Origin of the sequence: Actinomadura sp. 9N407 (assembly GCF_044326315.1) — a bacterium.
Lineage (GTDB): Bacteria > Actinomycetota > Actinomycetes > Streptosporangiales > Streptosporangiaceae > Spirillospora.
Window position 1 is genome coordinate 1 of record NZ_JBIRAW010000016.1, and the last position, 56771, is coordinate 56771.

General features: G+C 72.7%; 50 protein-coding genes, 1 tRNA gene and 1 pseudogene (1 of these 52 running past the window's edge). 23 read left to right on the top strand and 29 right to left on the bottom strand.

The genetic code is table 11. The features are described from left to right. Positions 1–85: 85 nt before the first annotated feature. From ACH34Q_RS24530 to metH, 5 genes are all read right to left on the bottom strand, one after another. The gene (locus ACH34Q_RS24530; protein WP_395985387.1) at positions 86–1837 is read right to left on the bottom strand and encodes an ABC transporter substrate-binding protein; all 1752 of its coding nucleotides are present in this window, start codon (positions 1835–1837) and stop codon (positions 86–88) included. 37 nt (positions 1838–1874) lie between these two features. Continuing rightward, a complete protein-coding gene (locus ACH34Q_RS24535; RefSeq protein WP_395985388.1) occupies positions 1875–2873 on the bottom strand; it encodes an ABC transporter permease in 999 nt (332 codons plus the stop codon). 442 nt (positions 2874–3315) lie between these two features. Beyond that, positions 3316–3759, bottom strand: coding sequence for a hypothetical protein (locus ACH34Q_RS24540; RefSeq protein ID WP_395985389.1), 444 nt, complete (start codon positions 3757–3759; stop codon positions 3316–3318). A gap of 167 nt (positions 3760–3926) precedes the next feature. After that, positions 3927–4595: an HAD family hydrolase gene (locus ACH34Q_RS24545; protein ID WP_395985390.1), complete on the bottom strand. Its 669-nt coding sequence runs from the start codon at positions 4593–4595 to the stop codon at positions 3927–3929. Between the two features lie 70 nt (positions 4596–4665). Beyond that, positions 4666–8163 (bottom strand): methionine synthase, encoded by a 3498-nt coding sequence (metH, locus tag ACH34Q_RS24550; protein ID WP_395985391.1) that lies wholly within the window; start codon positions 8161–8163, stop codon positions 4666–4668. Between the two features lie 177 nt (positions 8164–8340). Between metH and ACH34Q_RS24555 the strand changes: the two genes are divergently transcribed. The 4 genes from ACH34Q_RS24555 (at position 8341) to ACH34Q_RS24570 (ending at position 12564) form a co-directional block, all read left to right on the top strand. Further along, complete coding sequence (locus ACH34Q_RS24555) at positions 8341–8799, top strand: universal stress protein (RefSeq protein WP_395985392.1); 459 nt, start codon at positions 8341–8343, stop codon at positions 8797–8799. Between the two features lie 179 nt (positions 8800–8978). Beyond that, positions 8979–9821 carry a PAC2 family protein gene (locus ACH34Q_RS24560; RefSeq protein ID WP_395985393.1) on the top strand — a complete coding sequence of 281 codons (843 nt, stop codon included), beginning with the start codon at positions 8979–8981 and terminating at the stop codon, positions 9819–9821. Between the two features lie 229 nt (positions 9822–10050). Beyond that, on the top strand, positions 10051–11646 hold the full coding sequence (locus tag ACH34Q_RS24565; RefSeq protein ID WP_395985394.1) for a protein kinase: 1596 nt from the start codon (positions 10051–10053) through the stop codon (positions 11644–11646). Positions 11647–11745: 99 nt separating this feature from the next. Then, the gene (locus tag ACH34Q_RS24570) at positions 11746–12564 is read left to right on the top strand and encodes an oxygenase MpaB family protein (protein ID WP_395985395.1); all 819 of its coding nucleotides are present in this window, start codon (positions 11746–11748) and stop codon (positions 12562–12564) included. 37 nt (positions 12565–12601) lie between these two features. Here the strand turns inward: ACH34Q_RS24570 and mshC are convergent, their stop codons facing one another. The 8 genes from mshC to ACH34Q_RS24610 form a co-directional block, all read right to left on the bottom strand. Beyond that, entirely contained in the window at positions 12602–13831 is a 1230-nt protein-coding gene (mshC, locus tag ACH34Q_RS24575; protein WP_395985396.1) for a cysteine--1-D-myo-inosityl 2-amino-2-deoxy-alpha-D-glucopyranoside ligase, read from the bottom strand. A 60-nt stretch (positions 13832–13891) separates the two neighbouring features. Then, positions 13892–14836, bottom strand: a complete 945-nt coding sequence (locus ACH34Q_RS24580; RefSeq protein WP_395985397.1) for an ABC transporter permease — start codon at positions 14834–14836, stop codon at positions 13892–13894. A gap of 7 nt (positions 14837–14843) precedes the next feature. Then, the gene (locus ACH34Q_RS24585; RefSeq protein ID WP_395985398.1) at positions 14844–15896 is read right to left on the bottom strand and encodes an ABC transporter permease; all 1053 of its coding nucleotides are present in this window, start codon (positions 15894–15896) and stop codon (positions 14844–14846) included. Further along, positions 15893–17005: an ABC transporter ATP-binding protein gene (locus ACH34Q_RS24590; protein WP_395985399.1), complete on the bottom strand. Its 1113-nt coding sequence runs from the start codon at positions 17003–17005 to the stop codon at positions 15893–15895. The genes ACH34Q_RS24585 and ACH34Q_RS24590 overlap by 4 nt, the downstream gene beginning before the upstream one ends. 126 nt (positions 17006–17131) lie before the next feature. Beyond that, positions 17132–17899 (bottom strand): NRDE family protein, encoded by a 768-nt coding sequence (locus ACH34Q_RS24595; protein ID WP_395985400.1) that lies wholly within the window; start codon positions 17897–17899, stop codon positions 17132–17134. 52 nt (positions 17900–17951) lie between these two features. Then, a complete protein-coding gene (locus ACH34Q_RS24600) occupies positions 17952–18722 on the bottom strand; it encodes an SCO1664 family protein (RefSeq protein ID WP_395985401.1) in 771 nt (256 codons plus the stop codon). A gap of 75 nt (positions 18723–18797) precedes the next feature. Then, positions 18798–19346, bottom strand: coding sequence for a DUF3090 domain-containing protein (locus tag ACH34Q_RS24605; RefSeq protein WP_395985402.1), 549 nt, complete (start codon positions 19344–19346; stop codon positions 18798–18800). A 10-nt stretch (positions 19347–19356) separates the two neighbouring features. Further along, positions 19357–20067, bottom strand: a complete 711-nt coding sequence (locus ACH34Q_RS24610) for a histidine phosphatase family protein (RefSeq protein ID WP_395985403.1) — start codon at positions 20065–20067, stop codon at positions 19357–19359. A gap of 85 nt (positions 20068–20152) precedes the next feature. On the opposite strand from ACH34Q_RS24610, the gene corA reads away from it, so the two are divergent. Then, positions 20153–21148 carry a magnesium/cobalt transporter CorA gene (corA, locus tag ACH34Q_RS24615; protein ID WP_395985404.1) on the top strand — a complete coding sequence of 332 codons (996 nt, stop codon included), beginning with the start codon at positions 20153–20155 and terminating at the stop codon, positions 21146–21148. A gap of 196 nt (positions 21149–21344) precedes the next feature. Here corA and ACH34Q_RS24620 read toward each other — a convergent pair whose 3' ends face one another. Both ACH34Q_RS24620 and ACH34Q_RS24625 read right to left on the bottom strand, forming a co-directional pair. Then, a complete protein-coding gene (locus tag ACH34Q_RS24620; RefSeq protein ID WP_395985405.1) occupies positions 21345–22034 on the bottom strand; it encodes a hypothetical protein in 690 nt (229 codons plus the stop codon). A gap of 71 nt (positions 22035–22105) precedes the next feature. Further along, positions 22106–22924 (bottom strand): undecaprenyl-diphosphate phosphatase, encoded by an 819-nt coding sequence (locus ACH34Q_RS24625; RefSeq protein WP_395985406.1) that lies wholly within the window; start codon positions 22922–22924, stop codon positions 22106–22108. Between the two features lie 133 nt (positions 22925–23057). On the opposite strand from ACH34Q_RS24625, the gene ACH34Q_RS24630 reads away from it, so the two are divergent. From ACH34Q_RS24630 to ACH34Q_RS24640, 3 genes are all read left to right on the top strand, one after another. Beyond that, positions 23058–24011 carry an aldo/keto reductase gene (locus ACH34Q_RS24630; protein ID WP_395985407.1) on the top strand — a complete coding sequence of 318 codons (954 nt, stop codon included), beginning with the start codon at positions 23058–23060 and terminating at the stop codon, positions 24009–24011. A gap of 32 nt (positions 24012–24043) precedes the next feature. Next, on the top strand, positions 24044–25870 hold the full coding sequence (locus ACH34Q_RS24635; protein ID WP_395985408.1) for a helix-hairpin-helix domain-containing protein: 1827 nt from the start codon (positions 24044–24046) through the stop codon (positions 25868–25870). 193 nt (positions 25871–26063) lie between these two features. Beyond that, complete coding sequence (locus ACH34Q_RS24640; RefSeq protein WP_395985409.1) at positions 26064–26729, top strand: hypothetical protein; 666 nt, start codon at positions 26064–26066, stop codon at positions 26727–26729. A gap of 81 nt (positions 26730–26810) precedes the next feature. On the opposite strand, the gene fabI is transcribed toward ACH34Q_RS24640, so the two are convergent. Together fabI and ACH34Q_RS24650 are read right to left on the bottom strand one after the other, a co-directional pair. Continuing rightward, positions 26811–27593 carry an enoyl-ACP reductase FabI gene (gene fabI / locus ACH34Q_RS24645; protein ID WP_395985410.1) on the bottom strand — a complete coding sequence of 261 codons (783 nt, stop codon included), beginning with the start codon at positions 27591–27593 and terminating at the stop codon, positions 26811–26813. A gap of 5 nt (positions 27594–27598) precedes the next feature. Then, positions 27599–28303, bottom strand: coding sequence for a beta-ketoacyl-ACP reductase (locus tag ACH34Q_RS24650; RefSeq protein WP_395985411.1), 705 nt, complete (start codon positions 28301–28303; stop codon positions 27599–27601). Between the two features lie 262 nt (positions 28304–28565). Between ACH34Q_RS24650 and ACH34Q_RS24655 the strand changes: the two genes are divergently transcribed. Together ACH34Q_RS24655 and ACH34Q_RS24660 are read left to right on the top strand one after the other, a co-directional pair. Beyond that, positions 28566–30065 (top strand): TldD/PmbA family protein, encoded by a 1500-nt coding sequence (locus ACH34Q_RS24655; protein WP_395985412.1) that lies wholly within the window; start codon positions 28566–28568, stop codon positions 30063–30065. After that, positions 30062–31453: a metallopeptidase TldD-related protein gene (locus tag ACH34Q_RS24660; protein ID WP_395985413.1), complete on the top strand. Its 1392-nt coding sequence runs from the start codon at positions 30062–30064 to the stop codon at positions 31451–31453. The genes ACH34Q_RS24655 and ACH34Q_RS24660 overlap by 4 nt, the downstream gene beginning before the upstream one ends. Positions 31454–31608: 155 nt before the next feature. Here the strand turns inward: ACH34Q_RS24660 and ACH34Q_RS24665 are convergent, their stop codons facing one another. Then, positions 31609–31821 (bottom strand): dodecin, encoded by a 213-nt coding sequence (locus ACH34Q_RS24665; RefSeq protein ID WP_395985414.1) that lies wholly within the window; start codon positions 31819–31821, stop codon positions 31609–31611. 50 nt (positions 31822–31871) lie between these two features. Between ACH34Q_RS24665 and ACH34Q_RS24670 the strand changes: the two genes are divergently transcribed. From ACH34Q_RS24670 to ACH34Q_RS24685, 4 genes and pseudogenes are all read left to right on the top strand, one after another. Continuing rightward, positions 31872–32210 carry a DUF3099 domain-containing protein gene (locus ACH34Q_RS24670; RefSeq protein WP_395985415.1) on the top strand — a complete coding sequence of 113 codons (339 nt, stop codon included), beginning with the start codon at positions 31872–31874 and terminating at the stop codon, positions 32208–32210. A 688-nt stretch (positions 32211–32898) separates the two neighbouring features. Next, positions 32899–34050 carry an acyl-CoA dehydrogenase family protein gene (locus ACH34Q_RS24675; protein WP_395985416.1) on the top strand — a complete coding sequence of 384 codons (1152 nt, stop codon included), beginning with the start codon at positions 32899–32901 and terminating at the stop codon, positions 34048–34050. 109 nt (positions 34051–34159) lie between these two features. Continuing rightward, complete coding sequence (gene fabG, locus ACH34Q_RS24680) at positions 34160–34915, top strand: 3-oxoacyl-ACP reductase FabG (RefSeq protein WP_395985417.1); 756 nt, start codon at positions 34160–34162, stop codon at positions 34913–34915. A 17-nt stretch (positions 34916–34932) separates the two neighbouring features. Next, a pseudogene (locus tag ACH34Q_RS24685) lies at positions 34933–35127 on the top strand (TetR/AcrR family transcriptional regulator); the annotation flags it as partial. 290 nt (positions 35128–35417) lie between these two features. Here ACH34Q_RS24685 and ACH34Q_RS24690 read toward each other — a convergent pair. Beyond that, positions 35418–36302 (bottom strand): helical backbone metal receptor, encoded by an 885-nt coding sequence (locus ACH34Q_RS24690; RefSeq protein ID WP_395985418.1) that lies wholly within the window; start codon positions 36300–36302, stop codon positions 35418–35420. After that, positions 36302–39514, bottom strand: a complete 3213-nt coding sequence (gene icmF / locus ACH34Q_RS24695) for a fused isobutyryl-CoA mutase/GTPase IcmF (RefSeq protein ID WP_395985419.1) — start codon at positions 39512–39514, stop codon at positions 36302–36304. The genes ACH34Q_RS24690 and icmF overlap by 1 nt, the downstream gene beginning before the upstream one ends. Before the next feature lie 74 nt (positions 39515–39588). Between icmF and ACH34Q_RS24700 the strand changes: the two genes are divergently transcribed. Continuing rightward, a complete protein-coding gene (locus tag ACH34Q_RS24700) occupies positions 39589–40110 on the top strand; it encodes a MarR family winged helix-turn-helix transcriptional regulator (RefSeq protein WP_395985420.1) in 522 nt (173 codons plus the stop codon). A gap of 27 nt (positions 40111–40137) precedes the next feature. Here the strand turns inward: ACH34Q_RS24700 and ACH34Q_RS24705 are convergent, their stop codons facing one another. Then, positions 40138–41241 (bottom strand): alpha/beta hydrolase, encoded by a 1104-nt coding sequence (locus tag ACH34Q_RS24705; protein WP_395985421.1) that lies wholly within the window; start codon positions 41239–41241, stop codon positions 40138–40140. Between the two features lie 114 nt (positions 41242–41355). On the opposite strand from ACH34Q_RS24705, the gene ACH34Q_RS24710 reads away from it, so the two are divergent. The 3 genes from ACH34Q_RS24710 to ACH34Q_RS24720 all read left to right on the top strand — a co-directional run bounded on the left by ACH34Q_RS24710 (position 41356) and on the right by ACH34Q_RS24720 (position 44417). After that, a complete protein-coding gene (locus ACH34Q_RS24710; protein ID WP_395985422.1) occupies positions 41356–42171 on the top strand; it encodes a thioesterase family protein in 816 nt (271 codons plus the stop codon). 130 nt (positions 42172–42301) lie between these two features. Beyond that, on the top strand, positions 42302–43102 hold the full coding sequence (locus ACH34Q_RS24715; protein WP_395985423.1) for a tryptophan 2,3-dioxygenase: 801 nt from the start codon (positions 42302–42304) through the stop codon (positions 43100–43102). After that, entirely contained in the window at positions 43095–44417 is a 1323-nt protein-coding gene (locus ACH34Q_RS24720) for an FAD-dependent oxidoreductase (RefSeq protein WP_395985424.1), read from the top strand. Before ACH34Q_RS24715 ends, ACH34Q_RS24720 begins: the two co-directional genes overlap by 8 nt. Here ACH34Q_RS24720 and ACH34Q_RS24725 read toward each other — a convergent pair. Continuing rightward, positions 44317–45774, bottom strand: a complete 1458-nt coding sequence (locus tag ACH34Q_RS24725; RefSeq protein ID WP_395985425.1) for an MFS transporter — start codon at positions 45772–45774, stop codon at positions 44317–44319. The two genes, ACH34Q_RS24720 and ACH34Q_RS24725, sit on opposite strands and share 101 nt — an antisense overlap. A gap of 56 nt (positions 45775–45830) precedes the next feature. On the opposite strand from ACH34Q_RS24725, the gene ACH34Q_RS24730 reads away from it, so the two are divergent. Beyond that, a complete protein-coding gene (locus tag ACH34Q_RS24730; RefSeq protein WP_395985426.1) occupies positions 45831–46088 on the top strand; it encodes a hypothetical protein in 258 nt (85 codons plus the stop codon). Between the two features lie 10 nt (positions 46089–46098). On the opposite strand, the gene ACH34Q_RS24735 is transcribed toward ACH34Q_RS24730, so the two are convergent. The 3 genes from ACH34Q_RS24735 to moaA are packed head-to-tail and all read right to left on the bottom strand — an operon-like array spanning position 46099 to position 47932. Then, a complete protein-coding gene (locus tag ACH34Q_RS24735) occupies positions 46099–46338 on the bottom strand; it encodes a DUF6457 domain-containing protein (RefSeq protein ID WP_395985427.1) in 240 nt (79 codons plus the stop codon). A 21-nt stretch (positions 46339–46359) separates the two neighbouring features. Further along, entirely contained in the window at positions 46360–46938 is a 579-nt protein-coding gene (locus ACH34Q_RS24740; protein WP_395985428.1) for a molybdenum cofactor guanylyltransferase, read from the bottom strand. A 4-nt stretch (positions 46939–46942) separates the two neighbouring features. After that, complete coding sequence (gene moaA, locus ACH34Q_RS24745; protein WP_395985429.1) at positions 46943–47932, bottom strand: GTP 3',8-cyclase MoaA; 990 nt, start codon at positions 47930–47932, stop codon at positions 46943–46945. Between the two features lie 141 nt (positions 47933–48073). Here moaA and ACH34Q_RS24750 point away from each other — a divergent pair, with 141 nt between their 5' ends. Next, positions 48074–48880, top strand: coding sequence for a lysophospholipase (locus ACH34Q_RS24750; RefSeq protein ID WP_395985430.1), 807 nt, complete (start codon positions 48074–48076; stop codon positions 48878–48880). A gap of 105 nt (positions 48881–48985) precedes the next feature. Then, positions 48986–49855, top strand: coding sequence for a peptidoglycan-binding protein (locus tag ACH34Q_RS24755; RefSeq protein WP_395985431.1), 870 nt, complete (start codon positions 48986–48988; stop codon positions 49853–49855). Between the two features lie 9 nt (positions 49856–49864). Here ACH34Q_RS24755 and ACH34Q_RS24760 read toward each other — a convergent pair whose 3' ends face one another. After that, positions 49865–50857, bottom strand: a complete 993-nt coding sequence (locus tag ACH34Q_RS24760) for a hypothetical protein (RefSeq protein WP_395985432.1) — start codon at positions 50855–50857, stop codon at positions 49865–49867. Further along, positions 50854–51702: a hypothetical protein gene (locus tag ACH34Q_RS24765; protein ID WP_395985433.1), complete on the bottom strand. Its 849-nt coding sequence runs from the start codon at positions 51700–51702 to the stop codon at positions 50854–50856. The genes ACH34Q_RS24760 and ACH34Q_RS24765 overlap by 4 nt, the downstream gene beginning before the upstream one ends. A gap of 141 nt (positions 51703–51843) precedes the next feature. On the opposite strand from ACH34Q_RS24765, the gene ACH34Q_RS24770 reads away from it, so the two are divergent. Then, positions 51844–51913, top strand: a tRNA-OTHER gene (locus ACH34Q_RS24770). A gap of 419 nt (positions 51914–52332) precedes the next feature. Next, positions 52333–53898, top strand: coding sequence for a TROVE domain-containing protein (locus tag ACH34Q_RS24775; RefSeq protein ID WP_395985434.1), 1566 nt, complete (start codon positions 52333–52335; stop codon positions 53896–53898). A 38-nt stretch (positions 53899–53936) separates the two neighbouring features. Here the strand turns inward: ACH34Q_RS24775 and ACH34Q_RS24780 are convergent, their stop codons facing one another. Together ACH34Q_RS24780 and selB are read right to left on the bottom strand one after the other, a co-directional pair. Beyond that, positions 53937–55130 (bottom strand): RtcB family protein, encoded by a 1194-nt coding sequence (locus ACH34Q_RS24780; RefSeq protein ID WP_395985435.1) that lies wholly within the window; start codon positions 55128–55130, stop codon positions 53937–53939. 103 nt (positions 55131–55233) lie between these two features. Further along, positions 55234–56771, bottom strand: the 3' portion of a protein-coding gene (gene selB, locus ACH34Q_RS24785) for a selenocysteine-specific translation elongation factor (protein WP_395985436.1). The gene runs 211 nt beyond the window's last position; only the last 1538 of its 1749 coding nucleotides appear in the window; its start codon lies off the right edge, out of view — the gene reads right to left on this strand; it ends in the stop codon at positions 55234–55236.

The following is a 56771-nucleotide window of genomic DNA, read 5'->3' on the forward strand; positions in this document are numbered from 1 at the left end:
GAACGAAAGCAGGTGAGTGCCCCGGGCGGCCGCCCGCTGCCTTCACCTGCTTTCGTTCAGCGAATCGACCAGGGAACCGTCAGCGTCAGCTGAGGCCCAGGGTCGAGTAGTTGTACATGCCGTAGCCCGCGTGGAAGAACACGTTGGTCATGTTCGCCGGCCGGTACAGCAGGGACTTGGCGTACACGTTGGGAACGACGGACGCCAGCTCGCGCATCCGCTCGTCGACCTGGTTGTACATCTTGTTCCGCTGCGCCGGGTCCTCGACCTTGACGACGTCGTCCCAGATCTTGTTGATCGTGGGGTCGTTCAGCTCGGAGGGGTTGGCGTTGCCGGACTCGACGATCGCGTCCTTGTCGGTGAGCGCCTGCAGGTACCCGTAGCCGGTCGGCCAGTCGGCGTGCCAGCCGTAGGTACCGATGCCGATGCCCTCCTTCTCGTTGAAGGACGGCGAACCGAACTGGGTGTTGGTGTAGGTGCTGGCCGGGTAGCCCTGCACCGTCAGCTTGATCCCGGCGCGGGCCAGGGACTCCTGCATCGCGGAGGCGACCAGCTTCTCCTTGGGACGGTCACTGCGGTAGACCATCTTGGTCTCGAAGCCGTTGGGCTTGCCGCACGCGGTCAGGGCCTCCTTGGCCTTGGCCACGTCGCCGGTGTAGCCCTTCTCGGACTTGGTGTAGTAGTCCTTGCCCTTTTCGCGGCCCTCGATGGACGGGGGCATGATCGTGGTCGACAGGTCGCCGCCCACGTCACCGCCGTAGGCGCGCCACAGGGCGTCGCGGTTGGTGGCCCACACGATCGCCTTGCGGCACTCGACGTTGGGGATCACCTTGGTGTTGATCGGGTTGTACCAGCTGAAGCCGCCGTACGGGTTGTCGGCGTTCTTGCGGTGCTCGGCGCTGGACAGCAGCGTCTTGCGGCCGTTGTCCTGGACGCCGGTGCCCGCCAGGTCCACGTGGATCTGGCCCGCCATCAGCTGCTTGTCGAGCTCGTCGGCGTTCATGCCGGCGGTGATCTCGATGCGGTCCAGCAGCTGCTTGCGGTTGGGGTCGGTCGACTGGTCCCACTGGTCGTTGCGGACCAGCACCCCGCCCTTGTTGGGCGCGTAGTCGCTCTCGAACTTGTACGGGCCCGAGGAGAACGGGTGCAGGCCGTAGCGCGCGCCCTTGTCCTTCTTCTGCGGCATCGGGGTGGTCTGGCCGCTGAAGGTGACCAGCTCGTTGAACTCCGCGAACGGCTCCTTCAGGTGGAACACCACCGTGGAGTCGTCGGGCGCGGTGACGCCCTTGAAGTCGTCGAGGTTCTTGTTCTTGTACGGACCCTTGTAGCCCTCGGCGTCCAGCAGGTTGGAGAAGTAGCTGGGGCCGTTGGCGAGCACGCCGCGGTCGAACGTGCGGGCCACCGCGTACTTGTAGTCCTCGGCGCGGATCTCCGTCCCGTCCTCGTACTTCAGGCCGGGGCGGAGCTTGTAGGTCCACTCGGTCTTGTCGGCGTTCGGGGTGCCGGGGGCCTCGGCGCCGTCGGGCACGGGCTTGAAGCCCTCCGGGCCCGGCTTGGCCGGGTAGGTCAGCAGCATCCGCGAGTACAGCCGGGCGAAGTTGTTCGCCCAGGCGTAGTACATGTTGCCCGGGTCCATCGAGTCGATGTCGGAGCTGGACGCCATCTTCAGCGTCCCGCCCTTCTTGTCCGACGGGTTGTGGATCTTGTCGACGGCTGCGTTGCTGACTTCCGTCCCGCCGCCCTTGTCGTCGTCACCGCCGCCGCCGCACGCGGACAGTCCCATACTCAGCGCGACGGCGCCGGCCGCCGCGGCGGTCAGAACCTTGGGCCTTTTCATGGATTCCCTTTCACTAAGGCGATCGTTCCCGCGGGGGTCAGCGGGTCCGTGGATCGAGGGCGTCACGCAGGCCGTCGCCGAAGATGTTGAAGGCCATGACGGTGACGAAGATGGCGACGCCGGGGATGACGACGTAGTAGGGCGCGACCTGGTAGGTCTGGATCGCGGTGGTCAGCATCCCGCCCCACGACGGGGTGGGCGGCTCGATGCCGACGCCCAGGAACGACAGCGCCGCCTCGAACAGGATGTTCGTCGGGATCATCAGCGTGGCGTACACCAGGATCGGCGCGACCAGGTTCGGCAGCAGCTCCCGGACGATGATGTACGGGCCGCGGGCGCCCATGCTGCGGGCGGCGTCGACGAACTCGCGCTCGCGCAGCGAGATCGTCTGGCCGCGGACGATGCGCCCGATATAGGGCCAGCTGAAGAACCCGATCACGAACACCAGCATCGCGATCCGCAGCCCGTTGCCGGTGAGCCCGAACATGTCGTCGGGGATGACACCGACGATGGCGATGGCGAACAGCAGCAGCGGGAACGCCAGGAACACGTCCATCAGCCGCGCGATCAGGCCGTCGACCCAGCCGCCGAAGTAGCCGGCGACGACGCCGAGCGTGGTGCCGATCAGCGCCGCGACCACCGTGGCCAGGAAGCCGACCAGCAGCGAGACCCGCGCGCCGTACACGATCCGGCTGAACAGGTCACGGCCGGTGTTGGGCTCCAGGCCGAACAGGAAGTCGCCGTTCATGCCCGCCAGCGGCTCCATCGGGGACCCGAAGGTGGGGTCCAGCAGCTCCTGGTGGTACTCGTTCGGCGGATGGCCCAGCAGCTTGACGATCAGCGGCGCGAACACGGCCATCAGGATCAGCAAGATGATCAGTACCCCGCCGGTCAGCGCCATCTTGTCGCGGCGCAGCCGCAGCCAGGCGATCTGACCGAGTGAGCGGCCCTGCACGGCCTTGCTCCCGATACCCGAGAGCACGGCCTCCGGCTGGGCCTCTTTGTCCGTACCGGACACCTCGATCGGTGCGCCCACCCTCTGTACCTCCTGCCTTCGGCCACGTATGGCCGGCCAACCGTTCACGGCGGAGGTCGTCCGCCGTCCATGCCCGTTACGCCCGCGTTTGCTGGACGGAAACCTAGTCGTTCGGGGACGACTGTCCATCCGTGCGGCGTGCTCCGCCAGTACCCGTTTCTGACTTGTGATCTCGCCGTCATCTCGGGCACACGCGATCCGCACAATGCAGCGGCAAAGCGCCCGAATAGTACGTGGACGGAGGGAGTGAAAGACAACAGCCGACCGGTCTAGACCAGGAAGCTTTACCGTAATGAGGCCGTTTCGATACCGATCGTGCGCAGGTCAGAGCAGGGAACGCGAAATGGACGGGCCGGAGAGGCACAGGGTGCTCCTGTGGCTCTCCGGCCCGTCCGTCACCTCGTGCCCGTGGCCGCGGGTGCGGGCGCGCGGGCGCGGGCGGCTACTTGATGCCGCGGTTGCGCAGGATCTCCTCGATCTCGGCCATCTCGGGGTCGGCGGCGCCCTTGGCCGGCTCGACGGCCCCCTTCGGCGCGCGCCCGCCCGAGGCGGCCTTGCGCTCGCGGCCCCCGCCGGAGGCGGCACCGTCCTGGACGGCCTTGCCCGGCGCCGCGCCCGCGCGGCGGCTCAGCATGACCCCCGAGGCCAGATAGAGCACGACGGCCACGGCGGCGATGGCGGCACCGCCCCACTTGGCCGGGCTGAAGGTCGCCAGGTCGACGAAGAACGCCGTCACACCCGTCATGGTGGCGGCCACCGGCACCAGCGACCACGCGGCCCCGCGCAGCCCCGAGGCCGCGCCGCGCCGGCGGTAGACGCCCCAGCTGATGACCAGTCCCAGCAGAGTGATCCCCAGGCTGATCGCGAAAATGGTCGCATCGGTCATGCCGGCCCCTCAATCTCGCACGCTGCTGCTTCCTCCATGGAAGCACGTCATCGGCGGGTTCACGCTCCTCCGGGGGGACGGTTCTGGGGGCCCGCCGCCTCCTCCTTCCGCGTGACCTTCCGCCTGCCCTCCCCTTCAGGCCCCTGAGGGACTTGCCACCGGCGGTATCAGCGCGCCGGGGCGACCAGCTCCGCAAGCCACCGAAGATCAACATCTCGCAACGATTCGACCACGGTCCGGCCCGGGGCCGGGGGCACCGGCAGCAGGCACGGGACGGCGACCGTGACGCAGCCGGCCGCCTCCGCCGCGGCCACCCCGTTGGGCGAGTCCTCCAGCACCACGCACCGGCCCGGCTCGGCGCCCAGCCGCGCCGCCGCGGTCAGGTACGGCTCGGGGTCGGGCTTGGTACGGCTCACCTCGTCGCCGGCCACGCTGAGCGTGAAGTGCTCGCGGCCGATCGCGTCCAGGGCCGGCTCGAGCAGCGCCCGGTGGCTGGAGGACACCAGCGCGGCGGGGACGCCCGCGGCCCGGACCTCGGCCAGCAGCTCCTTGGCGCCGGGCATCATCGGCACGCAGCTGCTCAGCCGCTCGACCATGCCGTCCACCATCCGCCGCCCCACCTCGGCGGGCGCGGCGGCGGAGCCGGTCATCCGCAGCATCAGCTCCACCGCCCGGTCCAGCGAGCCGCCGACCAGGGCCTCCTGCTGCTCGGGCCCCCAGGTGCCGCCCAGCCACGCCATCGTCTCGGTCTCGACCTCGAGCCAGAGCCGCTCGGAATCGACCAGCAGGCCGTCCATGTCGAACAGGACGGCCTGCAGCCCCCGCGTCTCGCGCACGCGTGCATCACTCCCCGGATCCTCGAAACGGCCCCTCGGAACAGGACCTTTCGGAGCATCCGAGGATAGATCACGTATTGAAGTACTTGGCCTCCGGGTGGTGCAGGACCAGGGCGTCGGCCGACTGCTCGGGGTGCAGCTGGAGCTCCTCCGACAGCTCCACCCCGATCCGCTCGGGCTCCAGCAGCCGCACCAGCTTGGCCCGGTCCTCCAGCTCCGGGCAGGCCGCGTAGCCGAAGGAGTAGCGGGCGCCGCGGTAGCCGAGCTTGAAGAAGTCCTCGATGTCGGCCGAGTCCTCGGCGCCGAAGCCCAGCTCCGAGCGGATCCGGGTGTGCCAGTACTCCATCAGCGCCTCGGTCAGCTGCACCGACAGGCCGTGCAGCTCCAGGTAGTCGCGGTAGGCGTTCTTGGCGAACAGCTCACCGGTGGCCTCGCTGATCTTCGAGCCCATCGTGACGAGCTGGAACACCGCCACGTCGGTCTCGCCCGACTCGCGCGGCCGGAAGAAGTCGGCCAGGCACAGGTGCCGGTCGCGGCGCTGGCGCGGGAAGGTGAACCGCTCCCGGTCCGAGCCGTCCTCGTTCAGCAGCACCAGGTCGTCGCCCTCGCTGACGGCCGGGAAGTAGCCGTACACGACGGCGGCCTCGATCAGGCCCTCGGTCTTGATCCGGTCCAGCCACATCCGCAGCCGCGGCCGTCCCTCGGTCTCCACCAGCTCCTCGTAGGAGGGGCCGCCGGCGCCGCGGGCGGGCTTGAGGCCCCACTGGCCCATGAACGTGGCGCGCTCGTCCAGGAAGGCCGCGTAGTCGTTCAGCGGGATGCCCTTGACGATCCGGTTGCCCGAGAACGGCGCGACGGGCAGCTGGTTGTCGACGGCCACGTCCGAGCGGGCCGGCATGTTCTCCGGCTCGGTGATCTCGAAGCGGGCACCGGGGTTCTTGACCCGGCGCTCGCGCAGCGGCGGCAGCTGCGCGCCCTCCACGCCGCGCTTGACGGCCATGAAGGCGTCCATGAGCCGCAGGCCCTCGAACGCGTCGCGGGCGTAGCGGACCTCGCCGTCGTAGAGCTCGGCCAGGTCCTGCTCGACGTAGGCGCGGGTGAGGGCGGCGCCGCCCAGCAGCACCGGCCACTGGCCCGACATCCCCCGGGAGTTGAGCTCCTGGAGGTTCTCCTTCATGATCACGGTGGACTTGACCAGCAGCCCCGACATCCCGATCACGTCGGCGCGCTCGGTCTCGGCGGCCTGCAGGATCGTCGACATCGGCTGCTTGATGCCGAGGTTGACGACCTCGTAGCCGTTGTTGGACAGGATGATGTCGACCAGGTTCTTGCCGATGTCGTGCACGTCGCCCTTGACGGTGGCCAGCACGATGCGGCCCTTGCCGCCGTCCTCGGCCTTCTCCATGTGCGGCTCGAGGTGGGCTACCGCGGTCTTCATCGCCTCGGCGCTCTGCAGCACGAACGGCAGCTGCATCTGGCCGGAGCCGAACAGCTCGCCGACGGTCTTCATGCCGTCCAGCAGGACATCGTTGACGATCTCCAGGGCGGGCCGCTGGGTGAGGGCCTCGTCCAGGTCGGCGTGCAGGCCGTCCAGCTCGCCGTCCACGATGCGGCGCTTGAGCCGCTCCCACAGCGGCAGCCCGAGCAGCTCGGCGGACCGGTCGGCCTTCATCGCCGCGGTGTCCACGCCCTCGAACAGCTCCATGAACGTCAGCAGCGGGTCGTAGGCGTCATTGCCGCCGGCGGCCGGGGTGCGCCGGTCGTAGAGCATGTCGAGGGCGACCTTGCGCTGCTCCTCGGGGATCCGGTTCATCGGCAGGATCTTGGAGGCGTGCACGATCGCCGAGTCCAGGCCGGCGTCGGCGCACTCGTTGAGGAACACCGAGTTCAGCACGACGCGGGCGGCCGGGTTGAGCCCGAACGAGACGTTGGACAGCCCGAGGGTGGTCTGCACGCCCGGGTGGCGGCGCTTGAGCCCGCGGATCGCCTCGATCGTCTCCAGGGCGTCGCGGCGCGACTCCTCCTGGCCGGTGCCGATGGTGAAGGTGAGGCAGTCGACGATGATGTCCTCGACCCGCATCCCCCAGTTGCCGGTGAGCTCCTCGATCATCCGGCTGGCGATCTCGACCTTGCGCTCGGCGGTGCGGGCCTGGCCCTCCTCGTCGATGCACATCACGACGATGGCGGCGCCGTGCTCGCGCACGAGCGGCATCAGCTTGTGCAGCTTGGAATCGGGGCCGTCGCCGTCCTCGAAGCTGACCGAGTTGACGACCGCGCGGCCGCCCAGCATCTCCAGGCCGGCCTCGACGACGGGGGTCTCGGTGGAGTCCAGCACGATCGGCAGGGTGGCGGCGGTGGCGAACCGGAACGCCAGCTCCTTCATGTCCTGGACGCCGTCGCGGCCGACGTAGTCGACGCACAGGTCGATCATGTGCGCGCCGTCGCGGGCCTGGTCGCGGGCGATCTTGACGCAGTCGTCCCAGCGCTCCTGCAGCATCGCCTCGCGGAACGCCTTGGAGCCGTTGGCGTTGGTGCGCTCGCCGATCGCCAGGTAGGAGGTGTCCTGGCGGAACGGGACGTGCTGGTAGAGGGAGGCGGCGCCGGCCTCGGGGCGCGGCTTGCGGTCGGTGACCTCGCGGCCCCGGACGCGCTCGACGACCTGGCGCATGTGCTCGGGGGTGGTGCCGCAGCAGCCGCCGACCAGCGACAGCCCGAAGTCGCGGGTGAAGGTGTCGTGCGCGTCGGCCAGCTGGTCGGGGGTCAGCGGGTAGTAGGCCCCGTCGGAGGTCAGCTCGGGCAGGCCGGCGTTGGGCATGCACGACAGCCCGATCCGGGCGTGCCGGGCCAGGTAGCGCAGGTGCTCGCTCATCTCGGCGGGGCCGGTGGCGCAGTTGAGGCCGATCAGGTCCAGGTCCAGCGGCTCCAGCGCGGTGAGCGCGGCGCCGATCTCCGAGCCCATCAGCATCGCGCCGTTCTGCTCGATGGTGACCTGGCCGATCAGCACCGTCCCGGACCCGGCGGCGGTGATGGCGCGCTTGGCGCCGATCAGCGCGGCCTTGGCCTGCAGCAGGTCCTGGGTGGTCTCCACCAGGATGGCGTCCACGCCGCCGGCGATCAGGCCCTCGGCGTTGGTCTGGTAGGCGTCGCGCAGCTCGGCGAACGGGACGTGCCCGAGGGTGGGCAGCTTGGTGCCGGGGCCGACCGATCCGATCACCCAGCGGGGGCGGTCCTCGGTGGCGTACTCGTCGGCGACCTCGCGGGCCAGCCGGGCGCCGGACTCCGACAGCTCGTAGATCCGCTCGGTGATGTCGTACTCGCCGAGGTTGCCGAGGTTGGCGCCGAAGGTGTTGGTCTCGACGCAGTCCACGCCGGCGTCGAAGTACGCCGCGTGGATCGCGCGGACGATGTCGGGCCGGGTGACGTTGAGGATCTCGTTGCAGCCCTCGTGCCCCTGGAAGTCGTCGAGCGTGGGTCCGGCGTCCTGGAGCATCGTCCCCATGCCCCCGTCGGCCACGACGACGCGCTGCTTGAGGGCCTGACGCAAGGATTGCGAAGTGGGAGTGCTCATGGTGCCACAGCCTATCCGGGGGCCGCGGGCGGCTGAGCGGGGACCACCGATACCGGCCGGGGAGGGCGGCGAACGTCACATCGCGGGGGGCGCGCCGCTGCGTGCATGCCCCGTGACGGATGGGACATCGGAAGGATAACGTTCCACCCTGCAACCTACTCCCCGGTAAGGAGCGGCATGAGCGCATACCGCACCATCCTCGTCGGCACCGACGGCTCCGATTCCTCGTTCCGCGCGGTCGACCGGGCCGCACAGCTGGCCGCCGCCACCGGCGCCACGCTGCTGCTGGCCTCCGCCTACAGCCCGATGCCCGAGCGCGAGCGGCAGAACGCCGCCGACCGCCTGGGCGATCTGGCGTACAAGGTCCAGGGCTCCACCCCGGCCGACGACGCCCTGCGCGCGGCGCGCGAGCGCGCGGTGGCCGCGGGCGCCAAGGACATCGAGCAGGAGGCGGTCGAGGGCGACGCGGTCGACGTGATCAGCAGGCTGGCCAAGGAGCGCGCCGCCGAGCTGGTCGTGATCGGCAACCGCGGGCTCAACAGCCTCGCCGGGCGGATCCTCGGCTCGGTCCCGGCCAACCTCTCGCACCGCTCGCCGTGCGACGTGCTGATCGTGCACACCACCGACGGGAAGTGACCCGATCGTGACCGCACCGGTCCGCCGGCCCCGGCCCGCGAGGTCTGGGCGGCGGATCGGTGGGGTAGGCACCCTCACAGGACGTAGGGTGGGCAGCCACCGATCATGGTCCCGGGCCCCCGCCCGGGAATGACGGCCCCCGCGGTGACGCTGTACCCGACGTCGGAAGGAGGCAGCGCGTGGTCGAGCTCGATAGCGTGCCGGAACTCGTCGATCCGGTGCTCGTGGCCGCCTTTGAGGGGTGGAACGACGCCGGGGAGGCGGCCAGCGGGGTCGTCCAGCATCTGGAGTCGACCTGGGACGCCGTTCCCATCGCCGAACTCGACCCGGACGACTACTACGACTTCCAGGTCACCCGCCCGCTGATCGAGATGAGCGACGGCGAGAGCCGCGGGATCACCTGGCCCACCACCCGGATCTCCTGGACGCGGCTGCCCTCGGGCCGCGACGTGGTCCTGGTGCACGGCATCGAGCCCAACATGCGGTGGCGCTCGTTCTGCCGCGAGCTGGTCGGCATGATGCTGGAGCTGAACGTCCAGAACGTCGTGCTGCTGGGCGCGCTGCTGGCCGACGCCCCCCACACCCGGCCCGTCCCGGTCACCGGTGCCGCCTCCGAGGCCGGCCTGGTCACCACGCTGCATCTGGAGCCGACCCGCTACGAGGGCCCGACCGGCATCCTCGGGGTGCTGCAGGACGCGTGCGCCAAGGCCGATCTGAGCACGGTGTCGCTGTGGGCGGCCGTGCCCCATTACGTCGCGCAGCCGCCCTCCCCCAAGGCCACGCTGGCGCTGCTGCGCCGCGTGGAGGACCTGCTGGACGTGACCGTCCCCCTGGGCGAGCTGCCCGAGGAGGCGCGCGCGTGGGAGAACGGCGTCAACGAGCTGGCCGAGGAGGACTCCGAGGTGGCCGAGTACGTCCGGACGCTGGAGGAGCAGAAGGACGCCACCGAGCTGCCGGAGGCCAGCGGCGACGCGATCGCGCGCGAGTTCGAGCGCTACCTGCGGCGCCGCGACGCCAACTGAGCGTTCGGACCACCAACCGAGCGGCCGGCCGGGCCGGCCCGGCGACGTCCTCGCCGCGTCCTGACGCCCCGGCGTTTCCGATATATCGGACGGTCCGCTGATCGCGATCTCGCCGCGCCCGTGCCTGGCAAATGATAGGTGTGGGTATCGGCGCCCCTTTTCGATGGCATTATGCGTTGCGTCCAATAACGCCGGGGCGAAGAACCGACCGGACCGAAAAGGAGCCCGCGTGCCGGAGGCCCAGCCGCTGCAGCCGCAGGACCCCCGGCGCCTGGGCGCCTACGAGCTGGTGGGCCGGCTCGGCGCGGGCGGCCAGGGCACGGTCTTCCTGGGCAGCGGGCCGGGCGGCGAGCGCGTCGCGGTCAAGCTGCTGCGGGTGCAGTTCGACGACGACGACACCGCGCGGGCCCGGTTCATCCGGGAGGCGTCCGTCGCGCGCCAGGTCGCCCGGTTCTGCACCGCCCAGGTCCTGGACGCCGACGTGGCGGGCGACAACCCGTACCTGGTCAGCGAGTTCGTCCCCGGACCCTCGCTGAGCCGCCAGGTGACCCGGGAGGGGCCGATCACCGGCGGGCGGCTGGAACGGCTGGCGGTCAACACCGCCAGCGCGCTCGCCGCGATCCACCGCGCCGGGATCGTGCACCGCGACCTCAAGCCGCACAACGTGCTGCTGGGCCCCGACGGCCCCCGCGTCATCGACTTCGGGCTCTCTCGGGTCCTGGACGCGGCCAGGACGGTCACCAGCAGGCCCGTCGGCACCCCCGCGTACATGGCCCCCGAGCAGGTCACCGGCGAGAACGCCGGGGCGCCCGCCGACGTGTTCGCCTGGGGCGCCACGATGACCTTCGCCGCCACCGGGCGGCCGCCGTTCGGCTCGGACTCCATCACCGCCGTGATCTACCGCGTGCTGCACCAGGAGCCCGATCTGGGCGACCTCGGCGGCGAGCTGCGCGGCCTGGTCACCGCCGCCCTGGCCAAGGACCCGGCCGAGCGGCCCACGGCCGCGCAGGTGCTGCTGCGGCTGGTCGGCCACGACGAGGCGTTCGCCCCGGCCGCGGGCGGGGCGGCGGCGACGCAGCCCGGAAGCGCAGCGGCCGGCTCCGTACTGCCCGACTCTGTACGGCCCGGCTCCGCACCGGCCGACTCGACACGGGCCGACTCCCCTGCGGCCGGACTCCCGGTGCCGGCGCCGGGCGCGCCGGAACCGCCCGACAGCACCCAGCCGTCGGCGGCCGCCCCGGCGGGCAGGGGCGGCAGCAGGCACCGCCGCCGCCGGAGCAGGGTCCCCGCCGTCCTGGCGGCCGCGGGCATCGCCCTGGCCGCCGGCGGCGGCACGTACGCCGCGATGACCTGGACGGCCGAGGAGCACGGGCGCGGCACGCCGATCGCGCATCCCTCGGCGACCGGCCCGGCGGGTTCGCCCGCTCCGTCGGTGAGCGGGGCCCTCAAGAGCAGGACGTCCACCGGCCCCTCGCGGGCGCGTCCCTCGGAGGGGACCGCAGGCGGCGGCACGCGGCCGTCCCGGCCCGGCCAGGGCCCCGCCCCCACCGGCGGCGGGGAGGACCCGCCGGGCGACGGCCGTCCCGACCCCGAGCCCGTGACGCTCGGGTCGCCCGACCCGCAGCGGTACTGCACCTCCAGCGGTGACTTCAAGGCCGCCTACCGGTCCGGCGAGTGGTACTGCATGCCCGACGGCGGCGTCGGCGTCGACACCCACATCACGATGACGCAGGTCTGCCGGTCGCAGTACGCGCCCGCCGCCGAGTCGCGGCTGGAAGGCGACGCCGGGACGCCCTCGGACTGGGACTGCTACGTCCTGAGGTAGCCGCCGCGCTTGTTGGCATCCGGCCAAGAAGACCCCTTGTGACGGGCCGGTCCGTGCGCAAGTATGCACTTACCGCACGTCGTCGGTGGAAGGATCGCTGTGCCCCCCGAACGAGAACGTTCCATCCTGCGGCTCGTGGCCGCCGAGCCCGCCGTCATGCTGGGCGCCGGCCGGGCCCTGCTGCTCCAGGTCGCCCACCCCAAGGTCGCGCAGGGCGTGGCCGACCACAGCGACCTGCGGCACCGCCCGCTCGACCGGCTGTTCGGCACCCTGGACTTCCTGATCATCGTCGCGTTCGGCACCGAGGAGGAGGCCGAGAAGATGGGCCGGGCGATCCGCCGGATGCACGAGCGGATCACCGGGCCCGGCTACTCCGGCAACGACCCGGACCTGCAGGTCTGGGTCAACGCCACCCTCATCGACGCCGCGCTGTACGTGTACGAGAAGGTGCTGAAGTCCCCCAGCGGCGACCAGGCCGCCGCCTACATCGACCAGGCCCGGTTCATCGCCGACGTGCTCGGCTGCCCGCCCGGCGCGCAGCCGGCCGACATCGAGGCGTTCCGGGCCTACATGGACGGCATGATCGCCTCGCTGGAGGTCACCGACGAGGGCCGCGAGGTCATGCGGGCCGTGCTGTGGTCGCGCAAGCTGCGCTGGATGGCGCCCGCGCTGTGGGTCAACCGCTTCGTCACCACCGGCCTGCTGCCCGAGCGGATCCGCGAGCAGTACGGGCTGCCCTGGAGCGACCGCAAGGACCGCGTCCTGTGGGGCCTGCTGCGCCTGCACACGTTCTTCTACCGGCTCGTCCCGCGGCGGCTGCGCCAGATCGGCATCCCGCTGATGCTGTGGGCTTCGCGGCGCCGGGTGGCGCGCCGGGGGCGCAAGTTCGCCGCCCAGCGCTCCTCCAGCGCCGCCTGACACTCAGCGCCGCCTGACCGTCAGCGCCGCCTGACCCTCAGAGGGCGACGCCGAGGAGGGCGTCGGCCAGGGCCGCGATCCGGCCGGGGGCATCGGTGTCCCCGCCCGGCTCCGCCGCCCAGCGGTCGATCTCCTCCAGCGCCGACCGCGCGTCCAGGTCCTCGGCCAGATGCGCGCGGACCCGCTCGGCCACCGGCCCGGCGGCCGGGCCGCTCGGCCGTGCGGCGGCGGCGCGCCAGCGCTCCAGCCGGGCGCTCGCGTCCGCCAGGTCGGCCGCGGTCCACTCCCAGTCCGACCGGTAGTGGTGGGCCAGCAGCGCCAGCCGGATCGCCATCGGGTCCGTGCCCTCGCGCCGCAGCTTGGAGACGAACACCAGGTTGCCCAGCGACTTGGACATCTTCTCGCCGTCGAGCCCGACCATGCCCGCGTGGACGTAGGACCTCGCGTGCGGGCGCTCGCCGGTGGCGGTCTGGGCGTGCGAGGCGCCCATCTCGTGGTGCGGGAACGCCAGGTCGGAGCCGCCGCCCTCGACGTCGAACCCCATCCCCAGGTACTCCACCGAGATCGCCGAGCACTCCACGTGCCAGCCCGGGCGGCCCGTGCCGAACGGGGAGTCCCAGCCGGGCTCGCCGGGCCGCTGCGCCATCCACAGCAGCGCGTCCAGCGGGTCCTTCTTGCCCTCCCGGCCGGGGTCGCCGCCCCGCTCGGCGAACAGCGGCGCCATCTGCTCGCGGGTCAGCCGGCTCACGCCGCCGAACTCCGGGTCGGAGTCGATCGGGAAGTACAGGTCGTCCTCGACCTCGTAGGTGGCGCCCTTGCCGCGCAGCCGCTCCACCATCCGCACGATCAGCGGGATCGCCTCGACCGCGCCGATGTACTGGTCGGGCGGCAGGATCCGCAGCGCGGTCATGTCCTCGCGGAACAGCTCGATCTCACGCTCGGCCAGCGCCCGCCAGTCCTCGCCGGTCTGCCGGGCACGTTCCAGAAGCGGGTCGTCGACGTCGGTGGCGTTCTGGACGTAGTGGACGGTGTGGCCGAGGTCACGCCACACCCGGTTCACCAGATCGAACGCCAGGTAGGTGTTGGCGTGGCCCAGATGGGTCGCGTCGTAGGGCGTGATGCCGCACACGTACATCCGGGCGGTGTCACCCGGCTCGGTGGGCCGCAGCGAACCCGTCCCGGTGTCGTACAGGCGCAGCCGGCCGCCCGGGGAGGGGAGACCTGCGGCGGGGAGGCTGGGCACTTGGGGAACGGGCCACGATCGCATACCGGAAAGCTTATCCATGCCCCGTTCGTCCCCCTGCCCCGAGATCGCCGGGCGGGGTCCTCACGCCAGCCGGACGCGCGGGTCCAGCAGCGAGTAGCCGATGTCCACGACCAGGTTGGCCACGATCACGAACACCGTCACCGTCAGCGTCACCCCGATGATCACCGGGCTGTCGCCGAGCGCGATCGACTGGTAGACCAGCTGGCCCACGCCCTGCAGCCCGAAGACCTTCTCGGTGACGATCGTGGAGCCCACCAGCATCCCCAGATCGATGCCGAACTGGGTGAACACCGGCGCCAGCGCGGCCCGCAGCCCGTGCCGGTAGACGACCCGGCGCTCGGGCAGCCCCTTGGAGCGCGCCGTGCGGATGTAGTCCTCCTCCAGCACGTCCAGCATCGAGCCGCGGGTCAGCCGCGCGTAGGCGGCCACCAGCAGCAGCGCCAGCGAGATCCACGGCAGCACCATCCGGCGCCAGAAGTGCTCCTGCAGCGGCGGTCCCGCCTCGAAGTACGGCAGCCCGGCCTCGGCGGGCATGGTGGAGAACAGGAACAGCAGCACCAGTGCCATCACGAACGCCGGGGTCGACATCCCCAGCAGCACGAACACCGTCGAGACCCGGTCCCAGAGCCCGTGCGCGCGGGTGGCGCTGAGCACCCCGATCGCGACCCCGCCGGCGAACCACAGCACGGCGGCGCCGAACACCAGCCACAGCGTCGTCGGCAGCCGGTCGGCGATCAGGTCGGCGACCGCGGTCCCGTTGATGTAGGACTCGCCGAGGTCGCCGCGCGCCAGCCGCGACAGGAAGTCCCCGTACTGCACCGGGACCGGCCGGTCCAGGCCGAGGTTGGCGCGGATCTGGGCGAGCGTCTCCGCGGACGCCCGCGGCCCGCCGATGACCCGTTCCACCGGAACGGGCGACAGGTGCAGGAACAGGAAGACCAGCGTCGACACCAGCCACAGCACCAGCAGCGAGTACAGCAGCCGCCGGACCAGCAGTCCCCCCATCGGCGGCTCACCTCCCCCGGACGGCCCGCGGGGCCCGGCCGCCCCGGTCGCCGCCCGGGCCCAGCGCCGCCCGGATGCCGTCGCCCAGCAGGTTGAACGACAGCGTGGTGAGCAGCAGCAGGACGCCGGGCACCGCCAGCAGCCACCAGGAGGCGCGGAAGACCTCGCCGCCCTCGCCGAGCATCCCGCCCCAGCTGGGCATCGGCGGCCGTATCCCCACGCCCAGGAACGACAGCGTCGCCTCGAACACGATCGACGTCGGCACCAGCAGCGAGGTCAGCACGGTGATCTGGGCGACCAGGTTGGGCAGCACGTCCACGAACATGATCCGGGACCGGCTCGCGCCCAGCGACCTGGCGGCCTCGACGAACGGCTTCTCCTTCAGCGACAGCACCTGGCCGCGCACCACCCGGCCCAGCGCGGCGAACGAGAAGAACGCGATCACCAGCACGGTCATCGCCAGGCTGGCCCCGGGCGAGGAGATCTGGAACGTGGTGGCCAGCGTGATCGCCACCAGCAGGTAGGGCAGTGCCAGGGTGAGGTCCATCAGCCGGGCCAGCAGCGCGTCCACCACCCCGCCCGCGAACCCGGCCAGCAGGCCGGCCGTGACCCCCGCCACCGCGGCCAGCGCCGCCGCGCCGATCCCGACCAGCAGCGAGATCCGCGCCCCGTACGCGGCGCGGACGAGCACGTCGCGGCCGAGCTGGTCGGCGCCCAGCCAGAACTCCGCCCCGGGCCCGACCGGCTGCCCGGCCGGGTCGAGGCCCGTCCGGGGGAACGTCGCGTCGTAGGGGTGCCCGGTCAGCGACTCCCACAGCGGCGCCAGCAGCGCGAACAGCACCATCAGGGCCAGCACCACCAGCGACGCCAGCGCGCCGCGGTCGCGGCGGAACCGCCGCCAGGCCCGCCGGAACGGGGCGTACTCGGGATGGTGCGGCTCGTCGGCGCGGCCCGGGGGCTCCTGCCGGTCGCGCCGGCCGCTCCGGTCCTGGTCAGCCCCGGCGGCCGTCCCCGCGGCGGCGGAGTCGTCGCCGGCCTTCGGCTCGGTGAAGGAGGTCATCGCGGCGCCTCCGAACGCCCGCCGGGCGCTTCGGCGGGCGACTCCAGGGGGAAGTGGCAGGCGGTCACATGCTCGGGCGCCTGCGGGTCGCTGAGCGGCGGGGGCGGCTCCTCCCCGGCGCAGCGCTCGCGCGCCCGGGGGCAGCGGGGATGGAACCGGCAGCCGCGCGGCGGGTCGACCGGCGACGGGACGTCCCCGATCAGCAGCCGCCGGGAGGCGCGCCCGCGCCGGGCCCGGTCGGCCTCGGCGCGGCCGGGCCCGGCCGGGCCCGGCCGCCCGGGATCCTCGGGAGCGGTGACCGACGCCGCCGACAGCAGCGCCGCCGAATACGGGTGGCGGGGACGCTCGTACAGGTCGCGGCGGGGCGCGGTCTCCACGATCCGGCCGAGGTACATCACCGCGACCCGGTCGCTGACATGCCGCACCACCGACAGGTCGTGCGCGATGAACAGGTAGGTCAGGCCCATCTCGGCCTGCAGGTCGCGGAGCAGGTTGATCACCTGCGCCTGGATCGAGACGTCCAGCGACGACACCGGCTCGTCGCACACGATCAGCCGGGGCCGCAGCGCCAGCGCGCGGGCCACCCCGATCCGCTGCCGCTGCCCGCTGGAGAACTCGGCCGGGAACCGGTCGTAGTGCTCGGGGTTGAGCCCGACCAGCTCCATCAGCTCGCGCACCCGGCGGCGGCGCTCGGCGCCGTGCGCGACGGCGTGGATCGCCAGCGGATCGCCGATGGCGGCGCCCACCCGCCGCCGCGGGTTCAGCGCGCCGTACGGATCCTGGAAGATCATCTGGACCGAGCGGCGGAACTCCTTGAGCCCCGCCTTCGACAGCCGGGTGACGTCGGTGCCCTCGAACATCACCCGGCCCCGCGTCACCGGGTGCAGCCCCGCCACGCAGCGGGCGAGGGTGGACTTGCCGCAGCCCGACTCCCCCACCACGCCCAGCGTCTCGCCGGGCCGGATCCGCAGGTCGACGCCGTCGACCGCGTGCACGCGCCCGGCGCGCCCGAGGCCCCGCCGGACGGGGAAGTGCTTGACGAGCCCCTCGACCGAGACCAGCGGCTCGGGCTCGTCCACGGCGGCTCGTGGCGACCGGACGCCTGCCATGCGCACTCCCCTCGTTGCACCGCCGACCGGCCCCGCCCGGACCGCGAAGATCGCACGAGGTAGTCAAGGTAGCACTCAGGGTGAGACAGGAGGGGGTGGCGGCGCAAGAGGGCCGGCGGGGCGCGTTCAGACCACCCGGGTCCACACTCCGCCGTCGCCGGGGGACGCGCGGAAGTCGTAGCGGAGCCCGTCGGCCGACAGCGCCAGGAGCGAGACCGACGTGGTCCCCCACACCCGGCCCTCCTCGATCTCGACCAGCGGCAGCAGCGACGCGGCGTCGGTACGGGCCAGGCCGGCGCCCTCGACCAGGGGCAGCCACTGGCCCCAGGCGGCCCCGGCCGGCGCGGAGTCCGGGCGCGGCTCGGGCCGCCGGGCGGCGTCGAACAGGGGACGGAAGTACGCCAGCCGCGCGGCCATGTGCGCGTCCTCGGTCGCGCCCGCCTGCTGCCCCGCGCCCTCCAAGCCGCTGTTGAGCACCATGTGCAGCCCGGCGCCCAGCTCCCGCTCGGCGAGGTCCGCGCCGTCCCAGTGCCACAGCCGGACCGCGTCGGGCTCGGCGCCGATCAGCAGGAACGGGTCGAAGCGCGGCAGGTCGATCCGGCCGAGCTTGCCGTCGGCGGCCACCCGCAGCGGCAGCTCGCCGCGCGACAGGCGGCCCTCCTCGGGCGCCATGGCGCCGCGCGCGTTCAGCACCGTGGCCGCGCGGTGCGCGACCGGGTCGGCGGCCAGCCAGGTCCCGCCGGCCCGCAGGTCACGCCCGCCGACCAGCCGCGGCCGGTCCGGCCAGTGCCGGGCCGGCGGCCGCCAGGACCGTGCCACGAACTCGTCGCGGACACCGACGAGGAGGACGGGCACCGGGGACGAGGGGTCGACGCTGACGATCGCCGTGCACATGTCCCTATTTGAGCACCATGCCGTAAATCCACCCCACACCGGGGTCGGTGCGCTACAGCGGCGGCCAGGGGATGGCGGGCCAGTCCTCGGGGGGGTAGGGGTGGATGCGGTGCTTGAGCATCAGGTCAACGCGGCGGCGGGTGGCGTCGACCTCCTCGGCCGTGAGCAGCCGCGACAGCCGCTCGCCCAGCTCGCCGGCCCGCAGGCCCGCCTCGACCCGGCCGAGCGCCTCGACCGCCTCGCCGGTCAGCTTCTTGCCGCGCCACTGCCACAGCACGGTGCGCAGCTTGTAGTCCACCGAGAAGCACACCCCGTGGTCGCAGCCGTACACGTGCCCGTCGCCCGGCGGGAGCAGATGCCCGATCTTGCGGTCGGCGTTGTTGACGACGGCGTCGAACACCGACATCCGGCGGATCGCGTCGTCGTCCGAGCGCGACAGCGCGACCAGGTCGACGTCGGGGTCGGGCTCCACCCACAGCTGCACCATGCCGGGGCCGTACGGGCCGTCGCGGTGCACGGTGGGCGGCACCACGTGCAGCCCCATCGCCTCCGACACCTCGTAGGCCGCCACCTCGCGCTCGGCGAGCGTGCCGTCGGGGAAGTCCCACAGCGGGCGCTCGCCGGCGACCGGCTTGTAGACGCAGGCGGCGCTGAGGCCGTCGTGCTCGATGGCGCAGTACAGCGTGGCGTTGGAGGCCTGGACGAGCCGGCCCTCGACCGTGAGGCGGCCCTGGCGCAGCAGCAGCTCGGCCGCCGCGGTGTCGCGGGGGGAGACGGCGCGCCCGTCGCCGGCGGGGGAACGATCCCGGGAGGACTGCGTCATGCGTTCATTCTTCCGTCCGCCCCGTCCATGATCCAGCACACCTGATTCCGCACCGTGTCGTTCCAGCCGTCCTCGCTAGCCGAGATACCCGTTCTGCCGGGGGCAGACATGCCCCTCGGTGTCCAGCGGAAGCCCGCACAGCGGGCACGGCGGCCGGCCCGCGGCCACCACCTGCAGCGCCCGCTCGGCGAACGCCCTGGCCTGCGCGGCGGTGATCCGCACCCGCAGCACCGCGATCGCCGGGTCGTCCTCGCCGACCTCGGCGTCCTCCTCGCCCTCGGTCACCTCCTGGGCCTCGATGACCACCTGCTCGTCCTCGGGGTCCCAGGCCAGCGCCATCGTGCCGACCTTGAACTCCTCCTCCACCGGCTGGTCCAGCGGCCCGTCGTCGCGCAGCCCGGCGGGGGTCGCCGCGGGCACCGGCGCCTCGCCGCCGCCGCGCCGCAGCACCTCGTCCAGCAGCTCCTCCAGGCGCTCGGCCAGCAGCGTCACCTGGAACTTCTCCAGTCCCACGCTGGTGACCCTGCGGCCCGAGCGGGCCTGCAGGTAGAAGGCGCGGTCGCCCGGGGCGCCGACGGCCCCGGCGACGAACCTTTCCGGCAGTTCATAGGAGATGACGGGCATGACAACGACCCTACGCGCCGCCGCCGACCGGCGCGTCATCCTCTCCCCCGCCGCCGTGTCCCTCCCCGGCGGAGGGCTCCGGCAGCAGGTCCCCGACGCCGCCGCCGGTGTCGTTGAGCCGGACCACGAACGGCCGCAGCTCGGTGTAGCGGATCACCGTCAGCGACGCGGGCGCGGCCTGGATCCGCTGGAACTGGTCCAGGTGCAGGCCCATCGCGTCGGCCACGATCGCCTTGATGATGTCGCCGTGGCTGCACACCACGTAGGCCGCGTCCGGGCCGTGCCCGGCGGCGATCCGCTCGTTCCAGTCCCGTACGGCCGCGACCGCGCGATGCTGGGCGTCGGCCATCGCCTCGCCGTCCTCGCCGGGGAACCGCACCGCGCTGGGATGGGCCTGGACGACCTTCCACAGCGGCTCCTCGGCCAGCTCCTTGAGCGAGCGGCCCGTCCAGTCGCCGTACCGGACCTCCCCGAACCGCTCGTCCAGCTGCACCTTCTCGATCGGCGTGTCGTGCCCGGCGGCGATCGCCTCGGCGGTCTCCACGCAGCGGTCCAGCGGGCTGGACACCACCGCCGCCACAGGTACGGGGGCCAGGCGCCCGGCCAGTTCACCGACCTGGGCGCGGCCGCGGTCGTCGAGGCTCAGCCCGGGGGTCCAGCCGGCGAGCAGGGGGCCGGTCATGGCGGTCAGGCCATGCCGCACCAGCAGAAGCGTCGTCACGCCAGGCACTCTACGAGATCATGCCGATACCGGATCCGTCCCCGGGCTTCACGCCGCGCGCCGGGATGCGCCAGGATGGCCTTCTGTGATCGTCGACAAGGCCATCTACGCGCGGGGCGTCCGGCACACCATCGAGGGCGACATCAGCGACGCCTTCGACGCCGCGCGCGCCGAGACCGCCCGCACCGGCGACGGGCCGGGCGGCTGCTTCGTGTGGATCGGCCTGCACGAGCCGACCGAGGCCGAGTTCGAGTTGGTCAAGGACGAGCTCGGGCTGCATCCGCTGGCCGCCGAGGACGCCGTCTCCGCGCACCAGCGGCCCAAGCTGGAGCGCTACGACGACACGCTGTTCATCGTGCTGAAGACGCTGGTCTACAAGGACGCCACCTCCGACATCGAGGTCGGCGAGATCATGCTGTTCCTCGGCGACGGCTTCGTGGTGACCGTACGGCACGGCGAGGGCAACCCGCTCGGGCCGGTGCGCAAGCGGCTGGAGGGCGACACCGCGCTGATGGAGCACGGGCCCGCGTCGGTGCTGTACGCGGTCTGCGACGAGGTCGTCGACCACTACGGCGTGGTGACGCGCGAGGTCGAGATCGACATCATCGAGCTGGAACGGGCCGTGTTCCGGCCCGGCCGCGCCGACGTCACCGAGGACATCTACTCCCTCAAGCGCGAGGTCCTGGAGTTCCGTACCGCGCAGGACCCGCTGGTGCCGGTGCTGCAGGAGATCGTGCGCGGCCGGGTGCCCGAGTGCCAGAGCACCCGCGAGTACTTCCGCGACGTCCTGGACCACCTGCTGCGGGTGGACGGGCAGGTCGACGCGCACAACGAGCTGCTCAACAGCGTGCTCACCGCGCACCTGGCCCTGATGGGCAAGCAGCAGAACGAGGACATGCGCAAGATCTCGGCATGGGCGGCCGTCATCGCGGTACCGACGATGGTCGCCGGCCTGTACGGGATGAACTTCGACTACATGCCCGAGCTGCACTGGCTGTACGGGTACCCGGCGGTGATGCTGGTGATGGTGACGATCTGCGTCGTGGTCTACATCCGGCTCCGCAAGAGCGGGTGGCTGTGAAGGCGCCCGAGCGCCGCCCCGGCAGGGGCAGGCGGCACAAGCTGTGGCCGGGGACCGTCATCACGGTGGTCCTGTTGTGGATCCTGCTGCTGTTCCTGATCATCCACAACGGCGCCCGGCTGCCGCGCTGGCCCGACTCGGCCGCGCCCGCACCTGCCGTGCCCGCGCTTGCCGGACCGGCGGCGCCGCCGGCAGCTCAGGACTTCGTGACGCCGTCCGGATCCTGGTCGCCGGCGCCGGCCTTCCCATCCGGGCGGGACGTGTAGGCGGAGCGGTCGGGCGGCTGGGCGGTGGCCAGCAGCGCCGCCCACAGGTGCGACTCGGCGTCCTGTGCCTCCAGCCGCCGCCGGATCCCCTCGATCCGGCCGGCCGTGGGCAGGGAGAGCCACAGCAGCAGCGGGTACCCCAGCACGAAACCGGCCACGAAGACGGCCTCGCTGCGGGCGGTGGTCGCCAGCGCCAGGCCCAGCACGATCACGCCCTCGGCCAGCGCGAACCGCACCAGCAGCGCCTGCCGGAAGTTCATCAGGGCCGCCGCGGCCGCCTTCGGGGGCGGCGATCCGGGCGGCATCGGGCGCGGCGTGCGGGGACCGATGACCGCCGCGGCCGCCGCGGCCGCGACCAGCGGCAGGCAGAACCACGGCACGGCACCGCCGAACAGGTCGCCGGTGCCCTGGACGATCAGCGGCGAGATGGCCAGGATCAGCACCGGCGCGATGACCAGCACCAGCCACATCCGGCGCAGCTGCCCCAGGACCGACCCGCCCCGCAGCGAGGCCAGGTAGCCCGGGTCCTGCTCGCGCCCCGCGCCGTAGCGAGGCTCGAGGGACGTTCCGTCGTCGGGATCGTGGCCCGGCGAGTACACCGAGAACCGAGAGGGCGCCATGGCCGAGCACTCTAACCCGGTGCCCCCCGGCCGGTCATCAGGCCGCGATCACGTTACGGCCGGCACTTTTGTCACGTCGCGCTGATGACCCCGGCCGCCAGCAGGCCCAGGATGACGCCGCCGAGCACCACCCGGTAGTAGACGAAGACCATCATCGAGTGCTTGGCGAGGTACTTCAGCAGCCAGGCGATGCAGGCGTACCCGACCACGAACGACACCAGCGTCGCCACGATCGTCGGCACCACCGGCAGCGAGCCGTCGAAGGCGTGCCGCAGCTGGTAGACGCCCGACAGCAGCACGGCGGGCACCGACAGCAGGAAGGAGTAGCGGGCGGCGGCCTCGCGGGTGTAGCCCAGGAACAGCGCGCCGGTCATGGTCGAGCCGGACCGGGACGAGCCCGGGATCAGCGCCAGCGCCTGGAACGCGCCGATCACCAGGCCGTCGCGCAGGTCGAGGTCGGCGACCTCGCGCTTGCGGGAGCCGGCCCACTCGGCGGCCGCCAGCAGCAGGCCCATCCCGATGAGCGTGCCCGCGTTCAACCACAGGTTCCGCGACGGCCCCTCGATGGCGTCGTCGAACGCCAGCCCGGCCACCGAGATCGGGATCGTCCCCAGGCCGATGTACCAGCCCATCCGCGCGTCCTGGTGGCGCCGGATCTCCGGCGTCCACAGGCTCCTGGCCCAGGTGGCCAGGATGCGGGCCAGGTCGCGCCAGAAGTAGATGATGACGGCCGCCATCGTGCCGATCTGGATCACCGCGGTGAACGCCGCGCCCGGATCGTCCCAGCCGAGGAACTCCGGCACGAAGAGCATGTGTCCCGAGCTGGAGATCGGCAGGAACTCGGTGAGTCCCTGGACGATCCCGAGCACGGTCGCTTCCACGACGTTCACAGGCGGCGGCTTCCCCTCGGGCCGGAGCTGGCTGGCGGTGCGCGTTGCAACGGAAAGCGTATCGGCCGTCACCGACCGTCACCGGCGGCCGCCGCGGACCGGCCGGCCGGCGCGTCCCGCTACTGTTCCGACCATGGAAGAGCGTCACCTCGGGCGAAGCGGCCTCGCGGTGTCCCGGCTGGGCCTGGGCACCATGACCTGGGGGCACGACACCGAGCCCGACGAGGCGGCCGCGCAGCTGGCGGCCTTCGTGGACGCGGGCGGCACGTTCGTCGACACCGCCGACGTCTACGGCGACGGGCTGAGCGAGCGGATCCTCGGCCACCTGCTGCGCGAGACGGTCGACCGGGACGCGATGGTCGTGGCCACCAAGGCCGCGATCCGTCCCGACGGCCGCTACGACGCCTCCCGGCGGCATCTGCTGGGGGCGCTGGACGCCTCGCTGGAACGGCTGGGGCTGGAGTACGTGGACCTGTGGCAGCTGCACGCCTACGACCCGTACACGCCCCTGGAGGAGACCCTGTCGGCGCTGGACGAGGCGGTGGTCTCGGGCCGGACCCGCTACGTCGGGGTCTCCAACTACGCCGGCTGGCAGATCGCCAAGGCGGGCACCTGGCAGCGCGCCTGGCCCGGCCGCGAGCCGATCATCTCCGCCCAGCTGGAGTACTCGCTGCTGCGCCGCGACATCGAGCGCGAGGCCGTCCCGGCGGCGCTGGACGCCGGTGCCGGGTTGCTGCCGTGGTCGCCGCTGGGCCGCGGGGTCCTCACCGGCAAGTACCGGACCGGGATCCCGGCGGGCTCGCGCGCCGCCGCGCCGCATTTCGCCGACTTCGTCCACCCCTACCTGGACGAGGAGTGCGCCCGGATCGTGGAGTCGGTGGTGACGGCGGCCGAGGGGCTGGGCGTGACCCCGCTCAGCGTGGCGCTGGCCTGGGTGCGCGACCGGCCCGGCGTCGCGGCGCCGATCGTCGGGGCCCGCACGGCGGCGCAGCTGGAGCAGGCGCTGCTCAGCGAGGACCTCACGCTGCCGGTGGAGATCCGGGCCGCGCTGGACGACGTTTCCGACATGGCGCCCGCCTCCGCGTGACGGGCGCGTGAATCGACTACGATCCGATCCCCGTGACCGACTCGCATTCCCGTACCTCCACCCCTGGCCCCTCTGGCCCCTCAGTGCCCTCTGGCCCCCAGCAGGCCGATGAGCGGGCCGGGCGCGCCGCCCTCGCCGAACTGTTCGCCGCGACGGGCGTCCCGGAGTCGCTGGCGGCCCGGACGCTGGTGCGGCTCGGGCCGGGCGCCGCCGCCCGGCTGCGCGAGGACCCGTGGCGGCTGCTGCGCGTTCCGGGCGTGGCGCCCCAGCAGGCCGACCACTTCGCCCGGCGGTCGCTCGGCGACCAGGCGCACCCCGACGACCCCCGGCGCGGCCGGGCGCTGGTCGTCCACCTGCTCACCGAGGCCGCGCGGCACGGGCACACCGTGACGCCGCCCGCGGACGTGCTGGCCGACCTCGGCAAGCTGCGCGTCGCCGACGCCCAGCGGGCCGTCGAGGGCGCGCTGAACGAGGGCGAGGTGATGGCCCTCACCGAGGAGCCCGACTTCGACGAGGCGGCGCTGGCCGAGGGCGAGGACATCCCCGAGCCGGCCGAGATCCTCGGCTTGGCCCGCTGGGCGATCGCCGAGGAGGCCGCCGCCGAGGGCTTCCAGCGGCTCACGGCCACGGCCGAGCCGCTGCTGGAGGACGCGACGGTCAAAGCACTGCGGGCCGGGCTGCCCGAGGACCGTTCGCTGGCCCTCACGGCCGCGCTGCGGACCGGCGTGAGCATCCTGCGCGGGACGGCCGGCGATCTGGCGGGGATGGCGCTGGCGATCGCCACGGCCGCCGCCGGGCAGGAGGTGCGCGCGGCCGTCGTCACCCCCACCGCCCGGGCCGCCGCCGACCTGGCCGCCGCCGCCGGGGACGCCGCCACCGGGGAGAGCGGGTTCACGATCAGCGGGCTGCACGCGCTGCTGGAGCCGGCGCGGGGCGCCGAGGTCGCCTTCGAGCGCGGCGAGCAGCACCCGCTGGAGCTGGACCTGGTGATCCTCACCGACGCGGCGGGCCTGGACGTCGAGCTGTGCGCGCTGCTGGTGCGGGCCTGCGCCGACGGGACGCATCTGGTGCTCGGCGGCGAGCCCGGCGCGCTCCCGCCCGCCGGTCCCGGCCGGGTGCTGGACGATCTGGAGGCCTCCGACACCGTCCCGGTCATCGAACTGGACCCCGAGCCCACCGGCGACCCGCTGGCCGCGCTCACCGCCGCCGTGCGGGGCGGCGAGCTGACGGCCGTGGACGCGCCCGGCAAGGAGGTCGTCATCGTGCCGGCCGCGAGCGCCGAGGAGGCCGTGCACCGGGCGGTCCAGCTGGTCACCGACTCGATCCCGCGGGCCCTGGGGATCGCCGTGGACGACGTCCAGGTCGTGGTGCCGGCCACGGCCGGCGAGGCGGGCGCCGCGGCGCTCAACGCCGCGCTGAAGGCCCGGCTCAATCCCGGGCCGGGCCGGTTCGGCGGCTTCGACCCCGGCGACCGCGTGCTGGTCGCGGCGCCCCTCCCCCAGGCCGCGGTGGGCGAGCCCGGGACGGTCACCGGCGCCGACGCGACCGGCCTGCACGTGGAGTTCGCCGGCGGTACGGAGGTCGTCCCGCCGGCGCTGGCGTCGCGGCTGCGGCCCGGCTGGGCCGTCACGGTCGCCCTGGGCCGCGGTACGCGCCGTCCCGCCGTGGTCGCGGTCCTGCCGCCGGACGGCGCCGACGACACCGCCGGGCTCTCGCGGCCGCTGGTGGCCACGGCCTTCGGGCTGGCGCGCCGGCACCTGTCGGTCGTGCAGGCCGCCGGGCCCGCGCTGGCCCAGGCGGTGCGCGAACGCCAGGCCCCGGACCGGCGGACCCGCCTGGCCAGGCTCGTCGTGCCCTGACGCACGATCCTGACGCACGGGCTTGACGCACGGGCCTGGCGGGACCACCAGGAACCAAGTGAGCGCTTGTGTAAATGTCGAACCGGGTATCTACTGGGCGGAACCGGCCGAATGACGTTCTTGTGACGGTGCGCACTTCCCGCCTAGAGTTATTGGCGCAACGTCAATAGAAGTCGGCAGTCGAAGGAGTGAGATGCCCCAGCAGCAGCGGCGCATGAGGCGGTTCGGTTCGGCCACGGGGGTCTCGGTGGGCGTCTCGGCCGGAGCGCTGGTCCTGGTGGCCCTGAGCGCCCCGCCGGCCGCCGCCGCGACCGCGGCCAAGCCGTGCCCGGAGGGCACCGACCCGGCGAGCACCATCGACAACTGGAAATGCCAGCTCGACAACATCCGCGAGGACCTGGAGCCGAAGCCCACGCCCAGCCCCACGCCCACCCGGCCCGTGGTCAAGAAGCCTCCGAAGAAGGAGACGGGCTCCACCCCCAAGGCCCCCGCGCGCAAGCCCAAGGCTCCGTCCCGCGACGGCGGCGCCAACGGCCCCGGCGGGCAGTTGCCCCCGTCCGCGGTCGCCCCCCAGAGCGCGCCGGGCGGCCTCAAGCCCTACTCCCCCGGCAGCGCACCCGACCTCCCGGGCGTCCCAGGCCTGCTGCCCGCACCCGAGGTGGCCGGCAGCCCCGCCGCGTACGACGGCACGATGCCGCAGACCCGGCTCACCACGCCGGTCGCCGCGTCCGAGCGGCAGGACGCCCCGGCCATCACCCTGTGGGTCGCCGCCGCCGCGGGCGCCGCCGGTGCCGTCGGCGCGGTCAACATCAGCGTCCTGGGCCGCCGCCTGCGCTACGCCCGCGGCCCCCGCCGCTAGCGAGCCCGCGCGCGACGCCGAAGGCCGCCCCGCGAACGCGGGGCGGCCCAGGCAGGACGACTCATCGGTCCTGTGCGGCTCCTATGCGGCGCCGACGGCGTGCAGGCCGCCGTCCACGTGGACGATCTCGCCCGTGGTCGCCGGGAACCAGTCCGACAGCAGCGCCGCGCAGGCGCGCGCGGTCGGCTCGCTGTCCTTGATGTCCCAGCCGAGCGGCGCCACCTGCGGCCACATCTCGGTCATCCCCTCGAAGCCGGGGATGCTCTTGGCCGCCATCGTCGCCAGCGGCCCGGCCGCGACCAGGTTGACCCGGATCCCCTGCGGGCCCAGGTACTTGGCCAGGTAGCGCGAGCACGACTCCAGGCCGGCCTTGGCCACGCCCATCCAGTCGTACACCGGCCAGGCCTTGGTGGCGTCGAAGTCGAGCCCGACCACCGAGCCGCCCTCCTTCATCAGCGGCATGCACGCCATCGTGAGCGACTTCAGCGAGTACGCCGAGGAGTGCAGGGCGATCGCCACGTCCTCCCAGGTCGTCTCCAGGAAGTTGCCGCCCAGCGCGGTCTGCGGCGCGAACCCGATCGCGTGCACGACCCCGTCCAGCCGGTCGAACCCGTGCCCGCGCAGCTCGTCGGCCAGGCCGGCCAGCTGCTCGGCGTTGGTGACGTCCAGCTCCACGACCGGCGGCGGGTTGTCCCTGCCGGTGGGGAGCCGCTTGGCGGTACGAGCGGTCAGCGTCGGGCGCGGGTAGGCGGTGAGCACCACTTCGGCGCCCTGCTCCTGCGCGACCCGCGCCACGTGGAACCCGATCGAGGCGTCGGTGAGGACGCCGGTGACCAGGATCTTCTTGCCTTCGAGGATTCCCATAGCGTTCAGTGCCCCATTCCCAGGCCGCCGTCGACCGGGATCACGGCCCCGGTGATGTAGGCGGCGTCGTCGCTGGCCAGGAACCGCACCGTCTTGGCGATCTCCTCCGGACGGGCCGTGCGGCCCAGCGGGATCACGCCCTTGATGGTCTTCTGCTGGTCCTCGGTGAGCGCCGCGGTCATGTCGGTGTCGACGAAACCGGGCGCGACCACGTTCACCGTGATGTTGCGCGTGGCGAGCTCGCGGGCCAGCGACCGGCCGAAGCCGACCAGGCCCGCCTTGGACGCGGCGTAGTTGGCCTGCCCGGCCGAGCCGAGCATCCCGACCACCGAGGACACCAGGATGATCCGGCCGTGGCGCTTGCGCATCATCTGCTTCACCGAGCGCTTGGCGACCCGGTAGGCCCCGGTCAGGTTGGTGTCCAGGACGGAGGTGAAGGCCTCCTCGCTCATGATGGCCAGCAGCGTGTCCCGGTTGATGCCGGCGTTGGCCACCAGCACCTCGACCGGTCCCTGCTCGGCCTCGACCTTGCTGAACGCCGCGTCGACGTCCTCGGTGCTCGTCACGTCGCACCGGACGCCGAACAACCCCTCGGGCGGCTCCCCGGAACGGTAGGTGACCGCGACCGCGTCACCTCCGGCCGACAGCTCGCGGGCGATGGCCAGGCCGATGCCCCGGTTACCGCCGGTCACGAGGACAGAGCGACTCATGGGTCGTACCTCTCGTCGAATACGTCTCGGGTGATGCCGCCGGAACGGGCCGCCGACCATGCCGCGGGGGCCGACCGGCAACAGCCAAGGAGCGTATCGGCCTACCGGCGGTAGCGAGATGTGCCGTCTCGACAAGATCCGCTCACCGGTTTTGTTCCGGCCGGATCGAGCGCCGGCACCGATGCGCGCCGGGGGACGCGGGACGGGTCCCGGTGCGCCCGGGGCGGAGAATCGCGGGGCGGCGGAGGGTAGGTTGCGGTAGGTGCATGACATCGATCCCGCTTTCACCGCGTTGCCGCTGCGCGCGCTCGCCGACGCGGCACTGACCAGGGCCGGGGAGCTCGGCGCCGAGCACGCCGACTTCCGGCTCGAACGCATCCGCAGCCAGACACTGGGCCTGCACGACGCCTCCCTGGAGACCGCGCTGGACGCCGACGACGTCGGCCTGTCGGTACGGGTCGTCAAGGACGGCACGTGGGGCTTCGCCGCCGGCATCGACCTGACCCCCGCCGGCGCCGCCCGGGTGGCCGAGCAGGCCGTCGAGGTCGCCGCCGTGGCCGCCGCCGTCAACCGCGAGCCCATCGAGCTGGCCGCCGAGCCGGTGCACGGCGAACGCACCTGGGTCTCGGCGTACGAGACCGACCCGTTCACCGTCCCGACCGCCGAGAAGGTGGCGCTGCTGGCCGACTGGAGCCGCCGACTGCTGGACGACGACCGCGTCGACCACGCCGACGCCACCCTGCTGCAGGTCAAGGAGAACAAGTTCTACGCCGACCTGGCCGGCACCGTCACCACCCAGCAGCGGGTACGGCTGCACCCGGTCCTGACCGCCGTGGGCATCGGCGACGGCGTGTTCGACACGATGCGCACCATCGCGCCACCGGTGGGGCGCGGCTGGGAGTGGCTGACCGGCGCCCACTGGGACTGGGACGGCGAGCTGGCCCGGATGCCGGAGCTGCTGGCCGAGAAGCTGGCGGCGCCGTCGGTCGACGCGGGCGTCTACGACGTCGTCATCGACCCGTCCAACCTGTGGCTGACCATCCACGAGTCGATCGGGCACGCCACCGAGCTGGACCGGGCTCTGGGCTACGAGGCCGCCTACGCCGGCACCTCGTTCGCCACGCCCGACAAGCTCGGCTCGCTGCGGTACGGGTCGCAGGTCATGAACGTGGTCGGGGACCGTACCGCCGAGCACGGGCTGGCCACCATCGGCTACGACGACGAGGGCGTGCGGACGCAGGAGTTCGACATCATCTCCGGCGGCATGTTCACCGGCTACCAGCTCGACCGGCGGATCGCCCGGCTCACCGGCGAGGAGCGCTCCAACGGCTGCGCGTTCGCCGACGCCTCTTCCAGCATGCCGCTGCAGCGGATGGCGAACGTGTCGCTGCGGCCCGCCCCCGGCGGCCCGTCCACCGACGAGCTGATCTCCGGCGTCGACCGCGGCGTCTACATCGTCGGCGACAAGAGCTGGTCGATCGACATGCAGCGCTACAACTTCCAGTTCACCGGCCAGCGCTTCTACCGGATCGAGAACGGCCGGCTGGCCGGCCAGCTGCGGGACGTGGCGTACCAGGCCACCACCACCGACTTCTGGAACTCGATGGAGGCCGTCGGCGGCCCGCAGACCTACGTGCTGGGCGGGGCGTTCAACTGCGGCAAGGGCCAGCCGGGGCAGGTCGCCCCGGTCAGCCACGGCTGCCCGTCGGCGCTGTTCCGCGGCGTCAACATCCTCAACGCTCTCAAGGAGGCCGGCCAGTGAGCCAGGTATTGCGGCCGCAGGAGGCCGTCGAGCGGGCGCTGGCGCTGTCGCGCGCCGACGACTGCCTGGTCATCGCCGACGAGTCCAGTACCGCCAACCTGCGCTGGGCGGGCAACACCCTGACCACCAACGGCGTCACCCGGTCCAACCGGCTGACGGTGATCGCGCTGCGCCGTACCGGCGGGGGCGTGGCGGCGGGCGTGGTGTCGCGGGCCGCGGTGACCGCCGCGGACCTGGAGGACCTGGTCCGCGCCGCCGAGGCCGACGCCGCCGGCAACGCCCCCGCCGAGGACGCCGCGCCGCTGGTCGCCGAGGCCGGGCCGGGCGGCGGCGCCTGGGACGACGCGCCCGCCGACACCGGGATCGGCGTCTTCGGCGCGGTCGCGCCCGCGCTCGGCGAGGCGTTCGCCGAGGCCGAGGCGCGCGGCGACCGGCTGTACGGGTTCGCCAACCACGTGGTGACCTCGACGTTCCTGGGCACCTCGGGCGGGCTGCGGCTGCGGCACGACCAGCCGACCGGGCTGCTGGAGCTCAACGCCAAGGGCGCCGGCGGCTCGGCGTGGGCGGGCGTGGGCACCCGCGACTTCGCCGACGTGGACGTCCCGGACCTGACCGGCGGGCTGGCCCGCCGGCTGGAATGGGGCCGGCGCCGCGTCGACCTGCCCGCCGGGCGGTACGAGACGGTCCTGCCGCCCAGCGCGGTGGCGGACCTGATGATCTACCTGTACTGGTCGGCCGGCGCCCAGGACGCCCACGACGGCCGGACGGTGTTCAGCGCGCCCGGCGGCGGCACCCGGGTGGGCGAGAAGCTGACCGGGCTGCCGGTCACGCTGTCCAGCGACCCGCGCGCCGCGGGGTTGGAGTGCGCGCCGTTCGTGGTCGCGCACGCCTCGAGCCGCGAGTCGTCGGTGTTCGACAACGGGCTCGCCCTCGGCGCCACCGAGTGGATCTCCGGCGGCACCCTGTCGGCGCTCACCCAGACCCGCCGGTCCGCGGCGCTCACCGGGCTGCCGGCCACCCCCGCCGTCGACAACCTGTCGATGAGCGTGCCGGACGGCGGCGCGTCGCTGGAGGACATGGTCGCTCGCACCGAGCGCGGGCTGCTGCTGACCTGCCTGTGGTACATCCGCGAGGTCGACCCGCAGCGGCTGCTGCTGACCGGGCTCACCCGCGACGGCGTCTACCTCGTCGAGGGCGGCGAGGTCGTCGGCGCGGTGAACAACTTCCGGTTCAACGAGAGCCCGGTCGACCTGCTCGGCCGGATGACCGAGGTGGGCGCGACCGGCCCGACGCTGCCCCGCGAGTGGTCGGACTACTTCACCCGGACCGCGATGCCGCCGGTCCGGATCGCCGATTTCAACATGTCGACGGTGTCCCAGGCGTCCTGAGACCCGCCTGTACGGCCCCGTGAGGCCCGCTGCGGGCCTTCAGTGCCCCGGCCGCCACTTCACCCTGGGCGCCCCCGGAATCGTCCCGGAGGGCGCCCAGGGCGTTCTCCGCCTCAGGTCGCCTCTGAATCGCTCCGCCTCTGAATCGCCGGGTGTCAGCCGTCCTCGAGCCGGAAGCCGAGCTTGAGGCCGACCTGGTAGTGCGCCACCTCCCCGTCCACGATCTGGCCGCGCACCTCGGTCATCTCGAACCAGTCCAGATGCCGCAGCGTCCGCGAGGCCCTCCTGATGCCGTTGCGCACGGCGTCGTCGACGGATTCGGGCGAGGTTCCGACGATCTCGGTCACCCGGTATGTGCGATCGGTCATGTGGCCCTCCTGGTGTCGCCTGTCAGCCACCCAGGGCATACCGTGGAATCGTGAAGGTCATTCACCGCAAGCACACCGAGACCGCCGAGGTCTACACGGTCACCAACGCCCCGCGTCCCATGTCCGAGGACATCGGGAACCGGCAGCGCCGCTACCTGATCTCGATGGGGATCCGGACGGGCTGCTTCATCGGCGCGGTCCTCGCCGCCGTGGCCGGCGCGCCGCTCTGGGCGGTCCTGCTGCTGGTGGTGGGAGCGATCTTCCTGCCCTACATCAGCGTCGTCGTCGCCAACGGCGGGCGGGAACCGCAGGCGCAGCCCCGGTTCCAGGACCCCGATAGCCCGCAACACAAGGGCATTTCCGGACACCGCCCAGAAATCGGGTCGTGACTTTCTCTTGACTAGGGGCGGGGGGGTTCGGTGTACGATTTGTACCGGCGCTCTGGTCCCCCGTCGGGGCGCCTGTGCCGGTGTTCCGGGCCCCCGTCGGAACACCGATGATGCGGCGCCGGGTGGATTGCCCCCGTATCCACCCGGCGTCGCTTTCAATTCCGGGGCCTCTCGCTCCCGTTCCTGATCTGGGCGGACGCCCTGCCCGGCCCTCCGGGCGTCGCCCCCCGGCGGTTCCTCCCTCAGCCTCCCGGCCAGACGGCCCTGTGACGGCCCGGGCGGGCCTCCGAGCCGGTTTGCCACCTGATGGACGCGCCTGGACGCGTCCAATGCCTCGCTTCGCCTCCGGCGCCCGTACGCCCACGTCCCGGCCTGGCACCGGTAGAACCGCCCATCCGGGGCGGTCTCGGTCTCTATGCGGCGACCCCGTGGATGACAAGACCCAACGCTGGCCTTGTCCGGCCACGGACCGAAACACCGCTTCGGGACGCGCCCGTTCAGGCCCGTTGAGCCCCCGGAGCCCTGGAGGCCGTCGGCCGTCCCAAGCGCGGTTGTGTCCGCCCACCGTTCTGCCGCTGACCCGGCCCTTCTCCCCGTCCCGGCTTGATTCTAGAATCGAGTTCGACGTAACTTAGCGTTCTGTTAGATAACGACCGCAGATGAGACAGGGACCGAAGGGAGCGCGGCTGTGCGCCGTACGGTGTTCAACGAGGATCATGAGGCCTTCCGGTCGACGATCCGGGACTTCATCGCCGCCGAGGTGGCGCCGGTGTACGAGCAGTGGGAGAACGCCGGGCACCCGCCGCGCGACTTCTACAACAAGCTGGGCGAGCTGGGCGTCTTCGGGATCACCGTCCCCGAGGAGTTCGGCGGCGCCGGCGAGACCAGCATCAAGTACCAGCTGGTGATCTCCGAGGAGTGCGCCCGCGCCGGGGTGAGCTTCGGCGGCTACGGCGTGCACGTGAACCTGGTGCTGCCGTACCTGATGAAGTACGGCTCGGACGAGCAGAAGAAGCGCTGGCTGCCCGACTTCATCTCCGGCGACATGATGACCGCCATCGCGATGACCGAGCCGGGCACCGGATCGGACCTGGCGGGCATGCAGACCACCGCCAAGCGGGACGGCGACCACTACATCCTCAACGGCGCCAAGACGTTCATCACCGGCGGCGTGCTGGCCGACCGCGTGCTGGTGGTGGCCCGCACCTCCCCCGCCACCCCCGAGAACCGCCGCGCCGGCCTGTCGATCCTGGTGGTGGACACCAAGAGCGAGGGCTACACGGTCGGCCGCAAGCTGGAGAAGATCGGCCTGCGCAGCTCCGACACCGCCGAGCTGTCGTTCACCGACGTGCGGGTGCCCGCCGAGGACCTGCTCGGCGAGGAGGGCGGCGGCTTCGGGTACCTGACCCACAACCTGGCCGAGGAGCGGCTGGGCATCGCCATGTCCTCCTACGCCTCCGCCGCGGCGGCCGTGGACTTCGCCAAGGCCTACGTGCAGCAGCGCACCGTCTTCGGCAAGACCGTCTCCTCGTTCCAGAACACCAAGTTCGTCCTCGCCGAGTGCGACACCGAGGTCGAGGCGGCCCGGTCGCTGGTGGACCGCGCGGTCGAGGCGCTGGACGCCGGCGAGCTCACCGCCGCCGACGCCGCCCGGACCAAGCTGTTCTGCACCGAGGTCCAGGCGCGCGTGGTCGACAAGTGCCTGCAGCTGCACGGCGGCTACGGCTACATCCTGGAGTACCCGATCGCGCGCCTGTACACCGACGCGCGCGTCTCCCGCATCTACGGCGGCACCAGCGAGGTGCTCAAGACGATCATCGCCAAGGACCTGGGCGTCTAGCCGCCGGGGAGGCCTGGCGACCGGCGGCCGGGAACGCCCGGCGGCCGGGGATTCGGGAGTCCGGCGCCCGGGATCCGGGCGCCGGCAAATCGAGAGCGGGGAACAGCACGTGAGTGACAACAGAGTCGCCGTCGTCACCGGCGCGGCACGCGGGATCGGCGCCGCCACGGCGATACGGCTGGCGCGCGAGGGCTTCGCCGTCGCCGTCTGCGACCTGGACGAGCCCGCCTGCGCGGCGACCGTCGAGGCCGTCCAGAAGAACGGCGGGCGCGCGCTCGCCGTGGGCGTGGACGTCTCCGACACGGCGCGGGTCACGGCGGCGGTCGAGCGGATCGCGGCCGAGCTCGGCCCGCCGGTGGTGCTGGTCAACAACGCCGGCATCCTGCGCGACAACCTGCTGTTCAAGATGTCCGACGACGACTGGGACTCGGTCATGTCCGTGCACCTGCGCGGCGCGTTCCTGATGAGCCGAGCCGTCCAGGCGCACATGACGAAGGCGGGCTGGGGCCGGATCGTGAACCTGTCGTCGACGTCGGCGCTGGGCAACCGGGGCCAGGTGAACTACTCGGCGGCCAAGGCGGGCCTGCAGGGCTTCACCAAGACCCTGGCGATCGAGCTCGGCAAGTTCGGCGTGACCGCGAACGCGATCGCGCCGGGGTTCATCGTCACCGAGATGACCGCCGCGACGGCCGCCCGGGTGGGCGTGGACTTCGAGGTGTTCCAGACCGCCGCCGCCAAGGAGATCCCGGTGCGCAGGGTCGGCGCGCCCGAGGACATCGCCGGAACGGTCGCGTTCCTGGTCAGCGAGGACGCCGGGTTCGTGTCGGGGCAGGTCATCTACGTCGCCGGCGGGCCGAAGGCCTAGGACGGCAGGAGGTCGCGATGACGAGCCCGCGGCCGGGCCGCCGCGCCGGTTCGTTCCATGACCGGGAGGCCACCGAGCAGGCCCTGCGCACGGCGGCGATCGAGCTGCTGCACAAGGAGGGCGTGCTGTCGGGGCTCAACCTGCGCGAGGTCGCCGACGCGGCCGGCGTGAACCGCGGGCTGGTCTACCAGTACTTCGGTTCGCGCCGGGCGCTGCTGCGCTCGGCGCTGCTGCACCAGTCCAAGCGGAACGCGGCGGACGCGGAGTCGGCGGCGCGGCTGCCGCTGCGCGAGCGGATGGCGCGGCTGCTGCGCGGCAACGTGCGGCTGCCCGAGGCGATCCGGCTGACGACGCTGCTGGTCCTGGACGGCGACGACCGGCCGCGGATCCTGCCGAACCGGGGCCGCGGCCGGGAGACGCTGGCCGGGGACGCCGCGCGCGGCGAGCTCCCCTCGCCGGACGTGGACGCCGTGCACGCGGCGCTGGCGTCCACGATCTACGGCTACACGCTGTTCCGCGAGCATCTGGCCCGCGAGATCGGCGTTCCGGTACAGGAGCTGGACGAGCGCATGATCCCGTGCCTGGAGGCGATGTTCAGCTCGCGCCCGCTCAGCAGGCACCGGCTGAGCAGGCGCGGGGCCTGCACGAGGGACGGGCCGTACCAGGTGAGCAGGCGGCCACTCACCAGTACCGACGCGATGCCGGGGAAGCTCTCGGGGCCGTCCTCGGCGGTGAACCGGTACGGCTCGTCCGGCAGGACGACCAGGTCGGGGGCGGCGGCGTTCAGCTCATCGATCGGGACCTTGGGATAGCGCTCGGCGTGCCCGGCGTAGAGGTTGTCGACGCCGAGGCGGGCCAGGACGTCGCCGGTGAACGTGCCGCGCCCGGCGACCATCCAGGGCCGCCGCCAGACCGGAATGACCGCCGTACGGCGGGGCCCGTCCGGCTCGGCCTCGGCCCAGGCGCGGGCCGCGTCGTCCAGCCAGGCGGGCGCGGGGACCCGGCACGCGAGCGTGAGCATCCGCCGCAGCGACACCAAGGATTCCGCCACGGTACGGATCTCGGTCATCCAGACCGCGATCCCGGCGGCGCGCAGGGCCTCGACGTCGGGCGCGCGGTTCTCCTCGGTGTTGCCGACGACCAGGTCCGGGCGCAGCGCGACGATCCGTTCGAGATCGGGGTTCTTGGTGCCGCGCACGCGCGGGACGTCCAGGCCGGCGGGATGGCTGCACCAGTCGGTCGCGCCCGCGAGCAGTTCGGGTGCCGTCTCGGCGATGGTCTCGGTGAGGGACGGCACCAGGGAGACGACCCGGCGCACCCGGTCCGGAACGGGGACCGGGGCGCCGGTGTCGTCAAGGGGTGCGACGCCCTCGGGTGGCACGGGCATCAGACGTTGCGCCGGTACTGGCCGCCCACCTCGAAGAACGCCTCGGTGATCTGCTGCAGGCTGCAGACCCGCGCGGCGTCCATCAGGACGGCGAAGACGTTCTCATCGCCGCGCGCGGCCTCCTGGAGGGCCTCCAGGGCGGCGGGGGCGTCGTCGCGGTGCCGCTGCTGGAAGGCGTGCACGCGCTCCAGCTGCGAGCGCTTCTCCGTCTCGGTGGCCCGCGCCAGTTCGAGGGAGCCGCCGCCTTCCTCCTCCTCGCCCTCGGGGGCACGGAACGTGTTGACCCCGATGATCGGCAGCGATCCGTCGTGCTTGCGCCGCTCGTACAGCATCGACTCGTCCTGGATGCGGCCGCGCTGGTAGCCGGTCTCCATCGCGCCCAGCACCCCGCCGCGCTCGCTGATCCGGTCGAACTCGGCCAGCACGGCCTCCTCCACCAGGTCGGTCAGCTCGTCGATGATGAACGAGCCCTGCAGCGGGTTCTCGTTCATCGCCAGGCCCCACTCCCGGTTGATGATCAGCTGGATCGCCAGCGCGCGGCGCACCGAGGCGGCGGTGGGCGTGGTGACGGCCTCGTCGTAGGCGTTGGTGTGCAGGCTGTTGCAGTTGTCGTAGATGGCGATGAGGGCCTGCAGCGTGGTGCGGATGTCGTTGAAGTTCATCTCCTGCGCGTGCAGCGAGCGCCCCGAGGTCTGCACGTGGTACTTCAGCTTCTGGCTGCGCTCGTTGGCGCCGTACCGCTCGCGCATCGCCACCGCCCACACGCGCCGCGCGACGCGGCCGAGGACCGAATACTCGGGGTCCATGCCGTTGGAGAAGAAGAACGACAGGTTCGGCGCGAACGCGTCGACGTCCATGCCGCGCGCCAGGTAGGACTCCACGTAGGTGAACCCGTTCGCGAGCGTGAACGCGAGCTGGCTGATGGGGTTCGCCCCGGCCTCGGCGATGTGGTAGCCGGAGATCGACACCGAGTAGAAGTTGCGCACGCCGTTGTCGATGAACCACTGCTGGATGTCGCCCATCATCCGCAGCGAGAACTCGGTGGAGAAGATGCAGGTGTTCTGGCCCTGGTCCTCCTTGAGGATGTCGGCTTGGACGGTGCCGCGCACGGTGCTCAGCACGTTCGCGCGGATCCCCGCGGCCTCGTCCTCGGACGGCTCGCGGCCGTGCTCTTCCCGGAAGGCCTCCATGCCCTGGTCGAGGGCGGTGTTGAGGAAGTACGCCAGGATCGCCGGGGCCGGGCCGTTGATCGTCATCGACACCGAGGTGGTGGGCGAGGCCAGGTCGAACCCGTCGTACAGCGCCTTCATGTCCTCCAGCGTGGCGATCGAGACCCCGGAGGTGCCGACCTTGCCGTAGACGTCGGGCCGCTCGTCGGGGTCGCGCCCGTACAGGGTGACCGAGTCGAACGCGGTCGACAGCCGCGTCGCGGGCTGGCCCTCCGACAGCAGCTTGAAGCGGCGGTTGGTCCGGAACGGGTCGCCCTCACCGGCGAACATCCGCGCCGGGTCCTCGTTGTCGCGCTTGAACATGAACACGCCGCCGGTGAACGGGAAGCGGCCCGGCAGGTTCTCGTTGCGCAGGAAGCGCAGCAGCTCACCGTGGTCCTGGTAGCGCGGCAGCGCCACCCGCGGGATGCGGGTGCCCGACAGCGACTCGCGCGTCAGCCGCGTGCGCAGCTCCTTGTCGCGGACGCGGACGACCTGCTCGTCGCCCGCGTACGACGCGGCGACGGCGGGCCAGCCCTCGACGAGTCCGGCGTTCTCCGGGGTGACCTCACAGCGTGCCTTGTCCAGGAGCGCGCCGACCTCCTCGGCCGCGCTCTGCGCCGCGGCCTCCGCCAGCTCGGCGCGGACCTCGTCCAGGCGCTGCACGCGCCGTACGGCGGCGATCTGGCGCTCGGTCTCGGCGTGGTAGCCGCGCACGGTCTCGGCGATCTCCGAGAGGTAGCGCACCTTGTTCGCCGGGACGGGCTGCGCGGCACCGGTGGAGACCTTGGTCCCGGCCTCGGGCAGCACGCCGCGTTCCAGGCCGAGCAGGCCGATCAGGTGCTGGTAGAGCGCGGTGACGCCGTCGTCGTTGAACGTGGCGGCGCTGGTGCCGAACACCGGCATCTCGTCGGGGCCCGACCCGAACGCCTCCCGGTTGCGGACCAGCTGGCGGGACACGTCGCGGAGCGCGTCGGCGGCGCCCCGGCGCTCGAACTTGTTGATCGCCACGACATCGGCGAAGTCCAGCATGTCGATCTTCTCGAGCTGGGACGCGGCACCGAACTCGGGCGTCATCACGTACAGCGAGACGTCCACCAGCGGCACGACCCCGGCGTCGCCCTGGCCGATGCCGGGGGTCTCCAGGATCACCAGGTCGTAGCCGGCGGCCTTGCACGCCTCGACCACGCCGGCCACGTTCTCGGGCAGCTCGCGGTTGCCGCGGGTGGCCAGCGACCGGAAGAAGACGTGGTCGCCGTCCAGGGAGTTCATCCGGATCCGGTCGCCGAGCAGCGCGCCGCCGCCGCGCCGCCGGGTCGGGTCCACGGCCAGCACCGCGACGCGGAGCTTGTCCTGCTGGTCGGCGCGCAGCCGCCGGACCAGCTCGTCGGTGAGCGAGGACTTGCCCGAGCCGCCGGTGCCGGTGATGCCGAGCACGGGAACGTTCCGCCGTGCCGCCTCCCCCGCCAGGGCCTCACGGTCGGCGTCCGGAAGCTTGCCGGCTTGCAGGCAGGTGATGGCGCGGGCCAGCGCGGTCCGCTCGCCCGCGAGCACGGCCTCGACCGGGAGCGGCTCGGCGGCCAGGTCGACGTCGCAGTCGCGGACCAGCTCGTTGATCATGCCGGGCAGCCCGAGCCGCTGGCCGTCCTCCGGGGAGAAGATCCGTACCCCGGCCGCGGCCAGCCGGGCGATCTCCTCGGCCACGATGACGCCGCCGCCCCCGCCGAACACCTTCACGTGCCCGGCGCCCGCCTCGGCCAGCGAGCGGGCCAGGTACTCGAAGTACTCCACGTGCCCGCCCTGGTACGAGCTGATCGCCACGCCCTGCGCGTCCTCCTCCAGGACGGCGTCGACGACCTCGCGGACCGAGCGGTCATGCCCCAGATGGACCACCTCGGCGCCCTGCGACTGCAGGATCCGCCGCATGATGTTGATCGCCGCGTCATGCCCGTCGAACAGCGCCGCCGCCGTCACGAACCGCACCGGGTGCACCGGGACGTGCATCGCGCTCCCCCCAGCCTTCCGCTCTTCCGAGCAACTCATTGGACATCCAATATTTGGAAGCTAAAATACTTTTCGTGAGCGAGCCCGTCAAGAAAGCCGTCCCCGAGCCCCTCGACCCGATCGCCGAGGCCCACCGCCAGTGGAGCGCCCGGTGGCCCGAGCACGCCGACCGCATGGCCGCCGTCACCTCCGTCATGCGGGCCCAGCAGCTCCTGCTCGGCATGGTCGAGGCCGCGCTCAAGCCCTACGGGCTGACGTTCGCCGCCTACGAGGCGCTGCGCCTGCTGGCCTTCGCCCGTACCGGCACGCTCCCGATGGGCAAGGTCGGGACCCGGCTGATGGTCCACCCCGCCTCGGTCACCAACGTGATCGGGCGGCTGGAACGGCGCGGCCTGGTCGAGCGCCGCCCCTCCCCCGACGACCGCCGGGTCGTGCTGGCCGCGATCACCCCGGCGGGCCGCGAGCTGGCCGAAGAGGCGACGGCAGCGCTGCACGACGCCGAGTTCGGCCTGGCCGACCTGACCCCCGAGCAGGCCGGTGCCATCACCGGCGCGCTGCGTCCCGTCCGGATCTCGGCCGGGGACGTGCCCTCCTGAGAGCCGTCAGCGTCCCCTGGTAGGGCCTCAGCGCTCGCGGACCCAGGCGTCGATGAGGTCGGCGACCTGCGGCCGGGAGTCGCGCAGGTAGTGCTCGTCCTTGACGAACTCCAGCCGCTTGTCGCCCGCCGCCAGCGCCCCGTACACGCCCCTGGCGTCACTGTCGTACACGCACTCGTCGGCCGTGGCGTGCACGACCAGCGACGGTGCGGTGATGCGCGCCAGATGCGGCGCGGCCGCGCACTGCGAGGTGCGCAGGCTCCACATCGACAGCCAGCTTCGCAGCGTGCACAGCGACCCGATGCCGAAGACCCCGTAGTTGGCCTTGACCGGTTCGCCCTGGTAGCACCAGTTGGGACGGCGGTCGGACGGCTCGATCGACGGGTCGATCATCCGCAGGTCCGCCCATGTGCGGTGCAGGCTGAACAGCCGGTCCCGCGCGCGGGTGCCCTTCAGTGCGGCCAGTTCCGCGATGGCCCAGTCGGTGATGCGCTCGTTGCGGGCCCGCTGGGCGGCGCGGTAGCGCTCCTGGAACGCGGCGCCGTACGGCGGCCCGTTCTCGGGGTCGAACGGGTCGAGCCCCGGATCCACCGACAGGGCGTCGCTCTCGTCGGTGACCGAGGGGTCCATCCAGGCCGTCAGCACCTCGGGACGGCCGGAATGGGCGGCCAGGGCGATGAACAGATCCCCCGCCGGCAGGTCCTCGATCGCCTCCACGGGACGCATCCCGGCGACGGGCGTGACGTTGGGCTCGACGGCCTGCGACTGGTACGCCGCCATCAGCGAGCCGCCGCCGGAGTTGCCGAGCAGCACCACCCGTTCGACCCCGGCGTGCTCGCGCAGCCAGCGGACGCCGACACCGATCTCGGCGAGCGCGTGGTCGAGCAGGAAGTACGCCTCGTTCCCCCGGAAGCGGGTGTTCCAGCCGAGGAAGCCGTAGCCGCGCTCGGCCAGGTACGAGGCCAGGTAGTGCTCGGAGAAGTCCACGTTGTAGTGCGCGGCGATGAACGCCGTCTTCGGCGGCGCCCCCTCCGGCCGGTGGTAGACGCCCTGGCAGGGATGGCCGCCCGCGCCCGCGCGGCCGATCAGCGGCGACGGCAGCCCCACGAACTCCCTGACGATCCCGGTCATCGACGCCCTCCTCGGTTCCCTCCACCAGCAGGCGCCCGCATGCACCCGAACCATGCACCCGAACGACATTCGGTGAAACGTTATCCTGATCCTTCGTACCAAGGGGAGATCACCATGACCGAAACGGGGCCGACGCCGCCCTCCGCGTCCTTCTACGAGCCGCTCGGCGGCGGCCGCTACGCCAGCACGCCCGCCACCGCGGGCCCCTGGTCGCCCGGGCTCCAGCACGCCGGGCCCGTCTCGGCGCTGATGGGACGCGCGTTCGAGCACCACGACCCGGTCCCCGGCACGCGGGTCGCCCGGGTGACGGTCGAGATCCTCCAGCCGGTCCCGATCGCGACCCTGGAGGTCTCGGTCCGCACCGTACGGCCAGGCAAGCGGATCGGCCTGCTGGAAGGCGAGATGACGCACGAGGGCCGGCCGGTCGTCCGGGCCACCGCCTGGCGGATCGCCGCCGCGCCCGCGCATCTCGAGCAGACCGACCACACGCCGCCCGCTCCCCCACTGCCCCCGCGCAGCGCGCCGATCAAGGGCTGGAGCGGAGGCAACCTGGGCGGCTACCTGTCGGCGATGGAATGGCGCTTCGCCGAGGGATCGTTCGGCGTGCCGGGCCCGGGCGGGACCTGGGCGCGCGCCCGCGTCCCGCTGGTCGCCGGCGAGGCGGACTCGCCGCTGGTGCGCACGCTGACCCTGGCCGACAGCATGTCCGGCGTCGGCGCCCAGATCGACTTCACCAAATGGCTGGTCATCAACACCGACCTGACCGTCGCCCTGCACCGCGACCCCGTGGGCGAGTGGCTGTTCATGCGGGCCAGCATCAACGCCGGTCCGCAGGGCAGCGCGCTGGCCGAGGCCACGCTCTTCGACGCCTCCGGCAGCGTGGGGCGCGGCCTGCAGACCCTCCTGGTCGACGCCCTGCCCACCGGATGACCGGCGCGTCCCACCGGCGGCCGCACTAGATCGTCCGGCTTCGCTGGGTATATACGTTGGTCACCGGCCGGGGATGAGCGGTCCGGCACACCGTGGTGCCGGCGTCCCGGCGGCCGGGCTGGGAGCGTTGATGAGCGGGGACGGCGAAGAACTCACGTACGGGGGCTACCTGCGGCTTGAGCGGCTGCTGGACTGCCAGGACAGGCGTACGGAGGCCCATGACGAGCTGCTGTTCATCGTCATCCATCAGGTGTACGAGCTGTGGTTCAAGCAGATCCTGCACGAGGCCGCGCTGCTGCAGCGGCGGCTGGAGGAGGGCGGCAGCGCCGGGGCCCTGCACACCGGCCGGCGGATCGCCAAGATCCTCAAGACGGTGGTCGGGCAGCTGGACATCCTGGAGACGATGACGCCCCGGCAGTTCGCCACGTTCCGGGACGCGCTGGGGACCTCCAGCGGCTTCCAGTCGGCCCAGTTCCGGGAGCTGGAGGCGGTGCTGGGGCGCCGCTCGTTCCCGGCCTCGGACCTGCGCGACGACGCCCGGCTGCAGGACGCCGTGAGCCGCCGGTCGCTGTTCGAGTCGCTGCTGCGCTACCTGGACGTCCACGACTACGCGATCCCGGCGGCGATCCTGGAACGCGACCCCGCCACGCCCTGGCAGCCCGACGAGGCCGTGCAGCGGGTGCTGCGAGAGGTCTACTCCGACGAGAGCAGGCCCGCCGCCGAGGTCTGCGAGGCCCTGGTGGACGTGGACGAGGGCGTGCAGGAATGGCGCTACCGGCACCTGAAGATGGTCGAGCGGACGATCGGCGCCAAGCTCGGGACGGGCGGCTCGGCCGGGGCCGACTACCTGCGCCGCACGCTGTTCGCGCCCGCGTTCCCGGACCTGTGGGAGGTCCGGTCGCAGATCGAGGAGACGGTCGTCCATGAGTGAGCGGGTCGCGATCGCCGGGGCGGGGCTGGCCGGCTGCCTGCTCGCCACGCTGCTGGGGCGGCGCGGCATCGAGGTGACGGTTTACGAGCGGCGCCCCGACCCGAGGGTCGCCGGTGCCGAGCGGGGCCGTTCGATCAACCTGGCGGTCTCCGCGCGCGGGCTGGCGGCGCTGGAGCAGGTCGGCCTGAAGAAGCAGGCCATCGGGCGGGCGCTGCCCATGCACGGCCGGATGGTGCACCCGGCGGGCGGCGCGCCCAACTTCCAGCCGTACAGCGCCGACCGCGAGCGCGCGATCAACTCGATCAGCCGTTCCGAGCTCAACGCGTCGCTGCTGGACGCCGCCGAGTCCACTCCGGGAGTGACGCTGCGCTTCGGGCGGCGGGTCACGGGCGTGGCGGGCGGGCGGCTCCTGATCGACGGGGAGCCCGGTGATCCCGCCGATGTCGTGCTCGCCTGCGACGGCGCGTACAGCGCCCTGCGCGGCTCCCTGGACGGCATCGCCTGCGATCAGGACTTCCTGGAGCACGGCTACAAGGAGCTGACCGTCCCGCCGACGGCCGGCGGGGACTTCGCGCTCGACCCGGACGCGCTGCACATCTGGCCGCGCGGCACCCTGATGATGATCGCGCTGCCGAACCTGGACCGCTCGTTCACGTGCACGCTGTTCTGGCCGAAGGACGACTTCACCGCGCTCGGTACCCCCGAGAAGGTCCGCGCCCACTTCGAGGCGCACTATCCCGACGTGGCCGGGCTGATGCCGGACCTGACCGGCGACTTCGCGCGCAATCCGGTGGGCTCGCTGGTGACGGTCCGCACCCTTCCCTGGGTACGGGACGCGGGCGGCGCGCTGGTCGCGCTGGTCGGCGACGCGGCGCACGCCATCGTGCCGTTCTTCGGCCAGGGCGCCAACTGCGCGTTCGAGGACTGCATCGAGATCGACCGGTGCCTGGACGAGACGGGCGGCCGCTGGGACCGGGCGCTGGCGCTCTACCAGGACCGGCGCAAGCCCAACACCGACGTCATCGCCGAGATGGCGCTGGACAACTTCGTCGAGATGCGCGACCGGGTGTCCTCGCCCGCCTACCGGCTGAAGCAGGCCGCGCAGCACGCGCTGGAACGCCGGCTGGCCGGGCGCTACGTGTCGCGGTACGAGCTGGTCTCGTTCACGACCGTCCCGTACGCGCGGATCCCGGGACGGATCCGGCGGCAGAACCTCATCCTCGGCGCGGCCGCGAGTGCCGGCGCTCTGGCGACGTGGACGGCGGTACGCGCGACGCGCCGCGCCGTCCGAGGACGAGGTCGGCCAGGGCCGTGAGCAGGGCGGCGAACACCAGGCCCAGGATGACCAGCAGCCCGTGCCGGAAGCCCGCCGCCCAGTCGCCGCCCGTACCGGCGATGGTCGCGAAGAACATCGCGCCGACCGCCGCTATCCCGGCGGCGGTACCGACCCGCTGGCCGGTCTGCAGCATCCCGGCGGCGCTGCCGCCCTGCGCGGGCGGGACCTCCGACAGCGTGATCGTCTGGTTGGGCGCGATGACCAGGCCGCTGCCGACCCCCGCGACCAGCAGCGGCACGGCCGTCACCCAGGCGACCCCGGGCCCCGGATGCACCTCCACCGCGATCCAGGCCGCGACCAGCCCGGCCAGGACCAGCCCCAGGCCCGCGGCGACCAGCGGGCGGCCGTACCGCGCCACCACCCGCCCGCCGACCGTGGACGCCGCCCCGGAGCCGAGCGCGAACGGCGTGATCGCGAGCCCGGCCCCGAGCGCGCTGTAGCCCAGCCCGTTCTGCAGGTAGAGGGTGAAGATGAAGAAGATCGCGGTGAACCCGGCGAAGTAGAGCAGCGCGATCCCCGCCCCGAGCGCGTACGAGCGCATCGTGAACAGGCCGAGATCGGCCAGCGGGGAGCGATGCCGCCGCTCCCACGCGACGAACGCCGCCAGCACCAGCGCACCGGCCGGGAGCAGCAGCCACTTGGCGGGACCGTGCCATTCGCGTTCCTGCAGGAACGGCAGCATGACCGCGAGCACGCCGACGCCGAGCAGCACGACGCCGACCGGGTCCAGGCCCTGCCGTTCGCCGCGGACCGGCGCGGGCAGCAGCCGCCTGGCCAGCACCAGCGCGACCAGGCCGACCGGGACGTTGACCAGGAAGATCCAGCGCCAGCCGTGGTCGGGACCGGCCAGCGCGATCAGCGCGCCGCCCAGCAGCGGCCCCACGGCGGTCGCGATCCCGATGACCGCGCCCAGCGCGCCGAACGCGCGGCCCCGCTCGGCGCCCCGGAACAGCTGCTGGATCAGCCCGGCCACCTGCGGGTTGAGCACCCCGCCCGCGATGCCCTGCAGCAGCCGGGCGAACACCAGCCAGCCCATCCCGGGCGCCAGGCCCGCCAGCGCGCTGGACCCCACGAACAGCGCCAGCCCCGTCATGAAGACCGCGCGGCGGCTGCGCGCGTCCCCGAGCCGCCCCGCCGGCACCAGGACCAGCCCGAACGTCAGCGCGTACCCCGACAGGATCCACTGCAGCTGCGCCTCGGAGGCGTCCAGCCCCGACTTGATCGCGGGCAGCGCGACGTTGACGATGCTCACGTCCAGCAGCGTCATGAACGCCGCGACCAGGCAGACCGCCAGCGCCTGCCAGCGGTGCCGGCCGGCCGGATCCGCGGTGCCCATGGAGCCGATCATGTCCCGGCGGGAGCGTGCCAAACCCGGTGTGCCAGGGTGGGCGGGTGAGCGACGAACCCCGGCCCGAACAGCCCGACGACCGCGAACGACCCGGCGAGCCCGAAGAGCTGCTGTGCTCGGCCAAGGACTGCGGGGACGACGCCGTCTGGGCGCTCCGCTGGAACAACCCCAAGATCCACACCCCGGACCGGCGAAAGATCTGGCTCGCCTGCGACGCGCACCGCGAGAGCCTGTCGACGTTCCTGAACCGGCGCGACTTCCTGCGCGACGTCGTCCCGATCGCCGACCGCGACGCGCCCTGAAGCCGGTCGTCTAGGCTTCGCCCTCGCGGGCGGCCCAGCCCTCGGCCAGCTCGGTGATCCGCGCGGCGGCGTCACGGGCGGGCGCGCCCCCTGCCACCGCCAGGCCCAGCAGGAACGCGGTCAGCGGGGCACCGGGCCGCGCCACCCCGTGGGCGACGTCGCGGGCCAGGTCGAGCACCAGGTCCTTGTCGACGTCGGCGCGGTCCAGGCCCAGCTCCAGGCAGACCGCATCGATCCATTCCTCCAGCACGAGGTCCCTCCCCTTCGATCATCACGGATCGTACGGAACGGCAAGCCGGTCGGCGTGCAGCAGGGCGTCCGGGGTGTCGCAGTCGTACCAGGGCGGGCGCTCCCCCGCGGGCAGCGCGACGGGGACCGGGCCGAGCGGGCCGAGCAGCCCGCGCAGGGACGCTCCCCCATAGGCGGCGAGGGCCTCGCGGAGTGCCGCCGTCGGCCAGCAGCCCGCCAGCCACTGCTCCCTGCCGTCCTGGTCGACCAGCACCGCCCCGCCCGTGCCCGCCGCGTCCAGCAGCGCCGCCACATGATCGGGTCGTAGGAACGGCAGGTCGGCGGCCAGCAGGACCGTCCACGGCGCCCGTACCTCCGCCAGGCCCGCCCGCAGCGCGGGAACGGGGCCGGAGCCGGGCGGGTCCTCCCGGACCACGATCGCGCGCGGCAGAACGGCCCGTGGCGGCCCCACGACCACCAGGCGCTCCGCGTCCGCGACGGCGCCGCCCACCCAGCCGATCAGCGGCCGGCCACCGACCTCGGCGCCCGGCTTGTCGGCACCGCCGAGCCGCCGCGCGCGCCCGCCCGCGAGCAGGACCGCGTCGTACCGGCCCCCCGGCACGGGGTCAGCCGCCGATCGCCGACATCGGCCGGGCCGGCTGCAGGAAGCTCGGATCGTCGATGCCGTGCCCGGCGCGCTTGGCGTGCACCGCCGCGCGCCACCGGTCGGCCAGCTCGTCGTCGGAGGCGCCCGCCCGCATCGCGTCCCGCAGGTTGGACTCCTCCGTCGCGAACAGGCAGTTGCGCACCTGCCCGTCGGCGGTCAGCCGCACCCGGTCGCAGGCCCCGCAGAACGGCCGCGTCACCGAGCCGATCACCCCGACCCGGGCCGGTCCGCCGTCCACCAGGAACGTCTCGGCGGGCGCGCTGCCCCGGTCGGCGGGCTCGTCGGGCTCCAGCGTGAACGCCGCGCCCAGCAGGCCGAGGATCTCGTCGGCGGTGATCATGCCGTCCCGGCTCCAGCCGTGCTGGGCGTCCAGCGGCATCTGCTCAATGAACCGCAGGTGGTAGCCCTGCTCCAGGCAGTAGCGCAGCAGCGGGACGGCCTCGGCCTCGTTGATCCCGCGCATCAGCACCGCGTTGACCTTGACCGGGACCAGCCCGGCGTCCCTGGCCGCCGCCAGCCCGGCCAGCACGTCCGCCAGCCGGTCGCGGTGCGCCAGGGTCTTGAAGACCTCGCGGTCGAGAGAGTCCAGGGAGACGTTGACCCGGTCGAGGCCGGACTCGGCCAGCGCCCCGGCGAGCCGCTCGAGCCCGATGCCGTTGGTGGTGAGCGAGATCTGCGGGCGGGGGGCCAGCCTGGCGGTCCGCCGCACGATGTCGGCGATCCCCCGCCGCAGCAGCGGCTCGCCGCCGGTGTAGCGGACCTCGGTGATCCCCAGCCGCTCCACGCCGAGCCGGACGAGCCGGACGACCTCGTCGTCGGTGAGCAGCTCGGGCTTGGGCAGCCAGTCCAGCCCCTCGGGCGGCATGCAGTACGTGCAGCGGAGGTTGCAGCGGTCCGTCAAGGAGACCCGTAGATCAGTGGCGGTACGGCCGAAGCTGTCGACCAGCACGGGTGCCCCTTCCTGAAGCGGGAACGGTCAGGTCCGGATCGTCCGGTTCCCTCGAATGGCCCAGCCTATTCGGAGGTTGACGATTCACCTCCACACAGGAGACCGTACCTGCCAGGACGATCATCGGAATCGGGAGGCGCCGTGGGCACGGCACGCGAGTGGGAGTTCGCCGGGACGCGCGGCGCGATCACCGCCCGGATCTGGGCACGCCCCGATCCGCGCTACATCGCCGTCCTGGCCCACGGCTACGGCGAGCACCTCGGCCGCTACGGGCACGTCGCCGACACCCTGCTGCGGCACGGCGCCGTCGTCTGCGGCCCCGACCACATCGGGCACGGCAGGTCCGGCGGCGAGCGCGTCCTGATCGAGAACGTCGAGGACGTCGTCGCCGACCTCCACACGGTCGTCCAGGCCGCCCGCGGGGACTTCCCGGACCTCCCGGTCGTCCTCATCGGGCACTCCATGGGCGGGCTCATCGCCGCCCGCCACGCCCAGCTCCACGGCGAGGAGCTGGCCGCGCTCGTGCTGTCCGGCCCCGTCCTGGGCCGCTGGGACGCCCTCACCGCGCTGCTGTCGCTGGACGAGATCCCCGACATCCCCATCGACACCGAGACCCTGTCCCGCGACCCCGAGGTCGGCAAGGCCTACACCGCCGACCCGCTGGTCTGGCACGGCCCGTTCAAGCGGCCCACCGTCCAGGCCCTCCAGGACGGCGTCGACCGGATCAGCGCCCACGGCTCCCTGGGCGCGCTGCCCACGTTCTGGGTGCACGGCTCCGACGACCGGCTCGTGCCGCTGGACGGCACCCGTACCGGCATCGACGCGATCCGCGGCGGCGACCTCACCGAGCGCGTCTACCCCGACGCCCGCCACGAGGTCTTCAACGAGACCAACCGCGACGAGATCCTCGCCGACGTCACCGCCTTCATCGACCGCGTGCTCGGCTAGGCCCGGCCTCCGGCACGACACCCTCTTCCTGCGGATTCGTCCGTATTTGTTTGCCTGCCGCGAAACGTGGACATCCCCGTACCCGGCGCAAGCACCGGAGGAACGATGAGCGAGCCCGACCGGACCGACGAGGCCGCGCGGATGGACCGCGTGGACGTCCACCCCGACGTCCACCGCGCCACCGAGGCCGACGAGGAACAGATCCTGCGCGAGCTGTACGGGGAGCCCGACGACGACGGCGTCTTTCGCGCGGCGGCGTCCGGCACCGCCGCCCAGATACTCGCCGAGGCCCGCAAGACCCTGGGAGTCTCGGGCCGTCCCAACGTCATGACCCGCGACTACGCCTCCCGGCATGGCAGCGAGTTCCTGCGTGCCCCATGGTGCGACATGGCCGTCACCTACTGGGCACGCCGCTCAGGCAACGCCAAGGCGGTGCTGCCGGGCGGCGACAGAGCGTACACGATCTGGCACGCACAGGACTTCCAGAAGATCGACCGCTGGTCCACCGGCACCACCGCCAACGTCGACCGCGCCAGGGCGGGCGACATCGTGTTCTTCGACTGGGGCAACTCCAACTCCGTCGGCGCGATCGACCATGTCGGCGTGGCCGAGGTGGTGCTCGGCGGCGGGCGGCTGCAGACGATCGAGGGCAACACCGGTGACGCGGTCAAGCGCCGCGTGCGCGCCTCCTCGGCGATCGCCGGGTACGGGCGCCCCGCCTACGGCGGCACCTCCGACTGGATGGAGACGATGGTGAACAAGCTCCCCACCCTGCGCAACGGCTCCACCGGCGAGCATGTGCAGTCCCTGCAGGGCCTGCTCCAGGCGCGCAGCCATCCCGAGGTCGATATCGACGGGACGTTCGACGCGACGACCGAGAGCGCGGTCCGCGCCGTCCAGCGGTGGGGCGGTGTCGACGACGACGGGATCGTGGGCCCCGACACCTGGCCCGTGCTGCTCCGCGTTCACAAGTAGGCGCCAGGTTCACAAGTAGGCCCGGCCGCCCACCTCTTCCAGGAGCGCGGCGAGCCACGGCTCGCCGCGCTCGGGCCGTCCGGCCAGCACGTCACGCAGGTCCAGGCGGCCGGGGAACCGGCCCTGGGCGACGAACTCGGCGGCGGACGCGCGGTGGACGGGCTCGTCGCGGTGAGCGATCGCCGCCAGGCCCGGGCGCCAGTGGGTACGTGCCGTACGGGACGGGTCGTCCGCCAGATAGGCCCACACGGACCGGTTCAGCGGCACCGCTTCACACCCCGCAGGCGGTTCGCTCCCCTGCCGAACGAGGCCGATGAGCCGGGAGGCGCCCTCTGGACCGTCAAGCCCGGTGGTCACGAGGTCGCAGAAGGCGAATGCGGCGCCCTCCGCAGGCCGCAGCGCCTTCTCTGAGGTCCCGCCCTTCAGGGCTCCCGACAGGAAGTCATGTACCGGCATGGCCCGCTCGCCGAACCGGATGGGCAGTCCTCCCGAACGCGCCAGCACTCCGGCCGCGCCGATCGCCAGCCGCGCGAACCACAACCAGTCCGCCGTACCATCGTCCTCGTTCGGGGCGCGTCCCAGGACCTCTTCCACGTCGCGTTCCGGTACGCGGTCGCCGGTCCGCTCGGCGCGGACGGCATCGGGGTAAAGCCGGATCTGCTGCCACTCGGTACAGTCGTCGGACCGTGAACCGATCTCGGCTCCGCACGTGACGCAGGCCGTGTTGGGCCCGCGATATCCGGTGACCCCCAGACAGCCGATCTCGCACTTGTCCGGAATGAGGCGCGCCCGCACCTCCCCCGGCGCCAGCAGGTACGTGCTGCGGACGGCCTGCCTTCCGAACGGCTCGGGGTCGACGGCATAGACGCCCGGGCCCATGAGCTGCACCCCGCGAGGGCGGCTCCAGTGAGGTGGCTCGATCCATCGCTCGTCGGGCAGCGGCACGCGGCGTACCGGGCCGGTCAAGGCGGCACCGCAGCGCGCGCAGTGGAAAACGGTCACGGCTCGGCGAGGAGTTCCGTCTGGCGGCCCTCTGGAGGAACGTCCCGCCCGCGCTTGATGGCGCCGGCCCTGTCCCAGATCAGGGGGCGCAGGTCTTCCGCGGCCGTCTCGTCCGTACAGGACAGGACGTCCGCCCGCGCCCGCCTGGCCACCGCGACATCTCGCCGGAAGTCGCGGAAGACCTGGATCTCCCCCGTGTACCCGTGCCGCCAAGGCCCCAGGGTGGCGTAGTCCGTCCCGTGCCGGCCGGACGGGTCCAGCCAGCCGGCCTGCACGGCCCACACGCGCATCTCCTGCGCATCGGCCGGCTGGAGGCCGATCAGCCCGTTCCGGCGTTCGACCCGTCCCCGGTCGGGCCGCCATGGGGGGACGGTGTCGCTCAGCCACCGGCGCGGGTCTTCCAGAGCGGTGTCCAGGCCGTGCGTGCGCCACCGTACGGTTCCGTCCGACGCGCCGCGCAGGGGCAGAGCCCGGGACAGGGCACGGGCGGTATGGGTGGTGAACGGCGTGTGCCAGGACGGCACGATCACGATCGGGTCGGCGGGGTCGCCGTCGAACGGCGTCGGGGTCAGGAACGGCCGGTCGATCACCAGCAGCGTTCCCGGCCGCGACTGGTAGGACAGCCCCCACAGCAGCCGGGCCAGCAGGCGCGCCCCGTGCCCGTCCGACAGTACGTGCCACGTCCGGTGGAACTCGTTGGTGCTGAACCGCGCGTCGGTCCCCGGCCGCAGCCCGATGACCGTGTGCTCCCGGCCGTCCAGCCGCACCGTGCGGCGGTGCAGCTTCAAGCCGTCGGCGGTGGCCCGGGCATTGCCGGGTCGCTGCCGCGCACGCTTACTGCTCATAGATCAACACCTTAACCGTCCGCCGCAACCGATTTTCCAGCGCCGCGGGTGACCTCGTCACTCCGGAATGAATTCAGTTGTGCCCGCCGGCGCCGCCGTGCTCTCCTATGTTCTCGAGAGGGTCACAACTTCAGAAAGCGCGCCCGGTGCGAAGGCAGGGGTTACTTCCTCTTTCCAAGGAGAGACGCGGGTTCGAATCCCGCCGCCGGCTCCGGCCGGCGTCGACCAGCGGCCCAGGTCACTAGCACACCTCAGCCGACTTTGATCTCGGGCGCTCTCTCTGCAGACGGCCCCATCCGCCGACAACTGAATACGCACCTCCCGGTGCGCAGGTGAACGGATACTTCCAGGTTCGACTCCGCGCAGGCCCACGAGGGCCTGTGGCCCCGGCAGGCAGGGGCTGCTCCGTACACCGCCTCGATCTCGGGAGGGAGCACCTTTCTCGCGGGTGCCCGGTGCGCAGGCAACGGATACTTCCTTGTTAATCCATAGGTTGTGGGTTCGAGTCCCACCACCGCCTTGGGCGGTGTAGCTCAAACGGCAGAGCAATGGACGTGTCGAACCGTCGCCGACTCCAGAACTCGGGCACCACCGCGAGCGCTCCTTCCCTTATAAGGAAAGGAGCCCCCCATGGCCAAGTTCAACCGCAGCGCCGTCCGTACGGCCGTTTCCAGTCCCGTCAAGACCGTGGCATCCCCGGCGGGCCGTACGTACGAGGGCGCCCCCGGGTACGCGCGCGACGCCAAGAGCGAGCTCTTCCTTCTCGCGGTGGCGAACATGGTCGGTGAGGACACCTTCTACGAGAAGGCCGGCGACCGCGACGCCCGCTTCCGCGACCTCGTCCACGCTGTCGCGGTACAGGACCACGCCTGGATGGCCGGGTTCCTGCCCTGGCTGCGCGGCGAGGCGAACATGCGGTCGGCTCCGGTCGTGGCGGCGCTGGAGGCCGTACGGGCGCGGCTGGCCGCAGGCGAGCAGGGCGGCAACCGGCAACTGGTGGCGAGCGTCCTGCGGCGCGCCGACGAGCCGGGCGAGGCCCTGGCGTACTGGACCGCCACCTACGGGCGCGCGATCCCCAAGCCGATCAAGCGCGGCGTGGCCGACGCGGTCCAGCGCCTCTACAGCGAGCGGTCGCTGCTGAAGTACGACTCGGCCGGCGCGGCGTGGCGGTTCGGCGACGTGATCGACCTCGTGCACCCCTCCCCCGCGGCGGACCGGCCGTGGCAGGGCGACCTGTTCCGGCACGCGCTGGACCGGCGGCACGGACGGGGCGACGACGTCCCCGCGTCCCTGCGGACGCTGACCGCGCGGCGGGACCTCATGAACCTCCCGGTGGGCGACCGCAGGGAGGTGCTGCGGGCGCCGGACGCGCTGGTCGGCGCGGCGATGACGTGGGAGGCGCTCGCCGGGTGGCTGCAGGGTCCCCTGGACGCCGCGGCCTGGGAGGCGGTCATCCCGAGCATGGGGATCTTCGCCCTCGTCCGGAACCTGCGGAACTTCGACCAGGCGGGCGTGAGCGACGCCGTGGCCGAGCGGGTCGCGGCCAGGATCGCCGACCCCGCGGTCATCGCGAAGAGCCGCATGTTCCCGTTCCGGTTCCTGGCCGCCTACAACGCGGCGCCGTCGCTGCGCTGGTCGTATGCGCTGGAGCGGGCACTGAACCATTCGCTGGCCAACGTGCCCGAGCTGGCCGGCCGCACGCTGGTCCTGGTCGACCGGTCCGGCTCCATGTTCGGCAGGGCCTCGGAGAAGTCGGACCTGAACCGTGCGGACAGCGCGGCGATCTTCGGTACCGCCCTGGCGATCCGCGCGGCCTCGGCCGACCTGGTCGAGTTCGGTACGGGTCACCGGCGCGTCAGGATCCGCGGCGGCGAGTCGCTGCTGAAGGTGCTGGAGCGGTTCACCTCGATGGGCGGCACCGACACCGCCGAGGCGGTCCGCGCGAACTACCGCCGCCACGACCGCGTGGTGATCGTCACCGACGAGCAGGCGTGGGCCGGTCACCGCGGCGCCGACCCGACCGCCCAGGTGCCGGCCGGCGTGCCGGTCTACACCTGGAATCTGGCCGGCTACCGGTACGGGCACGGCCCGTCCGGCGAGCGCGACCGGCACACCTTCGGCGGCCTGACCGACCAGGCGTTCCGGGCGATCCCGCTGCTGGAGGCATCGAGGGACTCCGGCTGGCCCTGGCAATGAGGAACGGCCCGATCCACGGTGTGGATCGGGCCGTTCTGCTAGCCCTTGACGCAGATGAGCTGCCTGAGGTGGGCTTCGACCTCGACGAGGTCGGACTGGGCGGCCATGACCGACTCCAGGTCCTTGTAGGCACCCGGGATCTCGTCCAGGACGCCGCCGTCCTTGCGGCACTCGACGCCCCTGGTCTGCTCCTCCAGGTCCTCCAGGGTGAACGCCTTGCGGGCCTTGTTGCGGCTCATCCTGCGGCCGGCGCCGTGCGAGGCGGAGTTGAAGGCCTTGTCGTTGCCCAGGCCGCGGACGATGTACGTACCGGTCGCCATCGAGCCCGGGATGATGCCCAGGTCGCCGGTGCCGGCGCGGATCGCGCCCTTGCGGGTGACGAGCAGGTCGACGCCGTCGTAGGTCTCCTCGGCCACGTAGTTGTGGTGGCAGGAGATCAGCTCGTCCCACCGGCAGCGCTTGTCGCCGAAGTACCGCGTCAGCACGTTCTGTGCCAGCGCGAGCATGACGGCGCGGTTGCGCCGCGCGTACTCCTGTGCCCAGAAGAGGTCGTGGCGGTACTCGTCCATCTTCGCGGTGCCGGTCAGGAAGACCGAGAGGTCGTCGTCCGGCAGGTCCTGGTTGTGCGGGAGCTTGCGGGCCGCCTCGACGTGGTGCTCGGCGAGTTCCTTGCCGATGTTGCGCGAGCCGGAGTGCAGCACGACCCAGATGGCGCCGCCGTCGTCGGCGCACACCTCGATGAAGTGGTTGCCCGAGCCGAGGGTGCCGAGCTGGCCGCGGGCGCGTCCGAACCGCCCGCGCACGGCGGGGTGCAGGTCGTCGAACCGCTTCCAGAACGCGTACCAGCCGCGTTCCTTGAGTCCGGGCAGCGCGTCGGGGTCCACCGGCTGCTTGTGGGCGTGCCGGCCGACCGGGATCGCCTTCTCCAGGCGGCCGCGCAGCAGCCCGAGGTCGTCGGGCATGTCCTCGACCGTGAGGGTCGACTTGACCGCGGTCATCCCGCAGCCGATGTCGACGCCGACGGCGGCCGGGGACACCGCGCCGCGCATCGCGATGACCGAGCCGACGGTGGCGCCCTTGCCGTAGTGGACGTCGGGCATCACCGCGAGGCCCTCGATCCAGGGAAGGGCCGAGACGTTGCGCAGCTGTTCGAGCGCCACGTCCTCGACGGTGGCGGGGTCGGTCCACATCCGGATCGGAACGCGGCCGCCCTTGAGCGTCTGGTACGGCATCACCTGCTCCTCTCCGTCATGGGGATCATCCGAACCGTGGTCTATATGGCCAGATAACGGCACCCGGATCAATTCATTTTTCCCGCCGGGGACGTCGGCATGCTCATTCGGCCAGGGTTCGCTCGTCGCCGAGGCGCCGGGTCAGCCCCTGGGAGTCGAGGTGTTCCAGGAGGGCGACCGCGACCCGGCGGCTGGTGCCCAGGGCGTGGCGGGCCTGGCCGACGGTGAACGGCTGGGGCAGGTCGCAGAGGATGCGCAGGGCATCGCGGTCGGCTCCGGGCGGCAGGACGACGTTGCCGGGCAGCCGCAGGATCGCGCCGGCGCGGGCGGCGGCGGCCAGCGCCTGGGGGGTGAGGCCGATCTCGGCGAGCCGGTCGGCGTCGGGTGCCTGGAACGGGCCCAGTCCCGAACGCAGGAGCCGCACGGCTTCGGCCACCTGGGGCGGCAGGTCGGGGCCCGGCCCGTACACGCGGCCCTCCTTCACCTGGAGGGGCGGCCGTACGAGGGCGGTGACCAGGCTGCGGCTGGGCAGGCCCAAGCGGAGCCGCGCCGCCTCCAAGGGAAGCCCTGGGGCGAGCGGCCTGTCGGCGCTGTGCCGGCTCAGTTCGGTGGTGAGGCGGCGGTGCAGGTCCTCCCAGTGGCCGGGGTCGGCGAGCCAGTCGCCGTCGATGGCCAGGGCGGCCGCCGGCGCGGCGCAGCCCATGACCGTGAGGTCGGAGCGGTGCAGGACGCCGTGCCTGCGCAGGATCAGGGCACCGTCGGGACGGTCGGGCCAGGAGGCCAGCTCGCGGGCGCGGGCGGCCCCGGCTCCGCGCCGGACGAGGGTGGGCGGCCGGACGTCCAGGACGTTCACGCCCGCGACGGCGCGGCGGCCCGGGTCGCGCAGCAGGGCGGTGTCGCCGATGTGCAGCGGCAGCCGCGCGTTCAGGGTCAGCCGGGCGGTGTCGGGGCCGAGAGGGCGCAGCCGAACGGGGACGGCCGCCGAACCGATGTGCAGGGTCATCTGCCGGGGCAGCCGCCCGGTCGCCTCGCCGAAGCGGGTGCGGACGTCGATGGACGTGGTGTGGGTCCACCGGCCGGGGCCGACCAGGGCCATCCCCCGAGCGAGGCGTTCGCGCGGGACACCGCGGAGATTCAGCGCGACGCGGGCGACGCCGCTGACGCGGTCGAGGGGTTCCTTGGCCGACTCGATGGCGCGGACGCGGACGCGTTCCCCGGCGGGCATCAGGACCAGCTCGTCGCCCGCCTCCAGGGTGCCTGCGGCAAGGGTGCCGGTGACGACGGTCCCGCTGCCGGCGATCGTGAAGGCCCGGTCGATCCAGAGCCGTACCGGCGCGGCCGCGTCGGGGACGGGCAGGCGCGCGGCGAGGCGGTCCAGGGCGGCGCGCAGGTCGTCCAGGCCGGCACCGGTGGTGGCGCTGACGGCGACGGCCTCGATGCCGCGCAGGCCGGTCTTGGCGAGGCGCTCGCGGGCCTGGCGCAGCGCGTGGGCGGGCTCGGCCAGGTCGGAGCGGGTGACGGCGAGGACGCCGTGCCGTACGCCGAGCGCGTCCAGGGCGGCCAGATGCTCCTCGGTCTGCGGCATCCAGCCCTCGTCGGCGGCGACGGCCAGCAGCACGGCCGGTACGGAGCCGACGCCGG

What these genes read in the sequence shown, in the direction of transcription:
- ACH34Q_RS24775 (WP_395985434.1), top strand. Translation starts at nt 52,333, where the DNA reads ATGGCCAAGTTCAACCGCAGCGCCGTCCGTACGGCCGTTTCCAGTCCC.
- ACH34Q_RS24780 (WP_395985435.1), bottom strand. Translation starts at nt 55,130, where the DNA reads ATGCCGTACCAGACGCTCAAGGGCGGCCGCGTTCCGATCCGGATGTGG.
- ACH34Q_RS24710 (WP_395985422.1), top strand. Translation starts at nt 41,356, where the DNA reads ATGACCGAAACGGGGCCGACGCCGCCCTCCGCGTCCTTCTACGAGCCG.
- ACH34Q_RS24720 (WP_395985424.1), top strand. Translation starts at nt 43,095, where the DNA reads ATGAGTGAGCGGGTCGCGATCGCCGGGGCGGGGCTGGCCGGCTGCCTG.
- ACH34Q_RS24755 (WP_395985431.1), top strand. Translation starts at nt 48,986, where the DNA reads ATGAGCGAGCCCGACCGGACCGACGAGGCCGCGCGGATGGACCGCGTG.
- ACH34Q_RS24620 (WP_395985405.1), bottom strand. Translation starts at nt 22,034, where the DNA reads ATGGCGCCCTCTCGGTTCTCGGTGTACTCGCCGGGCCACGATCCCGAC.
- ACH34Q_RS24665 (WP_395985414.1), bottom strand. Translation starts at nt 31,821, where the DNA reads ATGACCGATCGCACATACCGGGTGACCGAGATCGTCGGAACCTCGCCC.
- ACH34Q_RS24595 (WP_395985400.1), bottom strand. Translation starts at nt 17,899, where the DNA reads ATGTGCACGGCGATCGTCAGCGTCGACCCCTCGTCCCCGGTGCCCGTC.
- ACH34Q_RS24725 (WP_395985425.1), bottom strand. Translation starts at nt 45,774, where the DNA reads ATGGGCACCGCGGATCCGGCCGGCCGGCACCGCTGGCAGGCGCTGGCG.
- ACH34Q_RS24590 (WP_395985399.1), bottom strand. Translation starts at nt 17,005, where the DNA reads ATGGCAGGCGTCCGGTCGCCACGAGCCGCCGTGGACGAGCCCGAGCCG.
- ACH34Q_RS24630 (WP_395985407.1), top strand. Translation starts at nt 23,058, where the DNA reads ATGGAAGAGCGTCACCTCGGGCGAAGCGGCCTCGCGGTGTCCCGGCTG.
- icmF (WP_395985419.1), bottom strand. Translation starts at nt 39,514, where the DNA reads ATGCACGTCCCGGTGCACCCGGTGCGGTTCGTGACGGCGGCGGCGCTG.
- ACH34Q_RS24765 (WP_395985433.1), bottom strand. Translation starts at nt 51,702, where the DNA reads ATGAGCAGTAAGCGTGCGCGGCAGCGACCCGGCAATGCCCGGGCCACC.
- ACH34Q_RS24650 (WP_395985411.1), bottom strand. Translation starts at nt 28,303, where the DNA reads ATGAGTCGCTCTGTCCTCGTGACCGGCGGTAACCGGGGCATCGGCCTG.
- fabI (WP_395985410.1), bottom strand. Translation starts at nt 27,593, where the DNA reads ATGGGAATCCTCGAAGGCAAGAAGATCCTGGTCACCGGCGTCCTCACC.
- ACH34Q_RS24705 (WP_395985421.1), bottom strand. Translation starts at nt 41,241, where the DNA reads ATGACCGGGATCGTCAGGGAGTTCGTGGGGCTGCCGTCGCCGCTGATC.
- metH (WP_395985391.1), bottom strand. Translation starts at nt 8,163, where the DNA reads ATGAGCACTCCCACTTCGCAATCCTTGCGTCAGGCCCTCAAGCAGCGC.
- ACH34Q_RS24540 (WP_395985389.1), bottom strand. Translation starts at nt 3,759, where the DNA reads ATGACCGATGCGACCATTTTCGCGATCAGCCTGGGGATCACTCTGCTG.
- ACH34Q_RS24690 (WP_395985418.1), bottom strand. Translation starts at nt 36,302, where the DNA reads ATGCCCGTGCCACCCGAGGGCGTCGCACCCCTTGACGACACCGGCGCC.
- ACH34Q_RS24530 (WP_395985387.1), bottom strand. Translation starts at nt 1,837, where the DNA reads ATGAAAAGGCCCAAGGTTCTGACCGCCGCGGCGGCCGGCGCCGTCGCG.
- ACH34Q_RS24715 (WP_395985423.1), top strand. Translation starts at nt 42,302, where the DNA reads ATGAGCGGGGACGGCGAAGAACTCACGTACGGGGGCTACCTGCGGCTT.
- ACH34Q_RS24580 (WP_395985397.1), bottom strand. Translation starts at nt 14,836, where the DNA reads ATGGGGGGACTGCTGGTCCGGCGGCTGCTGTACTCGCTGCTGGTGCTG.
- mshC (WP_395985396.1), bottom strand. Translation starts at nt 13,831, where the DNA reads ATGCGATCGTGGCCCGTTCCCCAAGTGCCCAGCCTCCCCGCCGCAGGT.
- ACH34Q_RS24585 (WP_395985398.1), bottom strand. Translation starts at nt 15,896, where the DNA reads ATGACCTCCTTCACCGAGCCGAAGGCCGGCGACGACTCCGCCGCCGCG.
- ACH34Q_RS24605 (WP_395985402.1), bottom strand. Translation starts at nt 19,346, where the DNA reads ATGCCCGTCATCTCCTATGAACTGCCGGAAAGGTTCGTCGCCGGGGCC.
- ACH34Q_RS24600 (WP_395985401.1), bottom strand. Translation starts at nt 18,722, where the DNA reads ATGACGCAGTCCTCCCGGGATCGTTCCCCCGCCGGCGACGGGCGCGCC.
- ACH34Q_RS24555 (WP_395985392.1), top strand. Translation starts at nt 8,341, where the DNA reads ATGAGCGCATACCGCACCATCCTCGTCGGCACCGACGGCTCCGATTCC.
- ACH34Q_RS24640 (WP_395985409.1), top strand. Translation starts at nt 26,064, where the DNA reads ATGCCCCAGCAGCAGCGGCGCATGAGGCGGTTCGGTTCGGCCACGGGG.